The sequence below is a fragment of the Escherichia sp. E.sYA108 genome (assembly GCF_011754335.1).
GTDB lineage: Bacteria > Pseudomonadota > Gammaproteobacteria > Enterobacterales > Enterobacteriaceae > Escherichia > Escherichia coli.
Genome location: NZ_JAAQVZ010000001.1, coordinates 3,214,603 through 3,270,934 on the forward strand (window position 1 = coordinate 3,214,603; position 56,332 = coordinate 3,270,934).

Here is a 56,332-nt window from a genome sequence, read left to right on the forward strand (position 1 = left end):
ATAGTCGTCGAAGTTTTTCGTTGATCGCCAGGCGATAAACCCAATCAATATCATGCCAAAGATATAGACACAAAATGTCACCAACATCGGTGTGCTAATAGCCATCTAAAGTCTCCAAAAAATTATTATCGGCAATGTCGAAACTTGCCGTTATATCTGCCACCGGAACGGGGTAACAGAGTTTATGTTTTACCAGGGCGACCGTATCCTGCCGGAAGCGCTGGTTATTCACAATCGATTTAACACACCATTTACATTAAATTTTAGTGCTCAGCGACACTATTTTTCATCAGGTTGCACTCTCTCACATTTTTTGCGGTTGCACCTTTCAAAAATGTTAACTGCCGCAGAGAAAAAGTCTGAGTTATTTTTTTAATCCCTGTCATATCGATTTCGTTTATTAACATTTCATTCATTTTTAAGCTTGCTACGCAGGTCACATTTAACACGGTTGCACAAAGTTGCAACATCATAGATATTTCACGATAACGTTAAGTTGCACCTTTCAGAACAACAGGAGTAATGGCATGGGAACCACCACCATGGGGGTTAAGCTGGACGACGCGACGCGTGAGCGTATTAAGTCTGCCGCGACACGTATCGATCGCACACCACACTGGTTAATTAAACAGGCGATTTTTTCTTATCTTGAACAACTGGAAAACAGCGATACTCTCCCGGAGCTACCAGCGCTGCTTTCTGGCGCGGCCAATGAGAGCGATGAAGCACCGACTCCGGCAGAGGAACCACACCAGCCTTTCCTCGACTTTGCCGAGCAAATATTGCCCCAGTCGGTTTCCCGCGCCGCCATCACCGCCGCCTATCGCCGCCCGGAAACCGAAGCGGTTTCTATGCTGCTGGAACAAGCTCGCCTGCCGCAGCCAGTAGCTGAACAGGCGCACAAACTGGCGTATCAACTGGCCGATAAACTGCGTAATCAAAAAAACGCCAGTGGTCGCGCAGGTATGGTTCAGGGGTTATTGCAGGAGTTTTCGTTGTCATCGCAGGAAGGCGTGGCGCTGATGTGTCTGGCGGAAGCGTTGTTGCGTATTCCCGACAAAGCCACCCGTGACGCGTTAATTCGCGACAAAATCAGTAACGGTAACTGGCAGTCACACATTGGTCGTAGCCCGTCCCTGTTTGTTAATGCCGCTACCTGGGGGCTGCTGTTTACCGGCAAACTGGTTTCCACCCATAACGAAGCCAGCCTCTCCCGCTCGCTGAACCGCATTATCGGTAAGAGCGGTGAACCGCTGATCCGCAAAGGTGTGGATATGGCGATGCGCCTGATGGGCGAGCAGTTCGTCACGGGCGAAACCATCGCGGAAGCGTTAGCCAATGCCCGCAAACTGGAAGAGAAAGGTTTCCGTTACTCTTACGATATGCTGGGCGAAGCCGCACTGACTGCCGCAGATGCACAAGCGTATATGGTTTCCTATCAGCAGGCGATTCACGCCATTGGTAAAGCGTCTAACGGTCGTGGCATCTATGAAGGTCCGGGCATTTCAATCAAGCTGTCGGCGCTACATCCGCGTTATAGCCGCGCCCAGTATGACCGGGTAATGGAAGAGCTTTACCCGCGTCTGAAATCACTCACCCTGCTGGCGCGTCAGTACGATATTGGTATTAACATCGATGCCGAAGAGGCCGATCGTCTGGAGATCTCCCTCGATCTGCTGGAAAAACTCTGTTTCGAGCCTGAACTGGCAGGCTGGAACGGCATCGGTTTTGTTATTCAGGCTTATCAAAAACGCTGCCCGTTGGTGATCGATTACCTGATTGATCTCGCCACCCGCAGCCGTCGCCGTCTGATGATTCGCCTGGTGAAAGGCGCGTACTGGGATAGTGAAATCAAGCGTGCACAGATGGACGGCCTTGAAGGTTATCCGGTTTATACCCGCAAGGTGTATACCGACGTTTCTTATCTTGCCTGTGCGAAAAAACTGCTGGCGGTGCCAAATCTAATCTACCCGCAGTTCGCGACGCACAACGCCCATACGCTGGCGGCAATTTATCAACTGGCGGGTCAAAACTACTACCCGGGTCAGTACGAGTTCCAGTGCCTGCATGGTATGGGCGAGCCACTGTATGAGCAGGTCACCGGGAAAGTTGCCGACGGCAAACTTAACCGTCCGTGTCGTATTTATGCTCCGGTCGGTACACATGAAACGCTGCTGGCATATCTGGTGCGCCGCCTGCTGGAAAACGGTGCTAACACCTCGTTTGTTAACCGTATTGCCGACACCTCTTTGCCACTGGATGAACTGGTCGCCGATCCAGTCACTGCTGTAGAAAAACTGGCGCAACAGGAAGGGCAAACTGGATTACCGCATCCGAAAATTCCCCTGCCGCGCGATCTTTACGGTCACGGGCGCGACAACTCGGCAGGGCTGGATCTCGCTAACGAACACCGTCTGGCCTCGCTCTCTTCAGCCCTGCTCAATAGTGCACTGCAAAAATGGCAGTCCTTGCCAATGCTGGAACAACCGGTCGCGGCTGGTGAGATGTCGCCCGTTATTAACCCTGCGGAACCGAAAGATATTGTGGGCTATGTGCGTGAAGCCACGCCGCGTGAAGTAGAACAGGCGCTGGAAAGTGCGGTTAATAACGCGCCAATCTGGTTTGCCACTCCTCCGGCTGAACGCGCGGCGATTTTGCATCGCGCTGCCGTGCTAATGGAAAGCCAGATGCAGCAACTGATTGGTATTCTGGTGCGTGAAGCCGGAAAAACCTTCAGTAACGCCATTGCCGAAGTGCGCGAAGCGGTCGATTTTCTCCACTACTATGCCGGACAGGTGCGGGATGATTTCGCTAACGAAACCCACCGTCCATTAGGGCCTGTGGTATGTATCAGTCCGTGGAACTTCCCGCTGGCTATTTTCACCGGACAGATCGCTGCCGCACTGGCGGCAGGTAACAGCGTGCTGGCAAAACCGGCAGAACAAACGCCGCTGATTGCCGCGCAAGGGATCGCCATTTTGCTGGAAGCGGGTGTACCGCCAGGCGTGGTGCAATTGCTGCCAGGTCGGGGTGAAACCGTGGGCGCGCAACTGACGGGTGATGATCGCGTGCGCGGGGTGATGTTTACCGGTTCAACCGAAGTCGCTACGTTACTGCAGCGCAATATCGCCAGCCGCCTGGACGCTCAGGGTCGCCCTATTCCGCTCATCGCTGAAACCGGCGGCATGAACGCGATGATTGTCGATTCTTCAGCACTGACCGAACAAGTCGTAATAGATGTGCTGGCCTCGGCGTTTGACAGTGCAGGTCAGCGTTGTTCGGCACTGCGCGTGCTGTGCCTGCAAGATGAGATTGCCGACCACACGCTGAAAATGCTGCGCGGCGCAATGGCCGAATGCCGGATGGGTAATCCGGGTCGCCTGACCACCGATATCGGTCCGGTGATTGATAGCGAAGCGAAAGCCAATATCGAGCGTCATATTCAGACCATGCGTAGTAAAGGCCGTCAGGTGTTCCAGGCGGTGCGGGAAAACAGCGAAGATGCCCGTGAATGGCAAAGCGGCACCTTTGTCGCTCCGACGCTGATCGAACTGGATGACTTTGCCGAATTACAAAAAGAGGTCTTTGGTCCGGTGCTGCATGTGGTGCGTTACAACCGTAACCAGCTCCCAGAGCTGATCGAGCAGATTAACGCTTCCGGCTATGGTCTGACGCTTGGCGTTCATACGCGTATTGATGAAACCATTGCCCAGGTCACTGGCTCGGCCCAGGTCGGTAATCTGTACGTTAACCGTAATATGGTGGGCGCGGTGGTTGGGGTGCAACCGTTCGGCGGCGAAGGGTTGTCTGGCACCGGGCCGAAAGCAGGCGGTCCGCTCTATCTCTACCGTCTGCTGGCGAATCGCCCGGAAAGTGCACTGGCAGTGACGCTCGCGCGTCAGGATGCGGAGTATCCGGTCGATGCGCAGTTGAAAGCCGCATTGACTCAGCCGCTAAATGCACTGCGGGAATGGGCGGCAAACCGTCCAGAATTGCAGGCGTTATGTACGCAATATGGCGAGTTGGCGCAGGCAGGAACACAACGATTGTTGCCAGGGCCGACGGGTGAACGCAACACCTGGACGCTGCTGCCGCGTGAGCGCGTGTTGTGTATTGCGGATGATGAACAGGATGCGCTGACTCAGCTCGCCGCCGTGCTGGCAGTGGGTAGCCAGATGCTGTGGCCGGATGATGCGCTACATCGTCAGTTAGTGAAGGCATTGCCATCGGCAGTCAGCGAACGTATTCAACTGGCGAAAGCGGAAAATATAACCGCTCAACCATTTGATGCGGTGATCTTCCACGGTGATTCGGATCAGCTTCGCGCATTGTGTGAAGCCGTTGCCGCGCGGGATGGTGCAATTGTTTCGGTGCAGGGTTTTGCCCGTGGCGAAAGCAATATCCTTCTGGAACGGCTGTATATCGAGCGTTCGCTGAGTGTGAATACCGCTGCTGCTGGCGGTAACGCCAGTTTAATGACGATCGGTTAAACAGGTAGCCGGAGGATGTTACAACCTCCTCCGGCATCTTTAACGTGGTCGAATCCCCTCAATAATAATCCGCTGCACGTTTTCAACCGTTTGATTGAAAAACACCTCATCGCGCAACGTCGCGCCTGTCACCGCCTCCACCTGAGGGGCAAAATCGGCGTAATGTTGAGTGGAAGCCCAAATCATAAAAATCAAATGCTGCGGGTCAATCGGCGCGAGTTTGCCGCTTTTAACCCAACCGGCAATGAGCGCCGATTTCTCATCAATTAATGCCTTCAAATCGCCCGTCAGTTCATCCATTAACAGCGGTGCACCTGCCAGCATCTCCATACAGAACAGGCGCGAAGCCTGCGGATAATCGCGGGAAACTTCCAGCTTCAGACGGATGTATTCTTTGATCGCCGCCAGCGGGGCGAAATCTTCTCGAAACGCTTTTAACGGTGCCAGCCAGATATCGAGAATCTGCCGCAGTACGGCTATATACAGCGCCTCTTTTGACGGAAAGTAATACAGCAGATTGGTTTTTGAAACACCCGCCAACTCCGCGATCTGCTCCAGCCTTGTGCCGTGAAAACCGAATTGTGAAAAAGTGTCCAGTGCTGCGCTAAGAATCGCTTTTTTCTTCGCGCTTACTGCGCGCGAACGCTTACCCGTTGTTTTCACTGCGCCTTGCGTCATGCGCTCTCCCCTCTTGTTGATTGGCAACAGGATAGCAAAACCCCCGCCCGGCCTCGACCTTCTGCACTCTCATCGCGCACGAATGCATGTTTTATGTGCAACTGTTTTGACCGTTTAGTCCACTTTTTTTCAGGCATTTTAGACAACTTAACATTAACACATTAATAACATTCACTTTTTAAAAACTGGCATCCGCTTTGCAAACAAGCCATTACGCGGCTGAAAAGGATATGCAGGATGCAGCGCCCCGTCTGACTTTCACTTTACGAGACGAAGAGAGGTTGATGATGAAAATTGGCGTATTCGTACCTATTGGCAACAACGGCTGGCTCATTTCGACCCACGCGCCGCAGTACATGCCGACATTTGAACTGAATAAAGCCATTGTGCAAAAAGCGGAGCACTACCATTTCGATTTCGCCCTGTCGATGATCAAACTGCGTGGCTTTGGCGGCAAAACTGAGTTCTGGGATCACAACCTTGAGTCGTTCACCTTGATGGCGGGGCTGGCAGCCGTCACCTCACGCATTCAGATATACGCGACAGCTGCCACCTTAACGTTACCTCCGGCAATCGTCGCCCGTATGGCCGCAACCATCGACTCCATCTCTGGCGGGCGTTTTGGCGTCAACCTCGTGACTGGCTGGCAGAAGCCCGAGTATGAGCAGATGGGGATCTGGCCTGGCGATGACTATTTCTCCCGTCGTTACGACTATCTCACCGAATATGTTCAGGTGCTGCGCGACCTGTGGGGCTCGGGGAAAAGCGATTTTAAAGGCGATTTTTTCACTATGGATGATTGTCGCGTCAGTCCGCAACCGAGTGTCCCCATGAAAGTGATCTGCGCCGGGCAAAGCGACGCTGGCATGGCGTTCTCCGCCCGGTATGCCGATTTTAACTTCTGTTTCGGCAAAGGCGTAAATACACCCACGGCTTTCGCCCCGACCGCTGCGCGGATGAAACAGGCCGCAGAGCAAACCGGACGCGACGTTGGCTCTTATGTGTTGTTTATGGTGATTGCCGACGAAACCGACGATGCCGCTCGTGCAAAATGGGAACACTACAAAGCGGGCGCGGATGAAGAGGCGTTAAGCTGGCTAACTGAACAAAGTCAGAAAGATACCCGCTCAGGTACTGACACCAACGTCCGTCAGATGGCCGATCCCACTTCGGCGGTAAACATCAATATGGGGACGTTAGTCGGTTCTTACGCCAGTGTCGCGCGCATGTTAGATGAAGTCGCAAACGTGCCTGGTGCCGAAGGCGTGCTGTTGACCTTCGATGATTTTCTGTCGGGAATCGAAACCTTCGGCGAGCGCATTCAACCACTGATGCTGTGCCGCGCCCATCTCCCTGCGCTGACTCAGGAGGTGGCATGATGACAACCTTAACCGCACGACCGGAAGCCATTACCTTCGATCCGCAGCAAACTGCGCTGATCGTGGTGGATATGCAAAATGCCTATGCCACGCCAGGCGGCTACTTAGATCTCGCCGGGTTTGATGTCTCAACCACTCGCCCGGTCATTGCCAACATTCAAACCGCCGTGACCGCAGCGCGAACGGCAGGGATGCTGATCATCTGGTTTCAAAATGGCTGGGATGAACAGTATGTCGAGGCTGGCGGCCCCGGCTCACCGAATTTTCATAAATCGAACGCCCTGAAAACCATGCGTAATCAGCCGCAGCTGCAGGGGAAATTGCTGGCGAAAGGCTCCTGGGATTATCAACTGGTGGATGAACTGGTGCCGCAGCCTGGCGATATTGTGCTGCCGAAGCCGCGCTACAGCGGTTTCTTCAATACGCCGCTGGACAGCATTTTGCGCAGCCGTGGAATACGCCATCTGGTTTTCACCGGTATCGCTACCAACGTCTGCGTCGAATCGACGCTACGCGACGGCTTTTTTCTGGAGTATTTCGGCGTGGTGCTGGAAGACGCAACACACCAGGCGGGGCCGGAATTTGCACAGAAAGCCGCGTTGTTCAATATCGAAACCTTTTTTGGCTGGGTCAGCGACGTCGAAACGTTCTGCGACGCGCTTTCTTCCACGTCCTTTGCTCGTATCGCTTAAGGAGTTTAACGATGCCAAAATCCGTAATTATTCCTGCTGGCAGCAGCGCACCGCTGGCCCCCTTCGTTCCCGGCACGCTGGCTGATGGCGTGGTGTATGTCTCCGGTACGCTGGCTTTTGATCAACATAACAACGTGCTGTTTGCCGATGACCCAAAGGCGCAAACCCGCCACGTTCTGGAAACCATCCGCAAGGTCATCGAGACGGCGGGTGGCACGATGGCGGATGTGACCTTCAACAGCATCTTTATTACCGACTGGAAAAATTACGCCGCGATTAACGAAATCTACGCCGAGTTTTTCCCGGGTGACAAACCGGCGCGATTCTGCATTCAGTGCGGACTGGTAAAACCTGACGCGCTGGTGGAAATCGCCACAATTGCGCATATCGCCAAGTGAGACCGCGATGAAACTTTCACTCTCACCTCCCCCTTATGCTGATGCGCCCGTAGTGGTGTTGATTTCGGGTCTTGGCGGTAGCGGCAGTTACTGGTTACCGCAACTGGCGGTGCTGGATCAGGAGTATCAGGTAGTCTGTTACGACCAGCGCGGCACCGGCAATAATCCCGACACGCTGGCAGAAGATTACAGTATCGCCCAGATGGCAGCGGAACTGCATCAGGCGCTGGTAGCCGCAGGGATTGAGCGTTACGCGGTGGTCGGCCATGCGCTCGGTGCGCTGGTGGGAATGCAGCTGGCGCTGGATTATCCCGCGTCGGTAACTGTGCTGGTCAGCGTTAACGGCTGGCTACGAATAAACGCCCATACGCGCCGCTGTTTTCAGGTTCGCGAACAGTTACTACATAGCGGCGGCGCGCAGGCATGGGTGGAAGCGCAGCCGTTGTTCCTCTATCCCGCCGACTGGATGGCGGCCCGCGCACCTCGCCTTGAGGCAGAAGGCGCGCTGGCACTGGCGCATTTTCAGGGCAAAAATAATTTACTGCGTCGACTTAACGCCCTCAAACGCGCTGACTTTAGTCGCCATGCGGATCGTATCCGCTGCCCGGTGCAAATCATCTGCGCCAGTGATGATCTGCTGGTGCCATCAGCATGTTCCAGTGAACTTCATGCCGCTCTGCCCGATAGCCAGAAAATGGTGATGCGCTATGGCGGACACGCCTGCAACGTGACCGATCCCGAAACGTTTAATGCTCTGTTACTCAACGGGCTTGCCAGCCTGTTACATCACCGTGAAGCCGCCCTGTAAGGAATTGCTATGAACGAAGCCGTTAGCCCAGGTGCGCTTAGCACCCTGTTCACCGATGCCCGCACTCACAACGGCTGGCGGGAGACACCCGTCAGCGATGAGACGTTACGGGAGATTTATGCCCTGATGAAATGGGGGCCGACATCTGCTAACTGTTCTCCGACACGGATCGTGTTTATCCGCACTGCAGAAGGAAAAGAACGTCTGCGCCCGGCGCTTTCCAGCGGCAATCTGCAAAAAACCCTGACCGCGCCCGTCACCGCTATCGTCGCCTGGGACAGTGAATTTTATGAACGGTTACCACAGCTGTTTCCTCACGGCGATGCCCGCAGTTGGTTTACCTCCAGTCCACAACTTGCCGAAGAAACAGCGTTTCGCAACAGTTCCATGCAGGCGGCCTATCTGATCGTCGCCTGCCGTGCGCTGGGGCTGGATACCGGCCCGATGTCGGGCTTTGACCGTCAATACGTTGACGACGCCTTTTTTGCGGGCAGCACGCTGAAGAGCAATCTGCTGATTAATATCGGCTATGGCGATTCCAGCAAACTTTTTGCGCGCCTGCCACGTCTGTCCTTTGAAGAAGCCTGCGGGCTGTTGTAAGGAGCAAACAATGAACATTGTCGATCAACAAACCTTTCGCGATGCGATGTCCTGTATGGGCGCGGCGGTCAATATCATCACTACGGACGGTCCAGCCGGGCGCGCCGGGTTCACCGCCAGCGCCGTCTGCAGCGTGACCGACACGCCGCCCACATTACTGGTGTGCCTGAATCGTGGGGCGTCCGTCTGGCCGGTATTCAATGAAAATCGAACGCTGTGTGTAAATACACTTAGCGCCGGGCAGGAGTCGCTTTCAAACCTTTTTGGCGGCAAAACGCCCATGGAACACCGCTTTGCCGCCGCCCGCTGGCAGACTGGTGTGACCGGATGCCCGCAACTGGAAGAGGCACTGGTTTCGTTTGACTGCCGTATCAGCCAGGTGGTGAGCGTCGGCACCCACGACATTTTGTTTTGCGCCATCGAAGCGATTCATCGTCACGCCACACCCTACGGGCTGGTGTGGTTCGATCGCAGTTATCACGCGCTGATGCGCCCTGCTTGTTAACCTCCTTAAGGAGACAGCTGATGGCAATGTTCGGTTTTCCTCACTGGCAGTTAAAATCGACCTCTACAGAGAGCGGCGTGGTCGCGCCGGATGAACGATTGCCGTTTGCTCAGACGGCAGTAATGGGCGTTCAACACGCGGTGGCGATGTTTGGCGCGACGGTGTTAATGCCGATTCTGATGGGGCTGGATCCCAATCTTTCCATTTTTATGTCGGGGATCGGCACGTTACTGTTTTTCTTTATTACCGGCGGGCGCGTGCCCAGTTATCTCGGTTCCAGCGCGGCTTTTGTCGGCGTGGTGATTGCCGCAACGGGCTTTAATGGTCAGGGAATTAATCCGAATATCAGCATCGCGCTGGGCGGGATTATCGCCTGTGGGCTGGTTTATACCGTCATTGGCCTGGTGGTGATGAAAATCGGTACGCGCTGGATTGAACGACTAATGCCGCCGGTTGTGACGGGTGCGGTAGTGATGGCGATTGGCCTGAACTTAGCGCCTATCGCAGTGAAAAATGTATCGGCTTCGGCCTTTGATAGCTGGATGGCGGTAATGACGGTGCTGTGTATTGGGCTGGTGGCCGTATTTACCCGTGGCATGATCCAGCGATTATTGATTCTCGTAGGATTAATTGTCGCCTGTCTGCTGTATGGCGTGATGACCAACGTTTTAGGGCTGGGAAAAGCCGTCGATTTTACTCTCGTCAGCCATGCTGCCTGGTTCGGTCTGCCACATTTTTCCACTCCTGCTTTTAATGGTCAGGCAATGATGCTGATTGCGCCCGTGGCGGTGATTCTGGTGGCGGAAAACTTAGGTCATCTCAAGGCGGTCGCCGGGATGACCGGACGCAATATGGACCCGTATATGGGGCGGGCATTCGTAGGCGATGGGCTGGCGACGATGCTTTCTGGCTCTGTCGGCGGTAGCGGCGTAACCACCTACGCCGAGAATATTGGTGTGATGGCCGTGACAAAAGTCTACTCGACGCTGGTGTTTGTTGCCGCTGCCGTCATCGCCATGCTGTTGGGCTTTTCGCCGAAATTTGGCGCGCTGATCCATACTATTCCGGCCGCGGTGATTGGTGGTGCATCAATTGTTGTGTTCGGGCTGATTGCCGTCGCAGGCGCACGGATCTGGGTACAAAACCGTGTGGATTTAAGCCAGAACGGTAATTTGATTATGGTCGCAGTAACCTTAGTGCTGGGTGCGGGTGATTTTGCTCTCACACTGGGCGGTTTTACGTTGGGAGGGATCGGTACAGCCACCTTTGGCGCGATTTTACTCAATGCGTTGTTAAGCAGAAGGTTGGTTGACGTTCCACCGCCAGAAGTTGTTCATCAGGAGCCATAAACAGAAAACCGCCGGGGTAACCGGCGGTGATGGCGTTTTGACGAGCTACAGACAAAAATGCATGCGTCATTGATTAGCCCGGCTAGTTGTCGCTTTTACCGTGACTGCTCTTGCCACCTTTTTTACCTGCTTCAGATGCGCGCTGCGGGTCATTTTTGAAATTACCCCCGCTGTGCTGTCCACCTTTTTTACCTGCTTCTGATGCTCTTTCGCGGTCTTCTGCAAAATTGCCGGAACCGCCTCGATGGTTTGCCATTACTGACCTCCGTCTGGGTATAGACATCATATTGCATAGAATTAACGCGGCGTATGGCGGCTGCCATATTTTCGCTACGTGGGACTAAGCTTAGTGAACTGACGCGGGCAGACCCGCGTTTGGTAATATCCTGCAACAGCTTCTTAGCGAGAATAGATATCATCTCCAATAATTATCCATAAGCCGCTCTTATGATTAAAAAAACGCGATGAGATAAAAATGTGTCATTTTGCGACAAAATTACGTGCTTGTGAAAGTTGTTATAAATCAAATAAGTGGTTGTGAAATTTGCACTCTGAAAAGGACGTCTTATCTTTAAATAAGTGGTAGCGAATCGCTACGGAATAGAGATAACACGAGGAGTGGTTAGAAATGGCTAAAGTTCTGGTGCTTTATTATTCCATGTACGGACATATTGAAACGATGGCACGCGCAGTTGCTGAGGGTGCAAGCAAAGTGGATGGCGCAGAAGTTGTCGTTAAGCGTGTACCGGAAACCATGCCGCCGCAATTATTTGAAAAAGCAGGCGGTAAAACGCAAACTGCACCGGTTGCAACCCCGCAAGAACTGGCCGATTACGACGCCATTATTTTTGGTACACCTACCCGCTTTGGTAACATGTCCGGTCAAATGCGTACCTTCCTCGACCAGACGGGCGGCCTGTGGGCTTCCGGCGCACTATACGGAAAACTGGCGAGCGTCTTTAGTTCCACCGGTACTGGCGGCGGTCAGGAACAAACCATCACATCCACCTGGACGACCCTTGCGCATCACGGCATGGTGATTGTCCCCATTGGCTACGCAGCGCAGGAATTATTTGACGTTTCACAGGTTCGCGGCGGTACGCCGTACGGCGCAACCACCATCGCAGGCGGTGACGGTTCACGCCAGCCCAGCCAGGAAGAACTGTCTATTGCTCGTTATCAAGGGGAATATGTCGCAGGTCTGGCAGTTAAACTTAACGGCTAATCTTCAACAGGAGGATACGCATGCCAACTCAAGAAGCGAAAGCTCATCACGTCGGTGAATGGGCATCTCTGCGCAATACGTCGCCGGAAATAGCCGAGGCCATTTTCGAAGTCGCCGGGTACGACGAAAAAATGGCGGAAAAGATTTGGGAAGAAGGTAGCGATGAAGTGTTAGTCAAAGCCTTTGCTAAGACCGATAAAGATTCGCTTTTTTGGGGCGAACAGACCATCGAACGTAAAAACGTTTAACCAGCGACTCCCCCGCTTCACGCGGGGGAGTTTTCTGTTATTTCACCGCTTCATTCAATACGCGATCAAACTTATCCATTGGGCAAAAACCGTTGGCATCTATCGGGCAACCGCTTAATTCCAGCGTCACGCGCTGCGCAGGTGCCTGCAGGGTTAACGCATCGGCATTACGTAACTGTTCCGCACTCTGGTACACATATTCAATTTTCATCAGGTCGCGATTGGCTTTGCTGTCATGCCAACGCTGGAAAACGATTTTGCCGCCAATCGGCGTGCGTTCGTTCTGGTCATGCAACTGATACGGTTTGAAATCCAGCGCCGTTAACAGAGAGGCAATGTTGGAGTCGTGCCCAACTAATACCGTGATTTTCGGTGCACTGGTGCGATCGGTGACCAGGGCTTTGTCGATATAACTGACCAGCGGTTTCGCAACATTGCGCGCCACTTCCGGTGAGGTAAACAGGCTGTCCTGGTAACCGTTTTTCAGCTTCGACAACACCTTCCACTGCTGGTCAGATTTAATTTCTCCCCAGGCAACCTGATCCATCGGAAAACCTTCGTAGTATTGCAAAGTAAACGCATCTACCAGCGAGTTGCCAACTTTCAGCGGCCCGGAAACGCCCGGTTCTTGTTGATACTTCGCGCTAAAGGTATTTTTGCCATCTACAAGCGAACATTGTTGCTTCTCTTTACAGGCAGGGGAATCTTTATAGTTAACGATTTGTTCCAGTAGCTTGTAGCTGTCGGTAAGCTGGAGTTTGCTGAGCTCTTTCTCCATTGCCGCCACCGCCTGTTCACTGAATGCGGCGGAATCATCGGTGATCACTGGGTTAAAGGTGGGGTCCATAGTGCCCATTTTTTCCTGGTGATGAACATGAATATCACACCCAGGGAATGCGCCAGTAATAAAGAACTGCGCGGTCGCGACGGTGCGTTGCAGACTATTGGCATAGGCATAAACGGTGTCCGGTGGCGGGCATTCCCCTGATTTCACCATCCCCTGTTCTGCCAGCCATTCACGCATATAATGGCCCATATACACTTCGAGCACGCCCCCTTTAGTGGTGAGCTGCCCACCGGGGACGTCCCATTCAGGCCATTTATTCGGCGTCGACTGCTCCAGCACACTGCCATTGTTCGCCAGCGGCGCACGTAAGTTATGACGGCTCATCATAAGGACTTGCTGTAGCTGATAGCCTTCCGGTACGGTTTGTGCCTGAGCATTTGAAGCGAGTAAAACTATCCCTGCCACAGTTGCGGCGATTAGCGTTTTGTTCATTCCTCACACCTCTTTTGTTATCAATAATTAAAGAGTGTGACAGAAATATGTCATTTTTCCGGGAACAGGTTCGCAAAATGGCTCGTTGAACGCCTGTTTTTCTATATTCCCCTTTAAAAACAGGCAAGTTTTGACGCAAACTATGCCTGATTAGCCCCGGCCTCGTTTACGCCGCTAATGATTACATCAGTAGCTATAAAGAAAATCAGCGGCGTTACCATTACCAATAAAAAAAGAATGTGAGACTAATAGCAATGGTTTTTAGCACATGTCTTTATCATTAAATTGCATAACGATTTAAATAGTCGAGTTGTGCATTCCTTTCCTTATTGTTTAACTTGTAAGCATGAGCCAAAAGTTCAGGAGTGAGGTAAATAAAATATGTTCCTCCCACCTTGAGGCGACCTCCCCTCCGCGATGATTTCAATAACATATTCTGTGTTGGCATATGAAATTTTGAGGATTACCCTACACTTATAGGAGTTACCTTACAGGGGTTCCTTCAATTTGTGTTGATTTACGCGAGATAACGCTATGGAATTAAAGGATTATTACGCCATCATGGGCGTGAAACCGACGGACGATCTCAAGACAATCAAGACCGCCTATCGTCGACTGGCCCGCAAATACCATCCTGATGTCAGCAAAGAACCGGATGCCGAAGCCCGCTTCAAAGAGGTCGCTGAAGCCTGGGAAGTGTTAAGTGATGAACAACGTCGCGCTGAGTATGATCAGATGTGGCAACATCGCAACGATCCGCAATTTAACCGTCAGTTCCATCATGGCGACGGTCAGAGTTTTAACGCCGAAGATTTTGACGATATCTTCTCGTCAATTTTCGGTCAGCATGCCCGCCAGAGCCGTCAACGCCCCGCCACACGCGGCCACGATATTGAAATCGAAGTGGCGGTTTTCCTCGAAGAAACGCTTACTGAGCATAAGCGTACCATCAGCTATAACCTGCCGGTTTATAACGCCTTTGGCATGATCGAACAGGAAATCCCGAAAACGCTGAATGTGAAGATCCCGGCGGGCGTCGGCAATGGTCAACGCATCCGCCTGAAAGGCCAGGGGACGCCGGGCGAAAACGGCGGTCCAAATGGCGACCTGTGGCTGGTGATTCACATTGCGCCACATCCGCTGTTTGATATTGTCGGCCAGGATCTGGAAATAGTGGTGCCGGTTAGCCCGTGGGAAGCGGCGCTGGGTACTAAAGTCACCGTTCCAACACTGAAAGAAAGCATTTTGCTGACTATCCCGCCTGGCAGCCAGGCCGGGCAACGATTGCGCGTTAAAGGCAAAGGTCTGGTGAGCAAAAAACAGACCGGCGATCTGTATGCGGTACTGAAAATCGTGATGCCGCCGAAACCGGATGAAAACACTGCCGCGCTGTGGCAGCAACTGGCAGACGCCCAGTCGTCTTTTGATCCACGTAAAGATTGGGGGAAAGCATAATGGCTAATGTTACGGTGACTTTTACTATTACCGAATTTTGCCTGCATACCGGCATCTCTGAAGAGGAGTTGAATGAAATTGTCGGTTTGGGGGTGGTTGAACCGAGTGAGATCCAGGAGACAACCTGGGTATTTGACGACCATGCCGCCATTGTGGTGCAACGCGCGGTACGCCTGCGTCATGAACTGGCTCTGGACTGGCCGGGGATCGCGGTGGCGCTGACGTTAATGGATGATATTGCGCACCTGAAGCAGGAAAACCGCCTGCTGCGCCAGCGGCTTTCCCGGTTTGTGGCTCACCCGTGAGTTTGTTGCCTGATGCGACGCTTAACGCGTCTTATCAGGCCTACAAAGAGCACTGTTCCCGTAGGCCGGATAAGGCGTTTATGCCGCATCCGGCAACTGCGCCATAATGCCTGATGCGACGCTTAACGCATCTTATCAGGCCCACAAAAAGCACTGTTCCCGTAGGCCGGATAAGGCGTTCTCGCCGCATCCGGCAACTGCGCCATAATGCCTGATGCGACGCTTAACGCATCTTATCAGGCCCACAAAAAGCACTGTTCCCGTAGGCCGGATAAGGCGTTCTCGCCGCATCCGGCAACTGCGCACTAATGCCTGATGCGACGCCTGCCGCGTCTTATCAGGCCTACAAACGGCATTATCTTTTTTGGTAGTCACACTCCACTAACACCAGCAATAACTGGCTTAGTGCCGCGTAAAAACCAAAGCGGTCATACTGTCGACAACGCGCAGCAAACTCTGGTAACCATTCCCGCAGAGCCGTCAGTGTTTTTTGCCGCAAACCGTCGATTCTTCGCGCAGGAACGGTCCCCTCTCCCAGCGAAAAATGCAGATGACTCAACAACTCGAGATAGATCGCCAGATGATCTGCCGGTTCGTTGAAATTGCCGCTGGTCTCCATCCCTGCCTCAACTAACAAGCGTTTAATCTCTTGCTCGTCCTGTTTGTAGGCCGATGCATACGGCAGCGCCGCTTGTTTGTCGGTCATCAGAAACAGGCCGCAAAAGTCAGCGGCCAGTTCCAGACGGGCATCGTCACGTACTGTCAGAGTGGCAATACTGTTTTCCAGCCCATTCACCGCCGCAGTGAGCGGAGGTTCGCTTTTCAGCAACGAAAACCATTCAGCCATCTGCGCACTGGCGATTTGCGTCAGTTGTTCATCGTCCAGTTCACGGGAGAACAACTGCGCCAGCCAGGCGTAAACACAGGCAATCTGTTGTGCTGTCAGCGTGGTCATGATTTCACCTGCGACGCGGGAACATATTCGCACTGCGCCACCATCTCCACGGGGCCGTTAAACGCCGTCACCTGCTCCACTGTTCCGTTGTACTTCTCAATTTCCACCAGCGTAGTGTGCGCACTGGTCGCCTGCGCCAGCTGCGAAGTACCGATGTCGATGGTCAACACGTTGGGGTTACCGTATTTGCACAGCGCCCCTGGCTCGCCGCCTTTGTCCGGATCGTACCATGCCCCTTCGTGAATTCGCGCCACGCCGGGTGCATAACGGTCAGAAACCACTGCTCCAGCCAACACCTGACCACGAACGTTAAAGACGCGTACCACATCACCGTGACGAATACCGCGCGCGCTGGCATCCTTCGGGCTAATAAATACTGGCTCTTTACCCGCTACGGTATATTGCTGACGCAGAGTTTCCGACTCACATAACTGCGAGTGAAGTCGGAAATCCGGATGCACAGATTGCAGATGCAACGGATACTTCTGCGAGCCAGGCCCACCGTGGGAGCGTTCGATTTTCTCAAACCACATCGGATGCCCCTGACAATCGTCGTAGTTCATGTCGGCGATGGTTTTTGAGTAGATCTCAATCAGGCCACTCGGCGTGCCCAGCGGTTCGAGATCCGGATCTTCGCGGAATGCCTGGTGGCGAACAAACATCTGCGGATGGTCAAACTCGACGTACTCTTTGTTATTCCAGAAGTCATTAAACGCTGGCAGATGAACGCCGCGTCCTTTGCCTTGTTGTACACCTTCCTGCCAGATGCGTTTCAGCCAGCCCATCTCGTCCAGCCCTTCGGTAAAGGCTTCTTCGCGATTAAAGCGGCGGCACAGCTCGCGGAAAATATCAAAGTCGTTGCGCGCCTCGAACTGCGGCGGCACGACCTGTTTCATGGCGATGATGCCACGATTGGAGTGGTTGCCGTACTGGTCGAGATCGTTACGCTCAAACTGCGTGGTCGCAGGCAGCACGATATCGGCAAAGCGGCAGGTTGAGGTCCACTGGTTATCTATGGCGATAACCGTTTCCAGCTTGCGCCAGCCTTCAATAATGCGGTTGATCTGCTGATGGCGATGGAACGGGTTAGTTCCGGCAAAAATACACATTTTCAGCGGCGGCAGTTTTACCGATTTACCGTTCCAGTTGATCACTTTCCCCGGTTCGAGGATCGCATCGATAAAACGGGCAATCGGAATGGTGCTGCTGTAGCCTTTGTAGTCACTGTTGTCGTGAACAGGCGGAATCGACGTAGAGCCGGAGAAACCACTCAAAATAACGCCTTTACGCCCCGGCGTGCCTGCGCCGTTATAGTGCCAGCCAAAACCAAAACCACCACCTGGCAGGCCAATTTGCCCCAGCATCGCCGCCAGAACGACAATCATCCACGCCCACTGTTCACCGTGCTGCATACGCTGTACGCACCAGCCAGCAATAATCTGCGTTCTGTTCGCCGCCATCTGCCGTGCCAGCCCACGAATGGTTTCGGCATCAATGCCGGTCAGTTTTTCTGCCCATGCGGCATCTTTCGGCTGACCGTCTTTCTCACCCAGCAGATACGGCAGGAACTGCTCAAAACCCACACAGTAGTTAGCGAGGAAGTTTTTGTCGTACAGGTTTTCACTGTACAGCGTATGCGCCAGCGCCAGTTGCAGCGGCACGTCAGTTTGCGGGTTAACCGCAATGTGCTTCACATGCTCGCGCCCCAGATACTCATGGGTGGATGTAACAACCGGATCGATGCTGATGACCTCAATTTCACCGGCGGCGACTTTCGCTTTCAACTGCTCGTAATATTCATAAACATCGTGATCCGGGCACCACCAGTTCGCCTGCTGGTTTTTCAGCAAATCGGAGCCCCACAGCACAATGGTTTTGCTATTCTGCAATACCAGCGGCCAGGAGGTTTGCTGTTCATACACTTCCATTGAGCCAACCACGCGCGGCAAGATCACCTGCGCAGCACCGGTAGAGTAATCTCCGCCCGTACCAACGCTATTACCATGCAAGGCAATAGCTTTCGCCAGCATCCCCGAAGCGTTATGGAACATCCCCGTCGATTGCCAACCACTGGCGGTCAGCAAGGCACTCGGCCCGTGAGTTTTCTGTACGCGTTCCAGTTCTTCATAGAACATGTCGAGGGCTTCATCCCAGCTCACGCGCACAAAACGGTTATCACCGCGCTGGGAGGTGTCGCTCAGATGGCGCTTACGCAGCCAGTCCACGCGTACCATCGGGTAACGAATACGCGCCGCGTTGTGTACATGATCCGGCAATCCGGCGATCATTTTCGACGGATATTTATCCAGTTCGAACGGTTTTGCTGCCACAAAGCGACCATCCTTCACCGTCGCGCGGATAGCCCCCCAGTGCGACCCGGTAAGAATGCCCTCTTTCGAGATGACAGCCTCAGTCGCCGCTTGCGCCGCAGTCGCACGGCGCGGCGTTAACAATGACGTCCCCAGCATCCCGGCGACGGTTAAGCCGCCGAGTTGTGCCAGAAAACGCCGACGTGATGCCTGAAAGAGATCGTTATTGTTCATTATTTTTCTTCCTTCTTATCGCCGTGAGCCTTACCTGCGGTGTCAGACGCATTCATTTGCAGATATTTCAACAAGGTGCGTTCTTCACGTTTATCGAGGCTGGTAAAGCCAATCATGCCGTTGAGCGTGCCGATCCAACCGTTAGCGTCAAAGTGGGAGATTTCCGGTGCGCCATGGCACTGGTTACAGGTGCCGTTGTACAGAGAATCCGCATAAGCCCAGATCGGTTTGATATCGTTCACCATGTCGCCTTTCTTCATCCACGCAGTAGCCTGCAACTTGCTCCACTCGGTATTGGTGTCGGCAACGGTGGTTTTCTCCAGTGTTTTCACCTGCTGCTGCACATCACCACGAATCGAGGCAACAAAGATGCGTTTACCTGGGAATTGGGTGAGTACACGCTGACGTCCTGCACTTTCCGTCCAACCAGTGATTTCAATTTGCAGCCAGTCGCCGTCACGTTTAAGGACTTTCACTTCCGAAGCAGGCAGCAGAGAACCAGACGCTTCTTTATCGCCTTTCGCCGCATAAATCGGCTTAATATCAATGGAGTACAGCGTGTCACCACTATCATTAGCACTGGCGCGCAGCTCATCGAACTGCTTACGGAAGCCACTACTCATATCAGGTAACTGGTGGGCAATACCTTTATGACAGTCGATGCAAGATTGATTATCTTTCGCTGCCACCTTCATCTGACGCGCCGCTTCAGGATGCTGCTTCGCATGATCCATCGCATCGTAGTTATGGCAGGAGCGGCAGGTTGCCGAGTTGTTTTCTTTCATTCGCGCCCATTCACGCTCGGCAAGTTCCGCGCGTTTGGCTTCAAATTTCTCAGGTGTATCAATGGAGTGGGCAATAAAGGTCTGGTAAATGTCGTTGCTCGCTTCCAGTTTGCGCTTCACCATGCCTGGAATATCCGGCGGAATATGACAGTCATGGCATTCAGCTCGCACGCCGGAGGCGTTCTGGAAATGCACCGACTGTTTATATTCTTCATACACCGGTTGCATACTGTGGCAACTGACACAAAATTCGGTTGTGCTGGTGACTTTGATCCCAACGTGTGGCAATACAATCAGCGCAATGCCAATCACAATCCCAGTAGCGACCAGCGCCAGTACCGACCAACGAGCACTGGGTCGGCGTAACGCGTTCCAGAGTTTCCGCATAATAGCCCCTGTAAAATTATGGTTTAGTGAAGCGATCTTAATGAGCAAATATGAACAGCGGCACTGGTCAGGATGAACGGCTTACGGCAGAATATGAACAGATATGAACAGAATGAGTAAAACCCTCTGATGCCACATCACATTGTTATTGTTGAAGATGAGCCGGTTACCCAGGCGCGATTACAATCTTACTTCACTCAGGAGGGGTATACCGTTTCCGTTACGGCGAGCGGTGCCGGGCTGCGGGAAATTATGCAGAATCAGCCGGTGGATTTGATTCTGCTGGATATCAATTTGCCCGATGAAAATGGCCTGATGTTAACCCGCGCCCTGCGAGAACGCTCAACGGTGGGGATTATTCTGGTTACCGGACGCAGCGATCGGATTGACCGTATTGTTGGGCTGGAAATGGGCGCAGACGATTACGTCACCAAACCGCTGGAGCTGCGCGAACTGGTGGTACGAGTGAAAAATTTGCTCTGGCGAATCGACCTCGCGCGACAGGCGCAACCGCACACTCAGGACAACTGCTATCGCTTTGCCGGTTATTGCCTGAATGTGTCGCGCCATACGCTGGAGCGGGATGGCGAGCCGATTAAACTGACCCGCGCAGAGTATGAAATGCTGGTGGCATTTGTGACTAATCCGGGCGAAATTCTCAGCCGTGAACGTCTGCTGCGTATGCTTTCTGCGCGTCGGGTGGAAAACCCTGACCTGCGCACCGTCGATGTGTTAATTCGTCGTTTACGCCATAAACTCAGCGCGGATTTACTGGTGACACAACATGGCGAAGGTTATTTCTTAGCCGCTGATGTGTGCTGATAATAATAGACCGGACGAAATCCCCCCGGTGACAGCGAGCGGCGGATATGTTCGCGGTCGGCATTTTTCGGCGTCAGAACTAAAATCGGTGGGCTGACATTATCAGACACCGATTGCCCCTGTAATTGCCTGATGGCCTGCTCAACCGCCAGTTCCCCCTGCCAGACCATTTGATCGCTGGCAGCCATAATCACTCTTCCCCGCTTCAGCCCGCGATACACCTGATGTGAAAGATAAAACGACACCACGGTAAGCGGTGTTTTCAGGTTACGCCCTTCCCCCATTGCCGCCTCTGCCGCAATGGCCGTTCCGGCAACGACGTCGATTTCTGGATGGCGCTCCAGCATCTCCTGCAACAGGTTACGCTGGATTTCAATATCGTTATCGCCAAGCGCAATATCAACAATACGTACCGGGCTTCCGGCAATGGCTGCGCGAAAACCCTCGACCATCTCCTTACTGCCCCCGGCGTTATCGGGTCCGGGCATCAACAGCACGTTCAGTGGTTTACCGTGGCTCCATTGCACCAGATATCGTCCTGGTTGATAGCCCATCTGAAACCAGGGCACACCAACGCGGCTTTTCACGTGGGGAGCATCAATAGCATTCACCAGTTCGATCACCGGCAGACTTGCTACCTGCTTTTGCAGATCGGGAAATGACGTCGTGCTACTACCGAGCAAAATGGCCTCTGCGCCCCACTGTTTACACTGGTCGATTTGTGCTTGCTGCGTAGCCAACTGGCTGTAGCCGCCTGCCTCCAGCACTTTTAAATCCACACCGTAGCGGCGAGCAGCCTCCTGCATACCATAGTTCAACGATAACCAGTATGAATCTTTCAGGCTGGGATAAAGCGCGCACAGTTTCCATGCGCGTTTGGCTTTAAGCGGCGTAGAGGCTTGCACCGTGTAATGCTGCGCATCATGCCAGCGCAACAGGTTATCAGCCGAAAATGCCGATAACATGAAAAGGGAAAGAAGTAAAAATAGCAGTACGCGCATGATAGCCTCATCAATAATAAGGCTTTATGCTAGATGCATTCTGCTTTGCGACTCAACCTTTTTCACCTAAAGTGCACCGACCGTGAATTTAACCCTGACCCGAAGACTCTGGATGGGCTTTGCCCTGATGGCGCTGTTAACCCTGACCAGTACCCTGGTGGGATGGTACAACCTGCGCTTTATCAGCCAGGTGGAAAAAGACAACACTCAGGCATTGATTCCTACCATGAATATGGCGCGCCAGTTGAGCGAAGCCAGCGCCTGGGAACTTTTCGCCGCGCAGAACCTGACCAGTGCCGATAACGAAAAGATGTGGCAGGCGCAGGGGCGAATGCTCACCGCACAAAGCCTGAAGATTAATGCGTTGCTGCAAGCGTTACGGGAACAAGGTTTTGACACCACCGCTATTGAACAACAGGAGCAGGAGATCTCCCGTTCGTTACGTCAGCAAGGGGAACTGGTGGGGCAGCGTTTGCAACTTCGCCAGCAACAACAGCAACTCAGTCAGCAGATAGTCGCCGCCGCCGATGAAATCGCACGCCTGGCGCAAGGTCAGGCGAATAATGCGGCAACCTCCGCCGGAGCGACCCAGGCCGGGATTTACGATTTGATCGAACAACATCAGCGTCAGGCCGCAGAAAGTGCACTCGATCGGCTGATTGATATCGATCTTGAGTATGTTAACCAGATGAATGAACTGCGCCTTAGCGCCCTGCGGGTGCAGCAAATGGTGATGAATCTGGGGCTGGAACAGATCCAGAAAAATGCGCCAACGCTGGAAAAGCAGCTCAATAATGCGGTGAAAATTCTGCAACGTCGGCAAATACGCATTGAAGATCCGGGTGTTCGTACTCAGGTAGCAACAACGTTAACTACCGTTAGCCAATATAGCGATTTGCTGGCGCTGTATCAGCAGGACAGTGAAATCAGCAATCACCTGCAAACTCTCGCCCAAAATAACATCGCCCAATTCGCGCAGTTTAGTAGCGAAGTCAGTCAGCTGGTCGACACCATTGAGCTGCGTAATCAGCACGGGCTGGCACATCTGGAAAAAGCCAGTGCACGCGGGCAATACAGCCTGTTATTGCTGGGATTAGTTTCTCTTTGCGCACTGATTCTGATCCTCTGGCGCGTGGTTTATCGCTCAGTCACGCGCCCTCTTGCAGAACAAACGCAGGCGCTGCAACGCTTGCTGGATGGTGATATCGACTCCCCTTTCCCGGAAACCGCTGGCGTGCGGGAACTGGACACCATCGGGCGGCTGATGGATGCGTTTCGCAGCAGTGTTCATGCACTGAATCGCCACCGCGAACAGCTGGCGGCGCAGGTCAAAGCGCGTACAGCTGAATTGCAGGAACTGGTGATAGAACACCGACAGGCACGGGCGGAAGCAGAAAAAGCCAGCCAGGCAAAATCGGCGTTTCTGGCGGCGATGAGCCATGAGATCCGCACACCGCTGTACGGTATTCTCGGCACCGCGCAACTGCTGGCAGATAACCCCGCACTTAACGCCCAGCGCGATGATTTGCGGGCGATTACCGACTCTGGTGAATCGTTGCTGACCATCCTCAACGATATTCTCGATTATTCGGCTATCGAAGCAGGCGGCAAGAATGTTTCGGTCAGCGATGAACCCTTTGAACCGCGCCCGCTGCTGGAAAGTACCCTGCAATTAATGAGCGGAAGGGTGAAAGGTCGCCCGATTCGCCTGGCAACAGAAATTGCCGACGATGTACCGACTGCGTTAATGGGCGATCCGCGGCGTATTCGTCAGGTCATTACCAACCTGTTGAGCAACGCCCTGCGTTTCACCGACGAAGGGCACATTATTCTGCGTAGTCGCACTGATGGCGAACAATGGCTGGTCGAAGTGGAAGACAGCGGCTGCGGTATTGATCCCGCGAAACTGGCTGAAATCTTCCAGCCATTTGTTCAGGTTAGCGGCAAACGCGGCGGCACCGGGCTGGGGCTGACTATCAGTAGCCGTCTGGCCCAGGCGATGGGTGGCGAACTGAGCGCCACCAGCACGCCGGAGGTTGGAAGCTGTTTTTGTTTACGCTTGCCGTTACGTATTGCCACTGCACCCGTGCCCAAAACAGTCAATCAGGCGGTACGTCTGGACGATTTGCGTTTGCTGTTAATTGAAGATAACCCGCTCACCCAGCGAATTACTGTCGAAATGCTGAACACCAGTGGTGCGCAGGTCGTTGCAGTAGGAAATGCCGCGCAGGCAATAGAGGCATTGCAAAATAGCGAACCGTTTGCTGCCGCACTGGTGGATTTTGATCTGCCGGATATCGACGGCATTACCCTTGCCCGGCAACTGGCACAGCAATATCCGTCACTGGTTTTGATTGGCTTTAGCGCCCATGTCATTGACGAAACACTGCGACAGCGTACCAGCTCGCTATTTCGCGGGATTATCCCTAAACCGGTGCCGCGTGAAGTGCTCGGTCAATTACTGGCGCACTATCTCCAACTGCAAGTCAATAACGATCAACCACTGGATGTATCGCAACTCAATGAAGATGCTCATTTAATGGGGGCGGAGAAGATCCACGAATGGCTGATATTATTTAAACAACATGCCCTGCCGCTTCTCGATGAAATCGACATTGCCCGCGCCAGTCAGGATAACGAGAAAATAAAGCGTGCCGCACATCAGCTAAAAAGCAGTTGCTCGAGTCTGGGAATGCGTAGCGCCAGCCAGCAATGCGCACAACTGGAGCAGCAGCCATTATCTGCCCCCCTTCCACACGAAGAAATTACACGCAGTGTTGCCGCTCTGGAAGCATGGTTAATAAGAAAGACCTGAACGCAATTTGAATCAATATCAGCCAGTTAAGAACAACTAGAATAGTGGCATTTGGTATGCAACTTAACGGACTGGCAAAATCATGGCAGAGAAAAAAAGAACCCGCTGGCAGCGGCGGCCAGGCACGACGGGCGGCAAATTACCGTGGAATGACTGGCGCAATGCCACGACCTGGCGTAAAGCGACGCAATTATTACTGTTGGCAATTAATATTTATATTGCCATCACGTTCTGGTATTGGGTGCGCTATTACGAAACGGCAGGTAGTACGACATTTGTCGCCAGACCGGGAGGTATCGAAGGCTGGCTACCGATTGCCGGTCTGATGAATCTGAAATATAGCCTTGCAACAGGTCAGTTACCGTCCGTCCACGCCGCCGCGATGCTGTTATTGGTCGCTTTTATCGTCATCAGTCTATTACTCAAAAAGGCCTTTTGTTCATGGTTATGCCCGGTTGGTACGCTTTCGGAATTAATCGGCGATCTCGGTAACAAACTGTTTGGTCGGCAATTTGTCCTTCCCCGCTGGCTGGATATTCCTCTGCGCGGCGTGAAGTATTTGCTGTTGAGTTTTTTTCTCTATATCGCGTTATTGATGCCCGCTCAGGCGATTCACTATTTTATGTTGTCGCCCTACAGCGTGGTGATGGACGTTAAAATGCTCGATTTCTTTCGTCATATGGGGACCGCGACATTAATCAGCATGATCGTTTTGCTGATTGCCAGCCTGTTTATTCGCCATGCCTGGTGTCGTTATCTTTGCCCATATGGCGCGCTGATGGGCGTGGTTTCGCTATTATCGCCGTTTAAGATTCGTCGCAATGCCGAAAGTTGTATCGATTGTGGCAAATGCGCAAAAAGTTGCCCATCACGGATCCCGGTCGATAAATTAATTCAGGTACGAACAGTGGAATGTACCGGCTGTATGACTTGCGTAGAGTCATGTCCGGTAGCCTCAACATTGACCTTTTCACTGCAAAAACCTGCGGCAAATAAAAAAGCCTTTGCGTTGTCTGGCTGGTTAATGACGCTACTGGTTATGGGGATTATGTTTGCGGCGATTGGTTACGCAATCTATGCGGGAGTATGGCAAAGCCCGGTGCCGGAGGAATTGTACCAACGCTTAATTCCGCAATCGCCAATGATTGGTCACTAAATTAGCAACAAGCGGAACATCACCTCGCACGGGGTGATGTTCACAAAATCACATTATTTTGATTTTGACATCATAACTTTCAAGCCCGGTCATTTTTTCTCGTGCGGTGAAGCGAATTTCAGAGACTTCTTTCCCTGTATTCTTGTTCAGCTCGGCGATTTTTTGCGCGATAAAGTCGGCGATTTCCGTTTCGGCTTGTTTTTTTAACTCTTCAATATTCACTGTTAACCTCTTCTGGTCTTAAAAGACAGCAACACGCCAGTAAGGTGTTGGTTCCCGGTACCCTGGTCAGGTAAGAAATGTTATAAGCCATCTCCCCGAAAGATTCAATAATCAACAGGTTATCGCTTACTATACATACAGCGTTGAAGAAAAATAAGGCAGATATAAAAAAGGCTCCACGAGGGAGCCTGATATTATTTTGTGAAATCCAGCGGCGCATGGTCAGTGCGTATTTGCAGCGCGACGTTATCAAAGGTGATCATCGTCGATTTACAAAAAATGCACTTTGCTCCTAAAGGATTTCGCTCCGTCACATCGAATGCCGATGTGCGGTACTGTGAACCATGGCAACATGGACAGCGGAAATGGAGATGTTGAGTAATAACGGCAACCTTAGAGCGTAACAACGTTCGCTGCCGCGGGACCACGTTGCCCCTGCTCAATAGAAAATTCAACTTTCTGATTTTCGTTCAGCGTGCGGAATTCATTGCTCTGGATGGCAGTGAAATGGACGAAAACGTCTTTGCTGCCATCATCAGGAGTGATAAAGCCAAAACCTTTATCTGCGTTAAACCATTTTACTAAACCAGTCATTTTATTAGACATATTTTACTTCCTTCATTTTGGGCCTTTCGGCAAACAGGGCTTTAATACAGAAACTACTTAGTGTTCAGGAGAGAGACTCAAAAGAAGGGGATAATGCCTGATAATGAGAACTGCTTTAGTAAACTACTTTGTATGCTGTCTGTCTTTCAAACCGACGCAGCTATTAACGCATGATAATTGAGATTAAGCAAATTTTATTTTAGCCGTCCGGCGGTCTTAAATATCGCTGGCTTTATTTTATTAACCCCGTATAGTGCAGCGCAGTATTTTCAGTAAGGAATTTGTTTGTCCCGTAAAATGACAGGAATTGTCAAAACCTTTGATCGCAAAAGCGGCAAAGGATTCATTATCCCCTCCGACGGTCGTAAAGAAGTCCAGGTCCATATTTCCGCATTCACTCCCCGCGACGCAGAAGTGCTTATACCAGGATTACGCGTGGAATTTTGCCGCGTAAATGGCCTGCGTGGACCAACAGCGGCAAATGTTTATTTATCTTGATGGAGAGCGCACGCCGGTATGCGTGCTTCATTCACGATTTGCGTAAAACCTGCCAACGAACACATGCCCTGCGCATTTCGCTCTTCACATCCTGCCAGGGTCAGTTTCACCTCTCCGGGCGGCGTATTTAATGACAGCGGCGTTTTATCACGCATCTGCTGTAAAGTCTGGAAGACCAGCGAAACCTGAATCCACTGGCTGTTATCGCTGAGCCGACGCCAGCGTTCAAACACCAGTTCACCACCTGGCGGCGTGTTATCCGGCTGACCTGGAAGTGTCCAGTTGAGCTCCAGTGCGCCGCCGAGATTTGCCAGATTAGTATCGTGTCCGGCAATAAACAGCACTGAAGTGGGTAATGTCACACCATACGCCTGTTTTTGCGATGGATGGGGCGTCAACGCTGCCATGATCAAATCCAATAACGGGGTGGCGCGACTGCGGGCAACCTCTGGTGTGCGTTGCAGCAAATAAAACTGCGCGTTATGTAGACTTAGCAAGGTGTTCCACTGGTGTGAATCGGTGATCCTTCCCCACCCCGGCTCCGGCATTCCCTGTGCTTGTTGCAGGAGAAATATCTCCGTCAGCATTGATGCGAGGCTTACCGCACCGGTTAATGAGACATTGTCGGCGCTCACCTTGAGTTCCGATGGTAATGCCTGCGTTAATGAACAGCTTTCGTCCTGTTTCTCACGGTTAAGGCACAAGTTTGATTGCGGGAAATTAAGCACCCGTTCCAGTTCACGAAACGCCGTTTGCCGATGCCCGGTAAAGTCAGCAATTGACCCTCCTGCCCTGCTGAGGATCGCGTCAGTCACGTTCGCGTTATCCAGTTGGCAAACGCCAGTTTTTAGAGGATTAAATAACGGATCGGGACTGGAGGTATCTGCCTGGGTATGTACGGTTATTGCACAGTCAGGTGCCAGCCCGGCGGCGAAGGCTTCGCCTGTTTTACGGGTACGCTCGTCGACATCAGCAATAATCGCGACCTGACCAGGCTGCGGGCAGCCCTTTTTCGTCAACAATCCGTCGGCTACCAGACGCTGGCGTTGGTAATGTCCGAGATAAGCGATTAACTCACCACCGCGCGGTGTCAGCCAACCCAGTTTTACCGGCCAGGTTGGCCATGCGTCTGGGGTGACATCCTGCATCAGTTGCGTGGCCTTGGTTGGTGCACGCACACCGTGACGACTGACAATCACCACACTTTCCAGCTTCAGCTCCGGCTCACTCTGAGCGAATGCAGATTTCGGTGTTAACGGAATCAGAAGAGATAAGAATGGGATCAAGATCGCTTTCATCGATATGTTTCCGCTTTTCATATCCGACATTATTGATTGCCTGATGCGACGCTAATGCGCCTCATCAGGCTTACCTTCGTTAACTTTTCAGACGCGGGTCCAGCCATACCAACACAAGGGTGGAGAGCGAACACATCAACAAAATGCCGACGAACCAAAGTAAATACCACATTGTTCCTGCTCCTTAGTACAGCTCGTTTTCGTTACGGCGGAGAGTTTCTGTCGTCATGCGCCCCCACATTTTGTAGTAGCTCCAGAGAGTGTAGAGCAACACAATGGGCAAAAATATCAGCACGATTACCAACATAATGCTCAGCGTCAGCTGACTGGAAGTGCTGTCCCACAACGTCAGGCTGGAGATCGGACTCACGCTTGACGGCATGACAAAGGGGAACAGCGTGATGCCTGCCGTGAAAATCACGCCAAATTGCATCAATGACGCCATCAAAAATCCCCAACCCGGGCGACCACGAGAAATCGCCATCACCGTCAGCAATGGGCAGAAGAACCCCAGCAGCGGGAAGATCCACAAAACGGGCGATTCGACGAAATTATTCATCCAGGCACCAGGTAGCACTGCCACCAGTTTCATTAACGGATTGGAAGGACCGTTAGCATCCTGGGCGAGCAGTACAAAGCCATCAATACCAACCCACAGCCAGTAACCCGCCAGCAAAAAGCACAGCATCACCAGTAGTGCGGCGCGTTTGGTCGCCAGCTGTGAACGCAGATGAATCACACCAACAGTTTTCAGTTGTAACCAGACGCCACCTTGCAAAATCACCATCCCAAGACTGAGCAATCCACACAATAAAGGGAATGGCGTCAGCAGTTGCCAGAAGCTGCCGAGATATTCCACGCGTAATTGCGGTGTGAAAGCAAACGGCACGCCGAGCAGCAAGTTGCCGAATGCAATACCGAAGACTACCGGCGGCACCAGACTGCCGATGACCAGTCCGGCATCCCACATTTTACGCCAGCGTGCATCGGCGATTTTTCCGCGATAATCAAAGGCCAGCGGGCGGAAGAACAGCGAGCACAGCACCAGAATCATCGCCACATAAAAGCCGGAAAACGCCGCTGCATACACTCTGGGCCAGGCGGCAAATAATGCCCCACCTGCGAGGATCAACCAGACCTGATTACCTTCCCAGTGCGCGCCAACGCTGTTTATCACTATCCGACGTTCATCATCATTACGCGCCACCAGCGGCAGCAGACAGCCGATCCCCATGTCAAATCCGTCGGAGATCATAAAGACCACCAGGATCACGCCAATCAGCAGCCACCAGATGAAGCGCAATGTTTCATAATCAAACATGATTTTCTCCTTTACCCCTGTTGCTGCGTCGGTTGTTCACTCTGCATCGCGCTCGGCCCCAGACGGGCATATTTCTGCATCAGGTAGACTTCGGCGATTAAGAACAGGGTGTAAAGCCCTACGATCATGATCAGTGAGAAAGCCAGTTGTCCTGTGGTTAAGGCGGAGTGCGCGGAGTATGTCGGTAAGATGTCTTGTATCGCCCACGGCTGACGACCAAACTCGGTCATAAACCATCCGGCTTCAATCGCAATCCACGGCAGCGGCAAACTCCAGAGCGCCATTTTCAGCACCCAGCGATGCTGGTCGATTTTGCCACGCAGCGTCTGGACAAGCGCAATCAGCATCACCAGTAGCAGCAGGGAACCACAGCCCACCATGATGCGGAAACTCCAGAATACCGGCGCAACCTGAGGTATCGCGCCACGCATCGCCGCCTGGTACTGTGCGGCTGTGACATGATTCATATCCGGCGCATAGCGGGAGAGCAACATGCCGTAACCCAGGTCGCCTTCCAGCTCCCGGAATGCCTGCAACACATGCGGCTCACGATTGCCTTGCGATATTTCCTGCATTAACAGCCACGCCATACGTCCGCGTTGCAAGCGTGGGTAGGTTTCAGCCATCAAATTCTTCAGACCCGGCACGGGTTTATCTAATGAGTGAGTGGCGAGGATCCCTAGCAGCGCGGGAATTTTGATGGCAAAGGCGTTACGCTCTTGATCCTGTTCCGGCCAGGCAACCACATGGAACGGTGCAGGTGCAGGTTCTGTTTGCCACTCACCTTCCATCGCCGCCAGTTTTACCGGTTGTACTTGCGCGACTTCATACGCAGAACTGTCTCCGAGTTGCAGCGTACCGATAATCGCCAGAGTACCGAAGACGGAACCGATGGCAAACGAGCGTAATGCGACATCGCGCTCCCGTCCGCGCAGTAAATACCAGGCGCTGATCGCCATAATAAACATGGCCCCGGTCACGTATCCCGCCATTACGGTGTGCACAAATTTCACCTGGCTGACCGGGTTAAAGACCAGCTCGCTGAAACTGGTCATCTCCATACGCAGGGTGTCGATATCAAAATGCGCACCAGTCGGGTGTTGCATCCAACCGTTGGCATTCAATATCCACAACGCAGAGAGATTTGAACCGAACGCCACCAGCCACGTCACCAGCAGGTGCTGGTATTTATTCAGCCGCTGCCAGCCGAAGAAGAACAGCCCGACAAAGGTGGATTCGAGGAAGAAGGCCATTAATGCTTCCATCGCCAGCGGTGCGCCAAAAATATCGCCCACATAGTTGGAATAGAATGACCAGTTAGTACCAAACTGAAACTCCATGGTCAGGCCGGTAGCCACGCCAAGAGCAAAGTTGATACCGAAGAGCTTACCCCAGAAGCGCGTCATATCGCGGTAGATTGTTTTGCCGGTGACCACGTAAATGGTTTCCATGATAGCCAGCAAAAAAATCAGCCCCAGGGTAAGGGGTACAAATAAAAAGTGATACAGCGCGGTCAGAGCAAACTGCCAGCGCGATAAATCAATGACATCCCACATGCGCACTCCTGTATGCGAAGAGAGAAAAATAACCCGTTAATGGTAGATCTCCCTCTTTATCCTGAAACTCTACGACCAGAGGTATTCGCCGATTGCGATATTCATAAGCCTGAAAGCGATACTTACCGTCTTTTTACGTCGGTGCCCCCTCCGCCAGCCACTGGCATACCTCGCTAAGCCGCTGCGCAGAGTCGACCAAATCTTCTGGCGCTGCCAGCACCACTTCCGGTATTGGGCAGATTTCATAACTTTCCAGTAACGGGCCTTTTAAGGTGTCCGTACAGCGTAAATGCCAGACATGGCGTAACCCCGTGGCGTTGATATAGCTCTCGCCATAGCCAATGGTACGAATCTGAATATTTCCCGGCCCACAGAGACGTGAGAGAAAAAGCCGGTCAGCTTCGCTGATGGGTAATTGAGTCAGATTAATGCTGTGCGGCTGCGCGTCGGGGTTACGTACATGTGCCAGTAATTCATGGGCCAACGGTAGGCCATTCATCAGGCCATCAATGGGCGGCGGTAACAGCGAATCTGTCGGCAAGACGTTTTGCGTTGCCGCCTGCCACAACGCCAGCGGTGCGCAGCCAGCCTCCAGTTTGTCTTCCAGCAACTGTTCGCCGTGACGTCTGCGCACCCGCCATAATCCGCAGAAGATCGCCTCCTGAATTTCACTTTCACTGTCGTTAGCCTGCTGAATGCGCACTGACACTTCCCCTTCCCCGAGAAGCGTATTGATAAAGTGACGATCGTCGGCGTTGAGATTTAACAGATCGACTGCCAGTACCTCACCCAGCGGCGGCTGGCGTTCGCTTAGTTGATGTTGTAACTCGTTTAACAGCGCAATCACCTGCGGGCTGTGAGCACATTGCTCCAGGGCAGCCATACTCGGTTCACCATTCACCCGACAGGTGATCGGCAGTGGATTCATGCTGAAACTGTCATCGTTCGGTTGCGTTCCTGGCCCCAGCAGATGGAAAAAAGTTTCGCTCATGAAGCACGCTCCTGTTGCGGTTCGACAAGCCCGCGCATCAGGTTTATCAGTTCCGCCCACGGGTGAATACCATTCAGCACGCCGCGATAGTTTCCGCCGGTAAACACTAATGTGGCGGGAAAGCGAAAGACGCCAAAGCGATCGCCGATGGCTTCGCTCTGCTCAAGATCAGCAATCGCTACCTGCCATGTATAGTCGGGAAACTCGCGCAGTAATTCGCCAATCATTACCGGGTTATCGCTGACTTCTGGCGTGCGTTTCGGATCGCTGCTTAATAACACCACGCCGTCTGGCGCTTGCGTAAGCCAGTCGTCAAGACGGCATTCACTGACCGGCGTCCAGCCACGTGCCAGCATTCGTTGCCACAACGCATTAAATGGTGTGTCGTTGCTCATCCCTGTTCCTCCAGCCTCATCCTGTACTGACGCAAGCGAACGCCTTCGTAATTTTCCATCGACAGACAGTCATAATTGAGACAGCGCGATTCATTAGCCGGTTGCGGCACAATTCCCCAGGCCGCCAGCTGTACCAGCGCCGCCTGTTCCGCGGCGGGCAGTTGCTCCCGCGCCAGTTCGCTCAGGCTGCCGCCGTAGTCGTCGAGCATCGCGGGTTGCAAACCGACGAGGGCAATATGTGCTGGCAGATGTCCGCGGATATCTGCCAGCGCCAGCACTTCGGAGAAACTGTTCTGGTGCAGGCTCATTTTCTTCGCGCTGAGATAAGCCGGAATGCGTTCTCCGGCATACGTTCGTAGCGTTCCGGGTTCCAGCCCGTAATCAATGGCATCGAGAATCAACAGATGACTGGCGCTTTCGACATACCCCAGCAAGTTCAGTCCTTGGGTGCCGCCATCGACAATCTCCACATCCTCGGGCCAGTGGTAATGGGCATACAGCCGTTCCGCCACCCGCACGCCGAAGCCTTCATCGGCCCACAGCAGGTTGCCCAGCCCCATTACCACCACGCGTTGCTCGCTCATGAACGCTCCTTGTTACTTATTTTGCCAAATTTGTGGCTACGGTAGCCGTTGACCATAGTGGAGATCACCGTGTCGTCGGACATGATGTCTTCACGCAGCGCCATGTAGACATGACCGATCACAAACGCGCCAATCAGCCACATCCCCAGCCGATGCCAGCTGTGAATGTCCATTGAGTTGCCACCCGTCCAGTAGAAAAATTCCACCACATAACGGAACGGCGCAAAAATAGCGTACTGGCTGTGTTCGCTGTACAGCGCAAAGCCGGTGATGATCATAAAAACTGACATCAGGAAATAGCCGAACATCGCCGCCTGGGCGATGGGGTTATGGCCTATATCGGCACTCGGACGTTTTGCCAGAAACAGATACCAGCGGATTTCATACCACACGCCCTGCCACCAGCTTTTACGCCATACCGGCACGATAAACAGCTCGCGGGAGTAATGATTGCCAACAAAAGCCCAGTAGATCCGCATCAGCAAAACCACGGTAAAAATCATCCCGGCACTGAAGTGAATTAACCTGATGTAGCCCATATAGAACAGATACGTCGCCTCGCCGCTGACGGAAGGTAGCGGCTTGCCGATAAAGTAACCGGTGACCATCAACACCGCCATGCATAACACTGTCAGCCAGTGCCATATCCGCACGGGTGCTTCAAAGACATAGTGACTGACAACGTTGTCGCTTTTCTGTTGCATGATGATTCTCCTTCGCTGTTAACGCACCTGCACGGAGATAAGCTCGCTACCGTCATCGCCCAGCACGTGTGTTGAACAGGCGAGGCACGGGTCAAAGCTGTGCAGAGTACGCAGGATCTCCAGCGGTTGCTCGGGGATCGCCATTTTGGTGTTCATCAGCGCCGCTTCATAAGCGCCAATCTGCCCTTTGGGATCGCGCGGGCTGGCGTTCCAGGTGGTCGGCACCACGCACTGATAGAGATCAATCTTGCCATCGCGAATGGCAGCCCAGTGGCCTAACGCCCCGCGCGGCGCTTCGGTAAAACCGACACCACGGCACTCTGTCGGCCAGGTTGCTGGTTCCCATTTTTCCGTGGAAGCGGTGGCAAGATTGCCGTTTTTCAGGTTGGTCATCAGCTTATCGAAGAAATACTGCAACTTACCTGCGGCCCACTGCGCTTCGTACGCGCGACACAAAATGCGGCCCAACGTTGACTGGATGCCGGAAAGCGGCAGTTTCAACGCCGACATCATACGATCGACCGACTCAACGGTCGCAGCATCGCCTTTGTGATAAGCGATTAACGTGCGTGCCAGCGGCCCCACTTCCATCGCGTTACCGCGCCAGCGTGGCGCTTTGATCCACGAGTAGCGTTCCTGTTCATTCAGCTGCTGAATGTTGGTATCGCTGCCTTTGACATCGCCGGGGTTGTACCACGGATCGGTGATGCCATCGAACGGATGACGCCCGACCTGATCGTTGGGATAACGATACCAGGCGTGGTCGACAAACTCCTGCACCTGCTGCGGATCAACCAAATCCACTGGCAGCACATTGTTGAAGTCGCCGTTAATCACCGCGCCGCCAGGCATCAGCAGACTTTTCTCGCCAAAGTCGTTGGCAATATCCGGGAATGCGCCGTAGCTGAGGACACATTTATCAGAAAGACCCGTGCCGATTTCGCTCCACGGTTTGTTGAACTGGCCGATGGCTAAGGCGTCGGGGATCATCACGTTGTTAATGAAGTCCGCCGTACGGGTAATGATCGACTGCACCAGGTTCAGGCGTTCCATATTGACCGCCCCGACTGCGCCGCTTTCGTCAATGTTAATGGCGCAAGGCATCCCTCCGACAATCCAGTTTGGATGCGGGTTTTTACCACCAAAGACCGCGTGGATTTTGACAATTTCACGCTGGAAATCGAGAGCTTCGAGATAGTGGGCAAAGCCCATCAGGTTGGCTTCTGGCGGCAGTTTGTACTGCGGGTGCCCCCAGTAGCCATTGCGGAAGATCCCCAACTGCCCGCCTTCAACGAATTTCTTCAGGCGGTTTTGTACGTCGAAGAAATAGCCAGGGGATGATTTCGGCCATGAGGAGAGGCTTTGCGCCAGTTCGGAGGTTTTCCGCGGGTCGGCTTTCAGCGCATCTAACACATCGATCCAGTCCATCCCGGCAAGCTGATAGAAGTGCACCAGATGATCGTGGCACCAGAGCGTTGCCAGCATAATGTTGCGGATGATATTGGCGTTGTCCGGCACTTTAATACCGATGGCATCTTCGATGGCGTAAACCGAAGCCAGGGCGTGTACGCCAGTACAGACGCCGCAGATACGTTCAACGAACGCCCACGCATCGCGCGGGTCACGCCCTTGCAGGATGATCTCCAGCCCGCGAAACATGGTGCCGCAGGAGACGGCATTGGTGATCACATTCTGATCGTTAATATTCACTTCGCAGCGCATGTGGCCTTCAATGCGCGTAATCGGGTCGACCACCAGGCGGCGTCCGGCATTGTTGATGGTGTATCCCTGAGTTTCGTACTGAGTGCTCATGCCTGTTTATCCTCATTGCCTGGCTGATGTTCGGTTTCTGTAGGTTGCTGGTTATGACGTCTGCGCTGGTCAACGGCGCTGGCGACTGCGTGCACACCAACAGCCGCTGCCACCACGCCAAGCGCGGTTAAACCGACGGTGTCGGCGGTGGAATGGGTACCCATTTGTGGAATATCGACCACGCGGCTGTAGAACGAACCGCGATCCCAGAAACCATTTTCCGCACAACCCAGGCAGCCGTGACCTGACTGGATCGGGAAGGAAACGCCATCGTTCCAGCGTGTGGAGGAACAGGCGTTATAGGTGGTAGGCCCTTTGCAGCCCATTTTGTACAGGCAGTAACCTTTGCGGGCAGCGTCATCATCCCAACTCTGGACGAACTCTCCGGCGTCGAAGTGAGCACGGCGATAGCATTTATCGTGGATACGCTGACCATAGAACATCAACGGACGGCCCATCCTGTCGACATCTGGCAAGCGATCAAAGGTCACCATGTAAGTAATGATGGCGCTCATCACATCCGGGATCGGCGGGCAGCCAGGTACTTTGATAATAGGTTTGTCGGTGATGACTTTGTCGATAGGCGTTGCCTGCGTCGGATTGGGTCGCGCGGCCTGCACGCAGCCCCAGGACGCGCAGGTTCCCCAGGCGATAATCGCACTGGCTCCGGCAGCGGCACGTTTGAGTTTCTCAATAAACGGTCGACCGCTGCTGATACAGAACATCCCCTGCTCGCCCAGCGGCGGATTACCTTCAACGGCGAGGATATATTTGCCATTGTATTGCGTGATGATGTCTTCAAAGACTTCTTCCGCCTGGGTTCCGGCGGCAGCCATCAAAGTATCGTCGTAATCGAGGGAAATCAGGGAAAGGATGACGTCCTTCGCCAGTGGGTGAGCGGAGCGGATAAAAGATTCGGTACAGCAGGTGCATTCCAGACCGTGGATCCATACCACCGGAATGCGCGGTTTATTCTCCAGCGCCCAGGCAATCTTTGGTGCCATTCCCGCGCCTAATCCCAGCGACGTGGCAGCCAGACTACAATATTTGAGAAAGCTGCGCCGGGTAACGCCCTGACGCCGCATGGCCTGGTAAAATGTTTCCTCGTTATTCATATCGCACGTCTCTTCTCCTTGCGACACCGGCAGGACACCGGGCGCACATGGTCGGCAAGCGACGTCCCTGTAGCAAGGCAAACCATCGCTTCACGTGAGATGCTGAAAACGAAAGCTCATCCTTCTGCACTGGCGCACGTCGCCAGAAAGTATTGTTAATAAAGCGTAGTGAAACTTTTGCACAAAACAATACAAACTGTGTGGATTTATCTTTTAGCGATAAAAATGGACCTATTTTTCTTTTTGCCGGGCGGTGAGGATGTTTAACCGGTTGCTAAACGAGTAAAAGAGAAGGAATTCATGGTGATGAAATGATCAATCTGCTGTTATTTCACGCTAACAATGCACTTTTGGCTGTTTTTCAGGCAAACAAACAAATTAGGGGTTTACACGCCGCATCGGGATGTTTATAGTGCGCGTCATTCCGGAAGTGTGGCCGAGCGGTTGAAGGCACCGGTCTTGAAAACCGGCGACCCGAAAGGGTTCCAGAGTTCGAATCTCTGCGCTTCCGCCAAATAAGATAAGGGGTTAGCTAAATGCTAACCCCTTTTTCTTTTGCCTGTCGAAATTCTCAGGGCGTTATATTTGCTTAATGACCTGATAATCCGCTGTTAAACCTGTTCCAGATCAAATGCGTAAAGATGGGTAAAACTTCTGTGTACCTTCCCACATTATCATTATGCTGCTTAATTAATTACATCTGTCATAGAGAGTGACTCAATGGATCGTATAGTTAGTTCTTCACATGACCGTACATCGCTGCTTAGCACCCATAAGGTGCTGCGTAATACCTATTTTCTGCTGAGCCTGACGCTGGCCTTTTCGGCGATTACCGCAACTGCCAGTACGGTGCTGATGCTGCCATCTCCGGGTCTGATTCTGACGCTGGTGGGTATGTATGGTTTGATGTTCCTGACCTACAAAACGGCGAATAAGCCGACCGGGATTATCTCCGCATTCGCCTTTACCGGTTTTCTGGGATATATCCTCGGACCAATTCTGAACACCTACCTGTCTGCTGGAATGGGTGACGTAATCGCTATGGCACTGGGCGGAACGGCGTTGGTGTTCTTCTGCTGCTCTGCGTATGTGCTGACCACCCGCAAAGATATGTCGTTCCTTGGCGGTATGCTGATGGCGGGTATTGTGGTGGTGCTGATTGGTATGGTTGCTAATATCTTCCTGCAGCTGCCTGCCCTGCATCTGGCGATCAGCGCGGTCTTCATTCTGATCTCCTCTGGCGCTATTTTGTTTGAAACCAGCAACATCATTCATGGCGGTGAAACGAACTATATTCGTGCCACGGTTAGCCTGTATGTTTCGCTGTACAACATCTTCGTCAGCCTGCTGAGCATTCTGGGCTTCGCCAGCCGCGATTAATCTCACCCGCTAACACTTTCATAGCCTCGCTTTATGCGGGGCTTTGTTTTTTGTTACACTGCCGCCAGTCTGATTAAGGTAGTAAAGAATTATGCTGATCTTCGAAGGTAAAGAGATAGAAACGGATACCGAAGGCTATCTCAAAGAAAGCAGCCAGTGGAGTGAGCCACTGGCGGTGGTGATTGCAGAGAACGAAGGGATTGCGCTGTCGCCAGAACACTGGGAAGTGGTGCGTTTTGTGCGTGATTTCTATCTGGAATTCAATACTTCTCCGGCGATTCGTATGCTGGTAAAAGCGATGGCGAATAAATTTGGCGAAGAGAAAGGCAATAGCCGCTATCTGTACCGACTGTTCCCGAAAGGTCCGGCAAAGCAAGCCACCAAAATTGCTGGCCTGCCTAAACCGGTAAAATGCATTTAACGGATACGAAAATCCGTTAACTCCCCGGAGGGATGATGCGGCTCGCTAAGCACCCGTTCCACACGCGCTGAACGCGGGCCGCCACTTTTTAACCACTGCATTAATTTTTCCACCTGCCCTTCGTCACCGCAGGCAACCACTTCCACGCTGCCATCGTCAAGATTTTTGGCGTACCCGGTTAGTCCCAGTTTTTTCGCTTCGTACTGCGTGGTGTAGCGGAATCCTACGCCCTGAACTCGCCCGTAAACCCAGGCAATTATGCAGACTTTCGACATTGCTGCTCTCCTTATCCTTAATGGACGCGTTGCAAATCCATGGAAAACTCCGGACAATGACGCCCATTTCTTTGCATCGACAGAAAAGTAAATTATGAGTGTACGTTTAGTGTTAGCCAAAGGGCGCGAAAAATCATTACTTCGTCGCCATCCGTGGGTCTTTTCCGGGGCCGTTGCCCGCATGGAAGGTAAAGCCAGCCTCGGTGAAACCATCGATATTGTTGATCATCAGGGAAAATGGTTAGCACGCGGCGCTTATTCGCCAGCTTCGCAAATCCGGGCGCGCGTCTGGACGTTTGACCCGTCAGAGTCTATCGACATTGCTTTTTTTACCCGCCGTTTGCAGCAAGCACAAAAATGGCGTGACTGGCTGGCGCAAAAAGATGGCCTCGACAGCTATCGTTTAATCGCCGGAGAATCTGATGGCCTGCCGGGTATTACTATCGATCGTTTCGGTAATTTTCTGGTGCTGCAACTGCTGAGTGCTGGCGCAGAGTATCAGCGCGCGGCATTAATTAGCGCCCTGCAAACGCTGTACCCGGAATGTGCTATTTACGATCGCAGCGACGTCGCGGTACGTAAAAAAGAAGGGATGGAGCTGACTCAGGGCCCCATCACCGGCGAGTTGCCGCCTGCCCTGCTGCCGATTGAAGAACACGGCATGAAACTGCTGGTGGATATTCAGCACGGACACAAAACGGGCTACTACCTGGACCAGCGTGACAGCCGCCTGGCTACCCGCCGCTACGTCGAAAATAAACGCGTACTTAACTGTTTTTCCTATACCGGTGGTTTCGCCGTATCGGCATTGATGGGCGGTTGCAGCCAGGTTGTCAGCGTTGATACCTCCCACGAAGCGCTGGATATTGCACGGCAGAACGTTGAGCTGAACAAACTGGATCTGAGCAAGGCAGAGTTTGTCCGTGATGATGTCTTTAAATTGCTGCGTACTTATCGCGATCGCGGTGAAAAATTTGATGTTATCGTGATGGACCCGCCGAAGTTTGTTGAGAATAAAAGCCAGTTGATGGGCGCGTGTCGTGGTTATAAAGACATCAACATGCTGGCGATTCAGTTGCTGAATGAAGGCGGTATTCTCCTGACTTTCTCCTGTTCCGGTCTGATGACCAGCGATTTATTTCAGAAAATCATCGCGGATGCCGCAATTGATGCCGGTCGTGATGTACAATTTATAGAGCAGTTCCGTCAGGCAGCCGATCATCCGGTGATCGCTACCTACCCGGAAGGGCTATATCTGAAAGGGTTTGCCTGTCGCGTCATGTAACTTGAAATGTGGAATTTTACCCTTATATCAAAGGTAAAGATTTCCCGGGAGGTGACTATGATTGCCAGCAAATTCGGTATCGGCCAGCAGGTCCGCCATTCCCTGTTAGGTTATCTCGGAGTGGTCGTGGATATCGACCCGGTTTATTCGCTCTCTGAACCGTCGCCTGATGAGCTGGCGGTGAATGACGAGCTTCGCGCCGCTCCGTGGTATCACGTGGTGATGGAGGATGATAACGGCCTACCGGTTCATACCTACCTGGCTGAAGCCCAGCTAAGTAGCGAATTGCAGGATGAACATCCTGAACAGCCATCCATGGATGAGCTGGCGCAGACCATCCGCAAACAACTCCAGGCCCCGCGTCTGCGTAACTAATCCCTGAACAAATCCCCGGAAGGTTTTTGCCTTCCGGGGATTTTTTATTTGGCCAGGCCCAGGCGAGGGATCTCAATAGCCGGGCAGCGATCCATCACTACATTTAATCCGGCATCCCGAGCCAGTACTGCCGCTTGCTCATTAATCACCCCCAGTTGCATCCAGAGGGTTTTCGCGCCGATGGCGATCGCTTCCTGCGCTACGCCCCACGCCGCTTCTGAATTCCGGAAAACATCGACCATATCGACTTTTTCAGGAACTTCTGCCAGCGTGCCATACCCCTGCTGGCCCAGCAGTGTTTTGCCAGCAACTTTTGGCGAAACCGGAATGACGTGATACCCCTGGTCGAGTAGATATTTCATCACACGATAGCTGGGACGATCGGGTTTGTCGCTTGCCCCCACCAGCGCAATGGTGTGAGTGGACGTTAAAATGCCTGCAATATCGGTTTCTTTCATTATTTCCTCCAGACTGTTTAACAAAGTGTACGACAAAGCCGACATGCCAACCATGCAGCTAATACGAATGAATGAGAGCAAAAGCGGGAAATATGTCTATATGTTAGTAAGTATGATTAAAGAAAAATTTTGACACATTATTATTCGGGCGGTCTTTTAACAGGAGCTATCTATGAAAACCGGCATCGTGACCACCTTGATTGCATTATGTTTGCCGGTATCCGTTTTTGCCACCACGCTGCGGCTTTCTACTGATGTCGATCTTCTGGTACTCGACGGTAAGAAGGTTTCCAGCTCTCTGCTGCGCGGTGCGGACAGCATTGAACTGGACAATGGACCGCATCAGTTAGTGTTTCGCGTTGAGAAGACGATTCATCTTTCCAATAGTGAAGAACGGCTCTATATCTCCCCTCCACTGGTGGTTAGTTTTAATACCCAGCTCATCAACCAGGTCAATTTTCGCCTGCCTCGCCTGGAGAATGAGCGGGAAGCTAACCATTTTGATGCCGCGCCGCGCCTTGAATTGTTGGATGGCGATGCGACGCCGATTCCGGTAAAGCTGGATATTCTCGCCATTACCTCAACTGCAAAAACGATTGATTATGAGGTCGAGGTTGAACGCTATAACAAATCCGCGAAACGCGCTTCACTACCGCAATTTGCCACGATGATGGCAGATGACAGTACGCTGCTTTCGGGTGTTTCCGAGCTGGATGCTATTCCGCCGCAGTCTCAGGTGCTCACAGAACAACGGCTGAAGTATTGGTTTAAACTGGCTGACCCACAAACGCGAAATACTTTCCTGCAATGGGCGGAAAAACAACCATCCTCCTGAGATTTTTGTGCCTGTGCGCAGGCTTTTTCAGTCTTTATCTTGCAGCGATAAGTACTTACAGTAATCTGTAGGAAAGTTAACTACGGATGTACATTATGGAACTGACGACTCGCACTTTACCTTCGCGGAAACATATTGCGCTGGTGGCACACGATCACTGCAAACAAATGCTGATGAGCTGGGTGGAACGGCATCAACCGTTACTGGAACAACACGTACTGTATGCAACAGGCACTACCGGTAACTTAATTTCCCGCGCGACCGGCATGAACGTCAACGCGATGTTGAGTGGCCCAATGGGGGGTGACCAGCAGGTTGGCGCATTGATCTCAGAAGGGAAAATTGATGTATTGATTTTCTTCTGGGACCCACTAAACGCCGTGCCGCACGACCCTGACGTGAAAGCCTTGCTGCGTCTGGCGACGGTATGGAACATTCCGGTTGCCACCAACGTGGCAACGGCAGACTTCATTATCCAGTCGCCGCATTTCAACGACGCGGTCGATATTCTGATCCCCGATTATCAGCGTTATCTCGCGGACCGTCTGAAGTAATATTGCACAGGTGGCAAACGCCACCTGTTTCTTACGGTTTTCTCGCCACCGGCACATCCAGATTTTTCAGTATTTCGACAAATGGAGAGGGATTCTCTTTGTTAAACAGTGCCCATACCCGATGGCGTGCCCGGGTCAGCGCCACGTACATTAACCGCCGTTCTTCAGCGTCCGGGAAATCCTCAACCGGTGGCAGTAGCGCCTCTTCCATAATCGACTCCCGCGCCGCAGCCGGAAAACCATCACTCCCCTCCTGCAAGCCAACGATGATGACGTAATCCGCCTGTTGCCCTTTGCTGGCATGAATGGTCATAAAGTCGATTTGCAACTTCGGCCAGCGTGTTGCCGCTTTTTCCAGGCTGGCAGGCCTCATGTGATGGTAACGCGCCAGGATCAGAATGCGCTCTTCCGGTTTGGCATAACCAGAGAGCTTATCCAGCAAAGCGTCAAGATGGCTCTCATCCAATAACGTGACGGCTTTTTTGTCTCCATTGGTTAAGCTGTTTAGCGGCTTTTTCAGCTGGCCTGGGTTCTGCTGAATAAACCGGTTTGCCACCTCACCGATACGACTGTTAAAACGGTAAGTCGTGTCTAAATCGCAGCGATCACCTTCACCAAAGTTTTCATGGAAAGCGGTGGTGAGCGACATTTGCGCACCGCTGAAGCGATAAATCGCCTGCCAGTCATCACCAACGGCGAACAACGTCGTCTGACTGTTTTGCTTGCGTAATGCCGCTAACAACGCTGCGCGCTGCGGCGAGATATCCTGAAATTCATCAACCAGAATATGCTTCCACGGGCTGATAAAGCGACCTTTCTCCAGAATCACAATCGCCTGGTGAATAAGGCCCGAAAAATCGACAGCGTTTTCTGCCTTCAGCGCACCTTTCCAGGCTTTTAATAACGGGGCCATCAACTTGATACGTTTACTGAACAGATCGCGAATCTCTTCGGGTGCACTGGCAATCATTTCTGCCTGTGCACCACCGTGCATCCGCATCAGACTTACCCAGCGATCGAGGCGAGAGGCAAGACGACGCTGTAATTTTTCATCATCCCAGAAATTACCTTCTGGCACTGACCACTGCATTTCTTCCGTCAGCCATTGCCGCCAGCCCTTCGCCTGCGCTTTCTTTTCGCTGCATTGCTTGCGCCACTCAGCAATAAAAAGTTCATGACGGGCAGCGGTATCATTTTCCAGTTTGCTGACTATCGGAACTTTTTTGCTGCCCTGCTGAATAATATGCAGCGCCAGCGCATGAAACGTGCGTGCGGTAATGTCTTCGGTATGTAGTCGTTCTCGAATACGCTCGTCCATCTCTTCAGCGGCTTTGCGACCAAACGCCAGCAATAAAATTTGCTCAGGGGACGCTTCACCACGCGCCAGCAACCAGCCTGCACGGGCCACCAGCACCGACGTTTTTCCGCTTCCTGCACCAGCCAGCACTAACAAAGAATGCTCGCCATTAACGACTGCCCGGGCCTGCGCCGGATTCAGCGGTGAAGACTCGACCTGGCGGAAAAAATCCGCATACTCGATAAGCATGGCTTCGGTATACGCCTGATTATGCTGCAACCGAGCGCCTTCAATGTCTTTCAACCAGGCCTGACATTTACGCCACGCCTCACGGCAGTTATCGAATTCTTCCAGTCGGTTAACCGGCAATGGTAACGCCGACAAAGCCTGGCGGATTTGTTGCCGCATACCAGAGGTTTGCTCACGCGTCAGCCATTTATTTTCTCCGGTGCGCGTGGCAATCAAATCCAGTTGCTGACGTAAAACGCCAGACGCAATTTCGCTCATCTCGCCACTCCACCGCCGCCAGTGAGCATCAAGATGATGGTAAAAACGCTGCGTCTCGCCCCATTCGGTACCGTGCAGACGCACCACTTTTTCGTCCGGCAGTACAAACTCCAGTTCGCCCCATACCAGACCGCGCTTACAGTGAATCGCCAGTAATTGATTGAAAGGAATAAGGTATTCGTGGCGATCGCCGGAGACTTTAATCCCGGCATTGAGGATCACCGCCCGATCGTAAGGGTGCTGTGCCAGACGTTTTCCAAGCGTTGTCGCTTTCAGTTCCATGACTCTGTAGATCCACACGAAATTATTTCTTATCAGTGTAACCGTCAGAGAAAACGTGCTCCAGCCCAAAAAAACGTTACAATTGCCGCCCATTACTGAAAACCACAGTAAAGCGAGGTTTTATGCGTACCGTTTTGAACATTCTGAACTTTGTGCTTGGCGGATTTGCCACCACTCTGGGCTGGCTGTTGGCGACTCTGGTCAGTATTGTGCTGATTTTTACCTTACCGCTGACACGATCCTGCTGGGAGATCACTAAACTGTCTCTGGTGCCTTATGGCAATGAAGCTATTCATGTCGATGAACTGAACCCGGCTGGCAAAAATGTGCTGCTAAATACTGGCGGTACGGTATTGAATATTTTCTGGCTGATTTTCTTTGGCTGGTGGTTATGCCTGATGCACATTGCAACGGGCATCGCACAATGTATTTCCATCATTGGCATTCCTGTCGGTATTGCGAACTTTAAAATTGCCGCTATTGCACTATGGCCGGTCGGTCGTCGCGTGGTATCGGTAGAAACAGCGCAAGCTGCGCGCGAAGCCAATGCACGTCGTCGTTTCCAATAATCCACTAATATGGCCTTTATGCTAAGTCCTTTGCTCAAACGCTATACCTGGAACAGCGCCTGGCTGTATTACGCGCGTATTTTTATTGCGCTTTGTGGAACCACAGCGTTTCCGTGGTGGCTGGGTGATGTAAAACTGACGATTCCGCTGACGCTTGGGATGGTGGCAGCGGCGCTGACCGATCTCGATGACCGACTGGCGGGACGTTTGCGTAACCTCATCATTACGCTGTTCTGCTTTTTTATCGCCTCGGCCTCAGTAGAATTGCTGTTTCCCTGGCCCTGGCTATTTGCGATTGGCTTAACGCTCTCTACCAGCGGCTTCATTTTGCTCGGCGGTCTGGGTCAACGCTATGCAACAATTGCCTTCGGTGCATTGCTGATCGCCATTTACACTATGTTGGGAACATCACTGTATGAGCACTGGTATCAGCAGCCGATGTATCTTCTGGCCGGTGCCGTCTGGTACAACGTCCTGACACTTATTGGTCATCTGCTGTTCCCGGTCCGCCCGCTGCAGGACAACCTGGCGCGTTGCTATGAACAACTGGCGCGTTATCTTGAGCTCAAGTCGCGCATGTTTGATCCTGATATTGAAGATGAAAGCCAGGCACCGCTGTACGATTTGGCTCTCGCCAACGGTCAGCTGATGGCGACATTGAATCAGACGAAACTCTCGCTGCTGACCCGCTTACGTGGCGATCGTGGTCAACGGGGAACGCGTCGCACACTGCATTATTACTTTGTCGCACAGGATATTCACGAGCGTGCCAGCTCTTCTCATATTCAATATCAAACATTGCGTGAACATTTTCGCCACAGCGACGTGCTGTTCCGTTTTCAGCGGCTGATGTCGATGCAGGGCCAGGCGTGCCAGCAACTGTCACGCTGTATTTTGCTGCGTCAGCCTTATCAACATGATCCGCATTTTGAGCGCGCTTTTACGCATATTGATGCTGCGCTGGAGCGGATGCGCGATAACGGCGCTCCTGCTGATTTACTCAAAACACTGGGATTTTTACTGAACAATTTACGTGCCATTGATGCCCAACTGGCAACAATTGAATCAGAACAGGCCCAGGCACTGCCCCATAATAATGACGAAAATGAGCTCGCTGATGACAGCCCGCACGGATTGAGTGATATCTGGCTGCGTCTTAGCCGTCACTTCACGCCGGAATCCGCCCTCTTCCGTCATGCGGTAAGAATGTCGCTGGTGTTGTGCTTCGGCTACGCCATCATTCAGATAACCGGAATGCATCACGGGTATTGGATCTTGCTGACAAGTTTGTTTGTCTGCCAGCCAAACTATAACGCCACGCGCCACCGCCTGAAGTTAAGGATTATTGGTACGCTGGTAGGTATCGCAATTGGCATTCCTGTGCTGTGGTTTGTACCGTCACTGGAAGGGCAACTGGTGCTACTGGTTATTACCGGCGTGCTCTTTTTTGCCTTCCGTAACGTGCAATACGCCCATGCAACGATGTTCATCACACTTTTGGTGCTACTTTGTTTTAACTTGCTGGGTGAAGGTTTTGAAGTGGCGTTACCTCGCGTAATCGATACGCTGATTGGTTGTGCCATTGCGTGGGCGGCGGTGAGCTACATCTGGCCTGACTGGAAGTTTCGCAATCTGCCGCGCATGCTCGAACGTGCCACCGAGGCCAACTGTCGCTATCTCGATGCCATACTGGAGCAATACCATCAGGGGCGTGATAACCGTCTGGCGTATCGTATTGCCCGCCGCGATGCACACAACCGTGATGCTGAACTGGCGTCGGTGGTATCAAATATGTCCAGCGAGCCGAACGTTACCCCGCAAATTCGCGAGGCCGCGTTTCGGTTGCTGTGCCTTAACCATACGTTTACCAGCTATATCTCAGCCCTCGGTGCTCACCGGGAGCAGTTAACTAATCCTGAAATTCTGGCGTTTCTTGATGACGCAGTTTGCTATGTTGATGACGCGCTACATCATCAACCTGCTGATGAAGAACGCGTCAATCAGGCATTAGCTGGCCTGAAACAGCGGATGCAGCAACTTGAACCACGGGCAGACAGCAAAGAACCTCTGGTCGTACAACAAGTTGGGTTATTGATTGCATTACTGCCAGAGATTGGTCGTCTGCAACGCCAGATTACTCAAGTTCCGCAGGAAACTCCTGTTTCGGCGTAAGAGAGTCAGCCCATTCTGCAAGCTCCTGGCGGCGTGCCACCGGGAGCGCAGCTTCATGAATGCCGATAATGGCCCCTTCAAGCATAAACAGAATCTTTTCTGTCACCAGACTGTTTTGCTGCCGCAGTCGCAACCAACACATTTTTGCCCCAAGTATACGTAACGCCCGTACATCCTTAATCCCCACCTCCCCGAGAATCGCTTCCAGATGAAAAGACATATTGGGCAAATCTTTCAGTCTTTCCCGAATATTGCGCGTGCTTTTCTCTTTCAGCGCTGCATCGAGAGAATATTTCGACAGACGCACCAGCTTCAGTTGATTTCGCCATAGACTTTCATCAACCCGATAGTAATTGAGGGTAACGGATCGGCCACACTTTTTATATGTCAGCCAGACAGGCGGATGTTTTACACAGTACGGTGCACTTTGCTCACAAGCCCGAAGATACAACTCACCATCAGAAACCATCGCAAACACCGTGTCGTCAACGGTTAGGCTGTAACTACCAAACAATGATCGGTATTCAATTGTGCCCAACGTTGCCAGGTATTCTTGTGATTTATAGATCCGCTTATAGGAGAGGCTTTTCATAAAATTCCTTTTAAAATCATAACATAAAAGAATGATTCACATTAACGGATCCGTTAACTACGAAAATAGGCAACTTATTCTTAAGGGGCAAGATTAATTTATGTTTTCCCGTCACCAACGACAAAATTTGCGAGGCTCTTTCCGAAAATAGAGTTGATCTTTGTCGTCACTGGATGTACTGTACATTCATACAGTAACTCACAGGGGCTGGATTGATTATGTACACTTCAGGCTATGCACATCGTTCTTCGTCGTTCTCATCCGCAGCAAGTAAAATTGCGCGTGTCTCTACGGAAAACACTACAGCCGGGCTTATCAGTGAAGTTGTCTATCGCGAAGATCAGCCCATGATGACGCAACTTCTACTGTTGCCATTGTTACAGCAACTCGGTCAGCAATCGCGCTGGCAACTCTGGTTAACACCGCAACAAAAACTGAGTCGCGAATGGGTTCAGGCATCTGGGCTACCCTTAACGAAAGTAATGCAGATTAGCCAGCTCTCCCCTTGCCACACCGTGGAGTCAATGGTTCGCGCTTTACGCACGGGCAATTACAGCGTGGTGATCGGTTGGTTGGCAGATGATTTGACTGCAGAAGAGCATGCTGAACTTGTTGATGCGGCAAATGAAGGTAACGCTATGGGGTTTATTATGCGTCCGGTAAGCGCATCCTCTCACGCAACGAGACAACTTTCCGGGCTAAAAATTCACTCTAATTTGTATCATTAAGTAAATTTAGGATTAATCCTGGAACTTTTTTTGTCGCCCAGCCAATGCTTTCAGTCGTGACTAATTTTCCTTGCGGAGGCTTGTCTGAAGCGGTTTCCGCGATTTTCTTCTGTAAATTGTCGCTGACAAAAAAGATTAAACGTACCTTATACAAGACTTTTTTTTCATATGCCTGACGGAGTTCACACTTGTAAGTTTTCAACTACGTTGTAGACTTTACATCGCCAGGGGTGCTCGGCATAAGCCGAAGATATCGGTAGAGTTAATATTGAGCAGATCCCCGGTGAAGGATTTAACCGTGTTATCTCGTTGGAGATATTCATGGCGTATTTTGGATGATAACGAGGCGCAAAAAATGAAAAAGACAGCTATCGCGATTGCAGTGGCACTGGCTGGTTTCGCTACCGTAGCGCAGGCCGCTCCGAAAGATAACACCTGGTACACTGGTGCTAAACTGGGCTGGTCCCAGTACCATGACACTGGTTTTATTCCTAACAATGGTCCGACCCACGAAAACCAACTGGGTGCAGGTGCTTTTGGTGGTTACCAGGTTAACCCGTATGTTGGCTTTGAAATGGGTTACGACTGGTTAGGTCGTATGCCGTACAAAGGCGACAACATCAACGGCGCATACAAAGCTCAGGGCGTTCAGCTGACCGCTAAACTGGGTTACCCAATCACTGACGATCTGGACATCTACACTCGTCTGGGTGGTATGGTATGGCGTGCAGACACCAAGGCTAACGTACCTGGTGGCGCATCCTTTAAAGACCACGACACCGGCGTTTCTCCGGTCTTCGCTGGCGGTGTTGAGTATGCGATCACTCCTGAAATCGCTACCCGTCTGGAATACCAGTGGACCAACAACATCGGTGACGCACACACCATCGGCACTCGTCCGGACAACGGCATGCTGAGCCTGGGTGTTTCCTACCGTTTCGGTCAGGGCGAAGTAGCTCCAGTAGTTGCTCCGGCTCCAGCTCCGGCACCGGAAGTACAGACCAAGCACTTCACTCTGAAGTCTGACGTTCTGTTCACCTTCAACAAAGCAACCCTGAAACCGGAAGGTCAGGCTGCTCTGGATCAGCTGTACAGCCAGCTGAGCAACCTGGATCCGAAAGACGGTTCCGTAGTTGTTCTGGGTTACACTGACCGCATCGGTTCTGACGCTTATAACCAGGCTCTGTCCGAGCGTCGTGCTCAGTCCGTTGTTGATTACCTGATCTCTAAAGGTATCCCGGCAGACAAAATCTCCGCACGTGGTATGGGCGAATCCAACCCGGTTACTGGCAACACCTGTGACAACGTGAAACAGCGTGCTGCACTGATCGATTGCCTGGCTCCGGATCGTCGCGTAGAGATCGAAGTTAAAGGCATCAAAGACGTTGTAACTCAGCCGCAGGCTTAAGTTCTCGTCTGGTAGAAAAACCCCGCAGCTGCGGGGTTTTTTTTTCGCCTTTAGTAAATTGAACTGACTTTTGACAGTTATTCCTTACCCAGCAATGCCTGCAGATCCTGCTTCAAAGAAGACATTTTATTCGCGTATTTCTCTTTGTTTTCCGCATCTTCAATCAGCTGAACAATCGTTTCAGAAAGCGTTTTACCGCGACGCTGCGCAAGGCCAGCCAGACGTTGCCAGACGATAAATTCCAGATCGATCGATTTTTTGCGCGTATGCTGGTGTTCTGCATTAAAATGGCGCTTCCGTCTGGCCCGAATGGTCTGCTTCATGCGATTGACCAGTTCCGGATTCATATGCTTGTCAATCCAACCATTTACCAGCACGGGTTCATTTTCCAGCGAGAGCAACTCATCGACGGCTTCCTGGGCGGCACTGGCTTCTATGTAACGGGTGATTAACTCCCCTTCGCGGTGCTTCTTCACCAGATACTTCCATTTCCAACCGCTTTCAAGATTTTCAAGTTGTTGATATTTCATAGCGATCTCAATGTTACCGTGTAACTCTTTACAGAATATCAGCTTTTTAGGCCAGTGAAGAAAAGAATCTCCATCCTGTGAGCTTTAACGCCCATGCCAGGAGTATTGTCGTTGCTTTCTACGTGTGCTGCAGTGCCGGTTACGGTATAATCGCGGCTTTGACAACAGACTAAAAAACATCAACTTTGACCATTACGAAACTTGCATGGCGTGACCTGGTTCCTGATACCGATAGCTATCAGGAAATATTTGCTCAGCCACATTTGATTGACGAAAACGATCCTTTATTCAGTGATACTCAACCGCGACTGCAATTTGCGCTGGAGCAGTTGCTGCATACGCGAGCATCCTCCTCTTTTATGCTGGCGAAGGCCCCGGAAGAGTCTGAGTATCTGAATCTTATTGCTGATGCCGCGCGTACGCTACAAAGCGATGCAGGCCAACTGGTGGGCGGTCACTATGAGGTTTCCGGCCACACCATCCGCTTACGTCACGCAGTGAGTGCAGATGATAATTTTGCGACTTTAACGCAAGTTGTCGCTGCCGACTGGGTAGAAGCAGAGCAACTCTTTGGCTGCCTGCGTCAGTTTAATGGCGACATTACCCTGCAGCCTGGTCTGGTGCATCAGGCAAATGGCGGTATTCTCATCATCTCTTTGCGTACACTGCTGGCGCAACCTCTGCTGTGGATGCGGCTGAAAAATATCGTTAACCGCGAGCGTTTTGACTGGGTTGCGTTTGATGAGTCGCGCCCTCTCCCCGTCTCTGTGCCTTCGATGCCATTGAAGCTGAAAGTCATTCTGGTAGGCGAACGCGAATCATTGGCTGATTTCCAGGAGATGGAGCCAGAGCTTTCAGAGCAGACTATTTATAGCGAATTTGAAGATACTCTGCAGATTGTCGATGCGGAGTCAGTAAGCCAGTGGTGTCGCTGGGTGACATTTACCGCCAAACATAATCACTTACCAGCACCGGGAGCGGATGCCTGGCCGGTACTTATCCGCGAAGCAGCACGCTACACTGGTGAACAAGAAACACTTCCGCTTAGCCCGCAGTGGATCCTCCGCCAGTGTCAAGAGGTCGCCTCCCTGTGTGATGGCGACACCTTCTCCGGCGAGCAGCTAAACTTAATGCTACAGCAGCGTGAATGGCGCGAAGGTTTCCTCGCTGAACGCATGCAGGATGAGATCCTTCAGGAGCAAATCCTGATTGAAACCGAAGGCGAACGCATCGGGCAAATTAACGCCCTTTCGGTCATTGAATTTCCGGGTCATCCACGCGCTTTTGGCGAACCTTCTCGCATTAGCTGCGTTGTGCATATTGGCGATGGTGAATTCACCGACATCGAACGCAAAGCGGAGCTTGGCGGCAATATCCATGCGAAAGGGATGATGATCATGCAAGCGTTCCTGATGTCGGAACTACAGCTTGAGCAACAGATCCCCTTCTCAGCATCGCTGACATTTGAGCAGTCATACAGTGAAGTGGATGGCGATAGTGCCTCGATGGCTGAACTCTGCGCCCTGATAAGCGCCCTCGCCGATGTGCCGGTGAATCAGAGTATCGCTATCACAGGTTCAGTCGATCAGTTCGGTCGCGCCCAGCCAGTCGGTGGTTTAAATGAGAAAATCGAAGGCTTCTTTGCTATTTGCCAGCAACGTGAGTTAACGGGGAAACAAGGTGTCATTATCCCCACAGCTAACGTTCGCCATTTAAGTCTTCACAGTGAACTGGTGAAAGCGGTAGAAGAAGACAAATTCACCATCTGGGCAGTAGACGATGTGACTGACGCACTGCCGTTATTATTAAATCTGGTGTGGGATGGCGAAGGCCAAACGACGCTGATGCAAACCATCCAGGAACGTATCGCACAAGCATCGCAACAGGAAGGACGTCACCGTTTTCCATGGCCATTACGTTGGCTGAACTGGTTTATTCCGAACTGATCGGACTTGTTCAGCGTACACGTGTTAGCTATCCTGCGTGCTTCAATAAAATAAGGCTTACAGAGAACATGGTAGATAAACGCGAATCCTATACAAAAGAAGACCTTCTTGCCTCTGGTCGCGGTGAACTGTTTGGCGCTAAAGGCCCGCAATTGCCAGCACCAAACATGCTGATGATGGACCGTGTGGTCAAAATGACCGAAACGGGTGGTAACTTCGACAAAGGGTATGTTGAAGCAGAGCTGGATATCAATCCGGATCTGTGGTTCTTCGGATGCCACTTTATCGGCGATCCGGTTATGCCGGGATGCCTGGGCCTGGACGCAATGTGGCAGCTGGTAGGGTTCTACCTCGGCTGGCTGGGCGGCGAAGGTAAAGGTCGCGCGCTGGGCGTAGGTGAAGTGAAATTCACAGGCCAGGTGCTGCCGACGGCGAAAAAAGTGACCTATCGTATTCACTTTAAACGCATAGTTAACCGTCGTCTGATTATGGGCCTGGCTGATGGCGAAGTGCTGGTTGATGGTCGTTTGATCTATACCGCCAACGACCTGAAAGTCGGTCTGTTCCAGGATACGTCTGCATTCTGATTTTAATCAGACAGAGTATATAAAGGCGAAACCTCCGCAATGCGGAGGTTTCTTTTTAAAGAGACAGAATCAGGCCATTACTACCCTGTCCGCCATGGCTTCTCGCCAGCCTCCCAGCCATTGTGACCTTTGATTCAGCGTCTGATAGGGACACATTTCTTTTGAGCGTCCGGCGATGCCGGCCTGATAACCACGTTGATGTGCCCGTTCCAGGCGATCTCGTTTTTGTCTCTTCATGCCTCGTTTCCCTCATACTGGTTTCTGGTGGAAAAGAAAACAGTGATTACTAAATATGCAATCACAGTTAAGCAATACCGCGAATCATAACTGCCGTCAATGCGCAAAATTCACGCCACTGTCATATTTGTGAGCTACACGGGCATGTCGGTTGTACAAAAAATGTGAAGAGGAACAACTTTTTCCGCACGTTAGAAACAAAAAAACGCCTCAGGCAACATACCGGAGGCGGTTATATTTACAAATCTTTATGATTAAGGTAGACGCTTTATCTCTTGCGCAATAGAAGCGGCTTCCTGACTCCAGACACTGGCCAGCACTTTAACCATCTCATCGTAACCATCCTGAGTTTGCATTCCTTCCAGACGGAACGGACGTTTGATCAGTTGTCCCTGGTGGTTCAACAGCCACTCACCACTGACAATGACCTTGCCATCATAGCGACCGTTAAACTCCGTGACGGTAACATTGAGCGTGTCCTGGGCGCTTCCCAGAGGCTGGGAGGCAACCACCCAGCCGGGTAGTTGCGTACTCAGGTTGGCAACCAGGGTGTTGCGCAACTGTTGATCCAACGGGCTGGCCCACAGGTTGTTGTTGGCAATCACATACTTCACATCACTGGTTTGATAAACCACACCATTCCCCGCCAGATAGTCAGGAACAGCGACCTGCTCAACCCATAACAGGCGATTACCCTGGCTGGCGGTGCTTTGTGTACCGCTCTGCACCACAGGTAACTGGTAATAGTTTTTATTAATTTCGCCGGAGCTGCATCCGGCCAGCCACAGTGCCGCAATCGTCACTAGCCACTTTTTCATTGTTTCGCCCTCTTCGGCTCTGGATCTTTTTTGCCCTTCGCTTCAAATACCAGCGCGTTACTCTTCTCGTTGAGCGTTTTCAGCACCGGTTGCAGTTCTCGCAACACCTGATCAAGGCGCTGCATATCCGCCACCATCTTGTTGTAGGCTGCGGAACCAGGCTGGAAGCCCTGCATGCTGCGATTCAATTCACGCAACGTTGACTGCATATCCGTCGGTAACTGCTGCATCGACTGGCTGGCAAGGATCTTGTTCATGCTATCCAGCGTCGTTTGCAGGTTTTTCATTGTGCGCTGACTTTCAGAAAGCGTACTGGTTGCCTGTTCAATCATCGGATTCAATGGCAGTTTGTTGATCTTATCCAACGCTTCCATCAGTCGTTGCTGGATTTGCGCCAGACCGCCGCTAACGGTCGGGATAATCTGATAACCATTAAATTCACGAATACCGGTTATTGCAGGCGTATTTGGATAGAAATCGAGATCAACATACAGTGCGCCAGTGACCAGGTTTCCGGTTTTCAGCGATCCGCGTAAACCACGTTTCAACAATTCGCCAAGGTGCTCAACAACATCCGCATTTTCGCCAAGCTGCATTTTCAGCCGCTCTGGCTCGATACGAATCAGTACCGGAATACGGTAATCATCGTTAAATGTCTGACGCATATTCGGCGCAAAGAATGGCACTTTGCTTACGGTACCCAGGCGAATACCCCGGAATTCTACCGGAGCTCCCGGTTGCAGACCGCGTACCGAATCTTTAAAGAACATCAGATAATCAATGTGATCGGTGTACAACGAATCCTGAATGCTCTTCTGATCATCATACAAAACGAAAGCTGTTTTCGGTGCCACTGGCTGCCCTAAATCCAGACCTTCCGGCACATCAAAGCTGACACCGCCACTAAGCAGCGTTGTCAATGAGCCCATCTCCACACGCATTCCCGCTGACGTCAGATCAACCGCAATGCCACTATCTTTCCAGAAACGAACATTGCTGGTCACCAGTCGGTCATAAGGTGCATTGATGAACAGTTGATAACTGATATTGCGTTTTTGCGTATCGAAAGTGCTGGTTTCAACCGAACCTACCCGATAGCCACGGAACAGCACCGGATCTCCTGGCGAGAGCTGCCCGGCTTTTTTGCTATCGAGAAGCACACGGATACCTTTCGCATCAGGTGGGGCCAACGGTGGCGAGTCCAGCAAATCGTATTTATCCATTTTGCTGCCTTTCGCGCCTGGCTGCAGTTCGATATAAACCCCAGACAGCAGTGTTCCCAGGCCGCTAATCCCTTCTCGACCAATCTGCGGTTTCACCACCCAAAAGACGGTATCTTTATGCAGCAACTTTTCCATACCGGAATTCAGCCGCGCTTTGATTTCAACGTGCGTCAAATCATCAGCCAGTGTGGCGCTTTCAACCACGCCGACGTCAACGCTACGGCTTTTAATGGTGGTTTTGCCACCTTCAATTCCTTCCGCATTCGCGGTGATCAGGGTCACTTCCGGTCCCTGATGGCTGTAATGATAAAAAAGAACCCAGGCCCCAATGAGCGCCGTGACGATAGGAAATATCCACACGGGAGACCAGTTCTTCACTTTCTGGATTTTGGCTTCCCCATTATTAGATTCCATACTGTCAGGACTCCTCATGCTCTGATTCAGGTTGACGATCCCACGACAAACGCGGGTCAAACGTCATAGCAGAAAACATTGTCATTATGACGACTAAAGCAAACATTAATGCACCCATTGCCGGATAAATACTCATTAAACCTCCCATACGCACCAGCGCCGAGAGCACCGCGATAACGAAAACGTCAATCATCGACCAGCGGCCTACAAACTCAACAACTTCATAAATCAAATGCATTCTTTCACTGTCGCGCTTGCCGTGTCCTTTGGCATCCCAACACAGCCACGCAATGGCGATCATCTTTAACGTTGGCACCATAATACTGGCCAGAAAAATCACCGCAGCGACGGGATAAGAGCCTTCGCTCCATAACAGAATGACCCCAGCGAGAATCGTCGACGGCATCTTCGAGCCTAATAAATCCGTCACCATGATGGGCAAAATATTAGCCGGAAGATACA

The 56,332-nt window shown here is 52.1% G+C and carries 59 protein-coding genes, 1 tRNA gene and 2 pseudogenes (2 of these 62 running past the window's edge); 29 read left to right on the forward strand and 33 right to left on the reverse strand.

All coding sequences use genetic code 11. The features are described 5' to 3' along the window. Positions 1-105 carry the start of a sodium/proline symporter PutP gene (gene putP, locus HBM92_RS15525; RefSeq protein WP_001018494.1) on the reverse strand. The gene continues 1,404 nt to the left of window position 1, outside the view, so 105 of the gene's 1,509 nt are visible here — the first part of the coding sequence; it begins with the start codon at positions 103-105; the stop codon falls past the left edge of the window. Positions 106-263: 158 nt separating this feature from the next. Continuing rightward, complete coding sequence (locus HBM92_RS15530; protein ID WP_000979523.1) at positions 264-473, reverse strand: hypothetical protein; 210 nt, start codon at positions 471-473, stop codon at positions 264-266. 54 nt (positions 474-527) lie between these two features. Here HBM92_RS15530 and putA point away from each other — a divergent pair, with 54 nt between their 5' ends. Then, positions 528-4,490, forward strand: coding sequence for a trifunctional transcriptional regulator/proline dehydrogenase/L-glutamate gamma-semialdehyde dehydrogenase (putA, locus tag HBM92_RS15535; RefSeq protein WP_001304750.1), 3,963 nt, complete (start codon positions 528-530; stop codon positions 4,488-4,490). A 39-nt stretch (positions 4,491-4,529) separates the two neighbouring features. On the opposite strand, the gene rutR is transcribed toward putA, so the two are convergent. Further along, complete coding sequence (rutR, locus tag HBM92_RS15540; RefSeq protein WP_000191701.1) at positions 4,530-5,168, reverse strand: HTH-type transcriptional regulator RutR; 639 nt, start codon at positions 5,166-5,168, stop codon at positions 4,530-4,532. A gap of 287 nt (positions 5,169-5,455) precedes the next feature. On the opposite strand from rutR, the gene rutA reads away from it, so the two are divergent. From rutA to rutG, 7 genes are read left to right on the forward strand one after another with little or no spacing between them, the layout of a single operon-like run. Continuing rightward, complete coding sequence (gene rutA / locus HBM92_RS15545) at positions 5,456-6,547, forward strand: pyrimidine utilization protein A (protein ID WP_001528884.1); 1,092 nt, start codon at positions 5,456-5,458, stop codon at positions 6,545-6,547. Then, the gene (gene rutB, locus HBM92_RS15550; protein ID WP_014639575.1) at positions 6,547-7,239 is read left to right on the forward strand and encodes a peroxyureidoacrylate/ureidoacrylate amidohydrolase RutB; all 693 of its coding nucleotides are present in this window, start codon (positions 6,547-6,549) and stop codon (positions 7,237-7,239) included. Before rutA ends, rutB begins: the two co-directional genes overlap by 1 nt. Before the next feature lie 11 nt (positions 7,240-7,250). Next, a complete protein-coding gene (gene rutC, locus HBM92_RS15555; RefSeq protein WP_001126780.1) occupies positions 7,251-7,637 on the forward strand; it encodes a 3-aminoacrylate deaminase in 387 nt (128 codons plus the stop codon). A 7-nt stretch (positions 7,638-7,644) separates the two neighbouring features. Beyond that, on the forward strand, positions 7,645-8,445 hold the full coding sequence (rutD, locus tag HBM92_RS15560) for a pyrimidine utilization protein D (protein ID WP_001304752.1): 801 nt from the start codon (positions 7,645-7,647) through the stop codon (positions 8,443-8,445). A gap of 9 nt (positions 8,446-8,454) precedes the next feature. Further along, entirely contained in the window at positions 8,455-9,045 is a 591-nt protein-coding gene (locus HBM92_RS15565; protein ID WP_001001177.1) for a malonic semialdehyde reductase, read from the forward strand. Positions 9,046-9,055: 10 nt separating this feature from the next. Then, positions 9,056-9,550: an NADH-dependent FMN reductase RutF gene (gene rutF / locus HBM92_RS15570; protein WP_001028102.1), complete on the forward strand. Its 495-nt coding sequence runs from the start codon at positions 9,056-9,058 to the stop codon at positions 9,548-9,550. A 20-nt stretch (positions 9,551-9,570) separates the two neighbouring features. Further along, positions 9,571-10,899, forward strand: a complete 1,329-nt coding sequence (rutG, locus tag HBM92_RS15575; RefSeq protein WP_001304753.1) for a pyrimidine utilization transport protein G — start codon at positions 9,571-9,573, stop codon at positions 10,897-10,899. Positions 10,900-10,981: 82 nt separating this feature from the next. Here rutG and HBM92_RS15580 read toward each other — a convergent pair whose 3' ends face one another. Beyond that, complete coding sequence (locus tag HBM92_RS15580; protein ID WP_001273658.1) at positions 10,982-11,155, reverse strand: general stress protein; 174 nt, start codon at positions 11,153-11,155, stop codon at positions 10,982-10,984. Between the two features lie 372 nt (positions 11,156-11,527). Here HBM92_RS15580 and wrbA point away from each other — a divergent pair, with 372 nt between their 5' ends. Both wrbA and HBM92_RS15590 read left to right on the forward strand, forming a co-directional pair. Further along, a complete protein-coding gene (wrbA, locus tag HBM92_RS15585) occupies positions 11,528-12,124 on the forward strand; it encodes an NAD(P)H:quinone oxidoreductase (protein ID WP_001151437.1) in 597 nt (198 codons plus the stop codon). A gap of 20 nt (positions 12,125-12,144) precedes the next feature. Next, a complete protein-coding gene (locus HBM92_RS15590) occupies positions 12,145-12,372 on the forward strand; it encodes a YccJ family protein (RefSeq protein ID WP_001143120.1) in 228 nt (75 codons plus the stop codon). 37 nt (positions 12,373-12,409) lie between these two features. Here HBM92_RS15590 and agp read toward each other — a convergent pair whose 3' ends face one another. Continuing rightward, positions 12,410-13,651 carry a bifunctional glucose-1-phosphatase/inositol phosphatase gene (agp, locus tag HBM92_RS15595; RefSeq protein WP_001044292.1) on the reverse strand — a complete coding sequence of 414 codons (1,242 nt, stop codon included), beginning with the start codon at positions 13,649-13,651 and terminating at the stop codon, positions 12,410-12,412. Positions 13,652-13,931: 280 nt separating this feature from the next. Next, positions 13,932-14,033, reverse strand: a pseudogene (locus HBM92_RS25445) (hypothetical protein); the annotation flags it as partial. A 152-nt stretch (positions 14,034-14,185) separates the two neighbouring features. On the opposite strand from HBM92_RS25445, the gene cbpA reads away from it, so the two are divergent. Both cbpA and cbpM read left to right on the forward strand, forming a co-directional pair. Beyond that, positions 14,186-15,106 carry a curved DNA-binding protein gene (gene cbpA, locus HBM92_RS15600; RefSeq protein WP_000420625.1) on the forward strand — a complete coding sequence of 307 codons (921 nt, stop codon included), beginning with the start codon at positions 14,186-14,188 and terminating at the stop codon, positions 15,104-15,106. After that, positions 15,106-15,411, forward strand: a complete 306-nt coding sequence (gene cbpM / locus HBM92_RS15605) for a chaperone modulator CbpM (protein WP_000024569.1) — start codon at positions 15,106-15,108, stop codon at positions 15,409-15,411. The genes cbpA and cbpM overlap by 1 nt, the downstream gene beginning before the upstream one ends. Before the next feature lie 355 nt (positions 15,412-15,766). Here cbpM and torD read toward each other — a convergent pair whose 3' ends face one another. Genes torD through torC form a run of 3 tightly spaced genes read right to left on the reverse strand, consistent with a single transcriptional unit; the run spans position 15,767 to position 20,081 of the window. Continuing rightward, positions 15,767-16,366: a molecular chaperone TorD gene (gene torD / locus HBM92_RS15610; protein ID WP_000209904.1), complete on the reverse strand. Its 600-nt coding sequence runs from the start codon at positions 16,364-16,366 to the stop codon at positions 15,767-15,769. Next, positions 16,363-18,909, reverse strand: coding sequence for a trimethylamine-N-oxide reductase TorA (gene torA / locus HBM92_RS15615; RefSeq protein WP_001063183.1), 2,547 nt, complete (start codon positions 18,907-18,909; stop codon positions 16,363-16,365). The genes torD and torA overlap by 4 nt, the downstream gene beginning before the upstream one ends. Beyond that, a complete protein-coding gene (torC, locus tag HBM92_RS15620; RefSeq protein ID WP_001230247.1) occupies positions 18,909-20,081 on the reverse strand; it encodes a pentaheme c-type cytochrome TorC in 1,173 nt (390 codons plus the stop codon). Before torC ends, torA begins: the two co-directional genes overlap by 1 nt. Positions 20,082-20,210: 129 nt before the next feature. Here torC and torR point away from each other — a divergent pair, with 129 nt between their 5' ends. Next, complete coding sequence (torR, locus tag HBM92_RS15625; protein WP_001120112.1) at positions 20,211-20,903, forward strand: two-component system response regulator TorR; 693 nt, start codon at positions 20,211-20,213, stop codon at positions 20,901-20,903. Here the strand turns inward: torR and torT are convergent. Continuing rightward, complete coding sequence (gene torT / locus HBM92_RS15630) at positions 20,876-21,904, reverse strand: TMAO reductase system periplasmic protein TorT (protein WP_001264957.1); 1,029 nt, start codon at positions 21,902-21,904, stop codon at positions 20,876-20,878. The genes torR and torT overlap by 28 nt on opposite strands. Before the next feature lie 82 nt (positions 21,905-21,986). Between torT and torS the strand changes: the two are divergent. Next, a pseudogene (gene torS, locus HBM92_RS15635) lies at positions 21,987-24,730 on the forward strand (TMAO reductase system sensor histidine kinase/response regulator TorS). Positions 24,731-24,801: 71 nt separating this feature from the next. Beyond that, the gene (locus tag HBM92_RS15640; RefSeq protein ID WP_000818456.1) at positions 24,802-25,875 is read left to right on the forward strand and encodes a 4Fe-4S binding protein; all 1,074 of its coding nucleotides are present in this window, start codon (positions 24,802-24,804) and stop codon (positions 25,873-25,875) included. A 48-nt stretch (positions 25,876-25,923) separates the two neighbouring features. Here the strand turns inward: HBM92_RS15640 and HBM92_RS15645 are convergent, their stop codons facing one another. The 4 genes from HBM92_RS15645 to cspG are packed head-to-tail and all read right to left on the reverse strand — an operon-like array spanning position 25,924 to position 26,703. Next, positions 25,924-26,097 carry a GnsA/GnsB family addiction module toxin gene (locus HBM92_RS15645; protein WP_001019197.1) on the reverse strand — a complete coding sequence of 58 codons (174 nt, stop codon included), beginning with the start codon at positions 26,095-26,097 and terminating at the stop codon, positions 25,924-25,926. Next, entirely contained in the window at positions 26,087-26,317 is a 231-nt protein-coding gene (gene ymcE / locus HBM92_RS15650; protein ID WP_001309400.1) for a protein YmcE, read from the reverse strand. The genes HBM92_RS15645 and ymcE overlap by 11 nt, the downstream gene beginning before the upstream one ends. After that, positions 26,292-26,480: a cold-shock protein gene (locus HBM92_RS15655; protein WP_071524879.1), complete on the reverse strand. Its 189-nt coding sequence runs from the start codon at positions 26,478-26,480 to the stop codon at positions 26,292-26,294. The genes ymcE and HBM92_RS15655 overlap by 26 nt, the downstream gene beginning before the upstream one ends. 10 nt (positions 26,481-26,490) lie before the next feature. Beyond that, positions 26,491-26,703, reverse strand: a complete 213-nt coding sequence (gene cspG, locus HBM92_RS15660; RefSeq protein WP_000066490.1) for a cold shock protein CspG — start codon at positions 26,701-26,703, stop codon at positions 26,491-26,493. Positions 26,704-26,988: 285 nt separating this feature from the next. Between cspG and cspH the strand changes: the two genes are divergently transcribed. Further along, the gene (cspH, locus tag HBM92_RS15665) at positions 26,989-27,201 is read left to right on the forward strand and encodes a cold shock-like protein CspH (protein ID WP_000087763.1); all 213 of its coding nucleotides are present in this window, start codon (positions 26,989-26,991) and stop codon (positions 27,199-27,201) included. Here cspH and appA read toward each other — a convergent pair. The 10 genes from appA to hyaA form a co-directional block, all read right to left on the reverse strand. Continuing rightward, entirely contained in the window at positions 27,189-28,499 is a 1,311-nt protein-coding gene (appA, locus tag HBM92_RS15670) for a bifunctional acid phosphatase/4-phytase (RefSeq protein WP_001528879.1), read from the reverse strand. The two genes, cspH and appA, sit on opposite strands and share 13 nt — an antisense overlap. Before the next feature lie 79 nt (positions 28,500-28,578). Then, the gene (gene cbdX / locus HBM92_RS15675) at positions 28,579-28,671 is read right to left on the reverse strand and encodes a cytochrome bd-II oxidase subunit CbdX (RefSeq protein ID WP_000270305.1); all 93 of its coding nucleotides are present in this window, start codon (positions 28,669-28,671) and stop codon (positions 28,579-28,581) included. 12 nt (positions 28,672-28,683) lie between these two features. Next, a complete protein-coding gene (gene appB, locus HBM92_RS15680) occupies positions 28,684-29,820 on the reverse strand; it encodes a cytochrome d ubiquinol oxidase subunit II (protein ID WP_000460796.1) in 1,137 nt (378 codons plus the stop codon). An 11-nt stretch (positions 29,821-29,831) separates the two neighbouring features. Further along, positions 29,832-31,376: a cytochrome bd-II oxidase subunit 1 gene (gene appC, locus HBM92_RS15685; protein WP_000263546.1), complete on the reverse strand. Its 1,545-nt coding sequence runs from the start codon at positions 31,374-31,376 to the stop codon at positions 29,832-29,834. Positions 31,377-31,509: 133 nt separating this feature from the next. Then, entirely contained in the window at positions 31,510-32,367 is an 858-nt protein-coding gene (locus HBM92_RS15690; RefSeq protein ID WP_000004936.1) for a hydrogenase expression/formation protein, read from the reverse strand. Next, the gene (gene hyaE / locus HBM92_RS15695) at positions 32,364-32,762 is read right to left on the reverse strand and encodes a hydrogenase-1 operon protein HyaE (RefSeq protein WP_000063990.1); all 399 of its coding nucleotides are present in this window, start codon (positions 32,760-32,762) and stop codon (positions 32,364-32,366) included. The genes HBM92_RS15690 and hyaE overlap by 4 nt, the downstream gene beginning before the upstream one ends. Further along, a complete protein-coding gene (gene hyaD / locus HBM92_RS15700) occupies positions 32,759-33,346 on the reverse strand; it encodes a hydrogenase 1 maturation protease (RefSeq protein ID WP_000003641.1) in 588 nt (195 codons plus the stop codon). The genes hyaE and hyaD overlap by 4 nt, the downstream gene beginning before the upstream one ends. Next, the gene (gene hyaC, locus HBM92_RS15705) at positions 33,343-34,050 is read right to left on the reverse strand and encodes a Ni/Fe-hydrogenase b-type cytochrome subunit (RefSeq protein ID WP_001186410.1); all 708 of its coding nucleotides are present in this window, start codon (positions 34,048-34,050) and stop codon (positions 33,343-33,345) included. Before hyaC ends, hyaD begins: the two co-directional genes overlap by 4 nt. Positions 34,051-34,068: 18 nt before the next feature. Then, positions 34,069-35,862: a Ni/Fe-hydrogenase large subunit gene (gene hyaB, locus HBM92_RS15710; RefSeq protein WP_000107380.1), complete on the reverse strand. Its 1,794-nt coding sequence runs from the start codon at positions 35,860-35,862 to the stop codon at positions 34,069-34,071. Beyond that, the gene (gene hyaA, locus HBM92_RS15715) at positions 35,859-36,977 is read right to left on the reverse strand and encodes a hydrogenase 1 small subunit (RefSeq protein WP_001058323.1); all 1,119 of its coding nucleotides are present in this window, start codon (positions 36,975-36,977) and stop codon (positions 35,859-35,861) included. Before hyaA ends, hyaB begins: the two co-directional genes overlap by 4 nt. A 426-nt stretch (positions 36,978-37,403) precedes the next feature. Between hyaA and HBM92_RS15720 the strand changes: the two genes are divergently transcribed. From HBM92_RS15720 to tusE, 3 genes are all read left to right on the forward strand, one after another. Next, positions 37,404-37,491, forward strand: a tRNA-Ser gene (locus tag HBM92_RS15720). 206 nt (positions 37,492-37,697) lie between these two features. Then, on the forward strand, positions 37,698-38,357 hold the full coding sequence (gene yccA / locus HBM92_RS15725; protein WP_000375136.1) for an FtsH protease modulator YccA: 660 nt from the start codon (positions 37,698-37,700) through the stop codon (positions 38,355-38,357). Positions 38,358-38,448: 91 nt separating this feature from the next. Beyond that, complete coding sequence (tusE, locus tag HBM92_RS15730; RefSeq protein WP_000904439.1) at positions 38,449-38,778, forward strand: sulfurtransferase TusE; 330 nt, start codon at positions 38,449-38,451, stop codon at positions 38,776-38,778. Here tusE and yccX read toward each other — a convergent pair. Continuing rightward, entirely contained in the window at positions 38,775-39,053 is a 279-nt protein-coding gene (gene yccX / locus HBM92_RS15735) for an acylphosphatase (RefSeq protein ID WP_000048231.1), read from the reverse strand. The genes tusE and yccX overlap by 4 nt on opposite strands. A 94-nt stretch (positions 39,054-39,147) precedes the next feature. Here yccX and rlmI point away from each other — a divergent pair, with 94 nt between their 5' ends. Both rlmI and hspQ read left to right on the forward strand, forming a co-directional pair. Next, the gene (rlmI, locus tag HBM92_RS15740; RefSeq protein ID WP_000116315.1) at positions 39,148-40,338 is read left to right on the forward strand and encodes a 23S rRNA (cytosine(1962)-C(5))-methyltransferase RlmI; all 1,191 of its coding nucleotides are present in this window, start codon (positions 39,148-39,150) and stop codon (positions 40,336-40,338) included. A 57-nt stretch (positions 40,339-40,395) separates the two neighbouring features. Beyond that, positions 40,396-40,713 (forward strand): heat shock protein HspQ, encoded by a 318-nt coding sequence (hspQ, locus tag HBM92_RS15745; protein ID WP_001295356.1) that lies wholly within the window; start codon positions 40,396-40,398, stop codon positions 40,711-40,713. Between the two features lie 44 nt (positions 40,714-40,757). Here hspQ and HBM92_RS15750 read toward each other — a convergent pair whose 3' ends face one another. Further along, the gene (locus tag HBM92_RS15750; protein ID WP_000665218.1) at positions 40,758-41,171 is read right to left on the reverse strand and encodes a CoA-binding protein; all 414 of its coding nucleotides are present in this window, start codon (positions 41,169-41,171) and stop codon (positions 40,758-40,760) included. Positions 41,172-41,343: 172 nt separating this feature from the next. Between HBM92_RS15750 and HBM92_RS15755 the strand changes: the two genes are divergently transcribed. Together HBM92_RS15755 and mgsA are read left to right on the forward strand one after the other, a co-directional pair. Then, positions 41,344-42,006 carry a DUF2057 family protein gene (locus tag HBM92_RS15755; RefSeq protein ID WP_000847791.1) on the forward strand — a complete coding sequence of 221 codons (663 nt, stop codon included), beginning with the start codon at positions 41,344-41,346 and terminating at the stop codon, positions 42,004-42,006. Positions 42,007-42,101: 95 nt separating this feature from the next. Next, positions 42,102-42,560: a methylglyoxal synthase gene (gene mgsA / locus HBM92_RS15760; protein ID WP_001295939.1), complete on the forward strand. Its 459-nt coding sequence runs from the start codon at positions 42,102-42,104 to the stop codon at positions 42,558-42,560. Between the two features lie 31 nt (positions 42,561-42,591). Here mgsA and helD read toward each other — a convergent pair whose 3' ends face one another. After that, positions 42,592-44,646 carry a DNA helicase IV gene (helD, locus tag HBM92_RS15765; protein ID WP_001443200.1) on the reverse strand — a complete coding sequence of 685 codons (2,055 nt, stop codon included), beginning with the start codon at positions 44,644-44,646 and terminating at the stop codon, positions 42,592-42,594. Positions 44,647-44,768: 122 nt separating this feature from the next. On the opposite strand from helD, the gene HBM92_RS15770 reads away from it, so the two are divergent. Then, complete coding sequence (locus HBM92_RS15770; RefSeq protein WP_001261236.1) at positions 44,769-45,215, forward strand: YccF domain-containing protein; 447 nt, start codon at positions 44,769-44,771, stop codon at positions 45,213-45,215. Between the two features lie 9 nt (positions 45,216-45,224). Beyond that, positions 45,225-47,387, forward strand: a complete 2,163-nt coding sequence (gene yccS / locus HBM92_RS15775) for a YccS family putative transporter (RefSeq protein ID WP_000875041.1) — start codon at positions 45,225-45,227, stop codon at positions 47,385-47,387. Here the strand turns inward: yccS and sxy are convergent. Then, entirely contained in the window at positions 47,350-47,979 is a 630-nt protein-coding gene (gene sxy / locus HBM92_RS15780) for a CRP-S regulon transcriptional coactivator Sxy (protein WP_000839136.1), read from the reverse strand. The two genes, yccS and sxy, sit on opposite strands and share 38 nt — an antisense overlap. Before the next feature lie 218 nt (positions 47,980-48,197). On the opposite strand from sxy, the gene sulA reads away from it, so the two are divergent. After that, complete coding sequence (gene sulA, locus HBM92_RS15785) at positions 48,198-48,707, forward strand: SOS-induced cell division inhibitor SulA (RefSeq protein WP_000288707.1); 510 nt, start codon at positions 48,198-48,200, stop codon at positions 48,705-48,707. A 355-nt stretch (positions 48,708-49,062) separates the two neighbouring features. Next, positions 49,063-50,115, forward strand: coding sequence for a porin OmpA (gene ompA / locus HBM92_RS15790; protein WP_001528868.1), 1,053 nt, complete (start codon positions 49,063-49,065; stop codon positions 50,113-50,115). Between the two features lie 77 nt (positions 50,116-50,192). Here ompA and matP read toward each other — a convergent pair whose 3' ends face one another. Further along, a complete protein-coding gene (gene matP, locus HBM92_RS15795; RefSeq protein ID WP_000877153.1) occupies positions 50,193-50,645 on the reverse strand; it encodes a macrodomain Ter protein MatP in 453 nt (150 codons plus the stop codon). A 185-nt stretch (positions 50,646-50,830) separates the two neighbouring features. On the opposite strand from matP, the gene HBM92_RS15800 reads away from it, so the two are divergent. After that, the gene (locus HBM92_RS15800) at positions 50,831-52,591 is read left to right on the forward strand and encodes a Lon protease family protein (RefSeq protein ID WP_000156504.1); all 1,761 of its coding nucleotides are present in this window, start codon (positions 50,831-50,833) and stop codon (positions 52,589-52,591) included. Positions 52,592-52,659: 68 nt separating this feature from the next. Next, the gene (gene fabA, locus HBM92_RS15805; RefSeq protein WP_000227926.1) at positions 52,660-53,178 is read left to right on the forward strand and encodes a bifunctional 3-hydroxydecanoyl-ACP dehydratase/trans-2-decenoyl-ACP isomerase; all 519 of its coding nucleotides are present in this window, start codon (positions 52,660-52,662) and stop codon (positions 53,176-53,178) included. Between the two features lie 69 nt (positions 53,179-53,247). On the opposite strand, the gene rmf is transcribed toward fabA, so the two are convergent. The 4 genes from rmf to pqiA all read right to left on the reverse strand — a co-directional run. Next, complete coding sequence (rmf, locus tag HBM92_RS15810; RefSeq protein ID WP_000828648.1) at positions 53,248-53,415, reverse strand: ribosome modulation factor; 168 nt, start codon at positions 53,413-53,415, stop codon at positions 53,248-53,250. Between the two features lie 254 nt (positions 53,416-53,669). After that, complete coding sequence (gene pqiC, locus HBM92_RS15815) at positions 53,670-54,233, reverse strand: membrane integrity-associated transporter subunit PqiC (RefSeq protein WP_000759106.1); 564 nt, start codon at positions 54,231-54,233, stop codon at positions 53,670-53,672. Continuing rightward, positions 54,230-55,870, reverse strand: coding sequence for an intermembrane transport protein PqiB (gene pqiB, locus HBM92_RS15820; protein WP_000445548.1), 1,641 nt, complete (start codon positions 55,868-55,870; stop codon positions 54,230-54,232). Before pqiB ends, pqiC begins: the two co-directional genes overlap by 4 nt. Positions 55,871-55,874: 4 nt before the next feature. Beyond that, on the reverse strand, positions 55,875-56,332 hold the end of the coding sequence (gene pqiA, locus HBM92_RS15825) for a membrane integrity-associated transporter subunit PqiA (RefSeq protein ID WP_000333176.1). 796 nt of this gene lie beyond the right edge of the window; the window shows 458 of its 1,254 coding nt (coding positions 797-1,254); its start codon lies beyond the right edge, outside the window; the stop codon is at positions 55,875-55,877.

Bases quoted from the DNA above. Each gene is read 5' to 3' on its own strand.
- appC (WP_000263546.1), bottom strand. From the start codon at position 31,376: ATGTGGGATGTCATTGATTTATCGCGCTGGCAGTTTGCTCTGACCGCG.
- hyaE (WP_000063990.1), bottom strand. From the start codon at position 32,762: ATGAGCAACGACACACCATTTAATGCGTTGTGGCAACGAATGCTGGCA.
- ompA (WP_001528868.1), top strand. From the start codon at position 49,063: ATGAAAAAGACAGCTATCGCGATTGCAGTGGCACTGGCTGGTTTCGCT.
- torA (WP_001063183.1), bottom strand. From the start codon at position 18,909: ATGAACAATAACGATCTCTTTCAGGCATCACGTCGGCGTTTTCTGGCA.
- HBM92_RS15750 (WP_000665218.1), bottom strand. From the start codon at position 41,171: ATGAAAGAAACCGATATTGCAGGCATTTTAACGTCCACTCACACCATT.
- rutG (WP_001304753.1), top strand. From the start codon at position 9,571: ATGGCAATGTTCGGTTTTCCTCACTGGCAGTTAAAATCGACCTCTACA.
- sulA (WP_000288707.1), top strand. From the start codon at position 48,198: ATGTACACTTCAGGCTATGCACATCGTTCTTCGTCGTTCTCATCCGCA.
- yccX (WP_000048231.1), bottom strand. From the start codon at position 39,053: ATGTCGAAAGTCTGCATAATTGCCTGGGTTTACGGGCGAGTTCAGGGC.
- rutB (WP_014639575.1), top strand. From the start codon at position 6,547: ATGACAACCTTAACCGCACGACCGGAAGCCATTACCTTCGATCCGCAG.
- wrbA (WP_001151437.1), top strand. From the start codon at position 11,528: ATGGCTAAAGTTCTGGTGCTTTATTATTCCATGTACGGACATATTGAA.
- hspQ (WP_001295356.1), top strand. From the start codon at position 40,396: ATGATTGCCAGCAAATTCGGTATCGGCCAGCAGGTCCGCCATTCCCTG.
- HBM92_RS15770 (WP_001261236.1), top strand. From the start codon at position 44,769: ATGCGTACCGTTTTGAACATTCTGAACTTTGTGCTTGGCGGATTTGCC.
- HBM92_RS15640 (WP_000818456.1), top strand. From the start codon at position 24,802: ATGGCAGAGAAAAAAAGAACCCGCTGGCAGCGGCGGCCAGGCACGACG.
- HBM92_RS15530 (WP_000979523.1), bottom strand. From the start codon at position 473: ATGATGTTGCAACTTTGTGCAACCGTGTTAAATGTGACCTGCGTAGCA.
- rutF (WP_001028102.1), top strand. From the start codon at position 9,056: ATGAACATTGTCGATCAACAAACCTTTCGCGATGCGATGTCCTGTATG.
- yccA (WP_000375136.1), top strand. From the start codon at position 37,698: ATGGATCGTATAGTTAGTTCTTCACATGACCGTACATCGCTGCTTAGC.
- ymcE (WP_001309400.1), bottom strand. From the start codon at position 26,317: ATGCGCCGCTGGATTTCACAAAATAATATCAGGCTCCCTCGTGGAGCC.
- torR (WP_001120112.1), top strand. From the start codon at position 20,211: ATGCCACATCACATTGTTATTGTTGAAGATGAGCCGGTTACCCAGGCG.
- cbpA (WP_000420625.1), top strand. From the start codon at position 14,186: ATGGAATTAAAGGATTATTACGCCATCATGGGCGTGAAACCGACGGAC.
- rutC (WP_001126780.1), top strand. From the start codon at position 7,251: ATGCCAAAATCCGTAATTATTCCTGCTGGCAGCAGCGCACCGCTGGCC.
- agp (WP_001044292.1), bottom strand. From the start codon at position 13,651: ATGAACAAAACGCTAATCGCCGCAACTGTGGCAGGGATAGTTTTACTC.
- torT (WP_001264957.1), bottom strand. From the start codon at position 21,904: ATGCGCGTACTGCTATTTTTACTTCTTTCCCTTTTCATGTTATCGGCA.
- rutA (WP_001528884.1), top strand. From the start codon at position 5,456: ATGAAAATTGGCGTATTCGTACCTATTGGCAACAACGGCTGGCTCATT.
- HBM92_RS15565 (WP_001001177.1), top strand. From the start codon at position 8,455: ATGAACGAAGCCGTTAGCCCAGGTGCGCTTAGCACCCTGTTCACCGAT.
- cbdX (WP_000270305.1), bottom strand. From the start codon at position 28,671: ATGTGGTATTTACTTTGGTTCGTCGGCATTTTGTTGATGTGTTCGCTC.
- pqiC (WP_000759106.1), bottom strand. From the start codon at position 54,233: ATGAAAAAGTGGCTAGTGACGATTGCGGCACTGTGGCTGGCCGGATGC.
- HBM92_RS15690 (WP_000004936.1), bottom strand. From the start codon at position 32,367: ATGAGCGAAACTTTTTTCCATCTGCTGGGGCCAGGAACGCAACCGAAC.
- cbpM (WP_000024569.1), top strand. From the start codon at position 15,106: ATGGCTAATGTTACGGTGACTTTTACTATTACCGAATTTTGCCTGCAT.
- appA (WP_001528879.1), bottom strand. From the start codon at position 28,499: ATGAAAGCGATCTTGATCCCATTCTTATCTCTTCTGATTCCGTTAACA.
- mgsA (WP_001295939.1), top strand. From the start codon at position 42,102: ATGGAACTGACGACTCGCACTTTACCTTCGCGGAAACATATTGCGCTG.
- HBM92_RS15580 (WP_001273658.1), bottom strand. From the start codon at position 11,155: ATGGCAAACCATCGAGGCGGTTCCGGCAATTTTGCAGAAGACCGCGAA.
- hyaC (WP_001186410.1), bottom strand. From the start codon at position 34,050: ATGCAACAGAAAAGCGACAACGTTGTCAGTCACTATGTCTTTGAAGCA.
- rmf (WP_000828648.1), bottom strand. From the start codon at position 53,415: ATGAAGAGACAAAAACGAGATCGCCTGGAACGGGCACATCAACGTGGT.
- hyaA (WP_001058323.1), bottom strand. From the start codon at position 36,977: ATGAATAACGAGGAAACATTTTACCAGGCCATGCGGCGTCAGGGCGTT.
- yccS (WP_000875041.1), top strand. From the start codon at position 45,225: ATGGCCTTTATGCTAAGTCCTTTGCTCAAACGCTATACCTGGAACAGC.
- cspG (WP_000066490.1), bottom strand. From the start codon at position 26,703: ATGTCTAATAAAATGACTGGTTTAGTAAAATGGTTTAACGCAGATAAA.
- hyaB (WP_000107380.1), bottom strand. From the start codon at position 35,862: ATGAGCACTCAGTACGAAACTCAGGGATACACCATCAACAATGCCGGA.
- hyaD (WP_000003641.1), bottom strand. From the start codon at position 33,346: ATGAGCGAGCAACGCGTGGTGGTAATGGGGCTGGGCAACCTGCTGTGG.
- pqiB (WP_000445548.1), bottom strand. From the start codon at position 55,870: ATGGAATCTAATAATGGGGAAGCCAAAATCCAGAAAGTGAAGAACTGG.
- torC (WP_001230247.1), bottom strand. From the start codon at position 20,081: ATGCGGAAACTCTGGAACGCGTTACGCCGACCCAGTGCTCGTTGGTCG.
- rutR (WP_000191701.1), bottom strand. From the start codon at position 5,168: ATGACGCAAGGCGCAGTGAAAACAACGGGTAAGCGTTCGCGCGCAGTA.
- helD (WP_001443200.1), bottom strand. From the start codon at position 44,646: ATGGAACTGAAAGCGACAACGCTTGGAAAACGTCTGGCACAGCACCCT.
- HBM92_RS15755 (WP_000847791.1), top strand. From the start codon at position 41,344: ATGAAAACCGGCATCGTGACCACCTTGATTGCATTATGTTTGCCGGTA.
- putA (WP_001304750.1), top strand. From the start codon at position 528: ATGGGAACCACCACCATGGGGGTTAAGCTGGACGACGCGACGCGTGAG.
- fabA (WP_000227926.1), top strand. From the start codon at position 52,660: ATGGTAGATAAACGCGAATCCTATACAAAAGAAGACCTTCTTGCCTCT.
- rlmI (WP_000116315.1), top strand. From the start codon at position 39,148: ATGAGTGTACGTTTAGTGTTAGCCAAAGGGCGCGAAAAATCATTACTT.
- matP (WP_000877153.1), bottom strand. From the start codon at position 50,645: ATGAAATATCAACAACTTGAAAATCTTGAAAGCGGTTGGAAATGGAAG.
- tusE (WP_000904439.1), top strand. From the start codon at position 38,449: ATGCTGATCTTCGAAGGTAAAGAGATAGAAACGGATACCGAAGGCTAT.
- HBM92_RS15590 (WP_001143120.1), top strand. From the start codon at position 12,145: ATGCCAACTCAAGAAGCGAAAGCTCATCACGTCGGTGAATGGGCATCT.
- appB (WP_000460796.1), bottom strand. From the start codon at position 29,820: ATGTTTGATTATGAAACATTGCGCTTCATCTGGTGGCTGCTGATTGGC.
- torD (WP_000209904.1), bottom strand. From the start codon at position 16,366: ATGACCACGCTGACAGCACAACAGATTGCCTGTGTTTACGCCTGGCTG.
- rutD (WP_001304752.1), top strand. From the start codon at position 7,645: ATGAAACTTTCACTCTCACCTCCCCCTTATGCTGATGCGCCCGTAGTG.
- sxy (WP_000839136.1), bottom strand. From the start codon at position 47,979: ATGAAAAGCCTCTCCTATAAGCGGATCTATAAATCACAAGAATACCTG.